The organism is Streptomyces sp. NPDC002467, assembly GCF_042889825.1.
Taxonomy (GTDB): Bacteria; Actinomycetota; Actinomycetes; order Streptomycetales; family Streptomycetaceae; genus Streptomyces.
Genome location: NZ_JBIARJ010000011.1, coordinates 111712 through 168764 on the forward strand (window position 1 = coordinate 111712; position 57053 = coordinate 168764).

Genomic DNA, 57053 nt, shown 5'->3' on the forward strand with positions numbered 1-57053 from the left:
CCTTCGTCGTCCAAGCAGAGGTCAGGGCACTGCCTCAGACCGGTGCGGTGATCGGTATCGACTGGGGTGTGAAGGAGACCGCAACCACGACCAGCGACTCTCATGATCTCCCTTACGCCGGATACGGGAAGAAGGCTGCAGGGAAACTGGCCGGCTACCAGCGGATGATGGCCCGCCGGAGACCGAAGCGAGGGCAGGCCCCCTCCAAGGGCTACCGCAAGGCGAAGTGGCAGGCCGCGAAAGCACACAAGAAGATCGCCCGCCAGCGCCAGGACACCGCCCGCAAGTGGGCCAAGAAGGTCGTGGAGGACTTCGACCAGCTCGCGGTGGAGGACTTCCGACCGAAGTTCCTCGCCAAGTCGACCATGGCCCGCAAGGCGGCGGACGCCGCGATCTCGGCCACCAAGCGCGAGCTGATCAACATGGCCCGCAAGCACGGCCGGGCCCTCCGGCTCGTGCACCCGGCACACACCACCAGGGACTGCGGACAGTGCGGAGCGAGAACCAAGCACGCACTTCCGCTGTCGGAACGCACATACACGTGCACCGCGTGCGGAGCCGTCTCCCCTCGGGACAAGAACTCCGCACTCGTGATGCTCGTCCGGGCTGGTCTCACCCCGGCTACCGCCGATCGTGGAAGACCCGACGGACCGCCGGTCCGTCGGGCAGCGTGAGGTAGGAATCCCCTCGTTCGCGAAGGGGAGGATCTCAACATCCGAACCTGCTTGGCCCGGAGGCGCACGAAAGGCAATAATCCCTTCCGTGCGCAAGCAGCTGAGCTTCCTCTTTACCTATGGCACCGGCCGGTCCGGTCGCCATGGGTCATCGTGATGCTCGCCTGAGCCACTGACTTCCCAGAGCGCCCCGGTCCGACAGGACCGGGGCGCTCTGCGCTTCTCCGGACCTGCGGGCCACACCCGACAGGAGAGAAGACCATGACCACGATCACCACCACGCCCGAGCAGCTGATCGCCGACTCCCGTGTCCGCATCGACGCGATCGACGACCGGATCATCGGTCTGATCCAGGAGCGGATGGCCGTCTCGACGGTGATCCAGGACGCCCGGATCTCCTCCGGCGGCCGGCGCGTGCACCTGTCACGCGAGATGGAGGTGCTCTCCCATTGGAGCGACGCCCTCGGCAAGCCCGGCACCGCCCTCGCCATGACGCTGCTGGAGCTGTGCCGCGGCCGGGTGTGACGGCGGGCGACGGGCGACGGGCGCCGACGCCCGTTCTTCACCCGTCCGGACCGTGACGGCCCCCGGGGGACCTCGTTGGTGAGGTTGTCCGCACCGGCCAGGTGCGGGACCGCGACACCACGCGTGGCTCCGCCGGAGCGATGAGACGGGCGCCCCGTGGAGCGCCCGTCATGGGACCTCGCTCCTTCGTGTGACCGGGCGGCAGGGGACAGCAGCCCGGTCACCCCACAAAAGACGGCCGGTTCGGGGGACGCCCCGGACCGGCCGTTCTTTCGTTTCCGCCGCCGCGCGCTTCACCACGTGATGGACGCCACAGCCCGGCAGGACGGATTCCGGTACAACCATCCGTGCTGACCACCTGTCACTCATGTACCGCGGTGGTTACCGCGCTCGGAGGGGGAGCGCGGTACCCGCCCGGCCATCCGGTTGTCGCCTGTGTCGGCCGTCACAGGACAAAGGGCGCAACTGTGCGGGGAGTTGGCCGGTCTGGCACCCCATGAAGAAGAAGTTGACCTTGCTGGCGGCAGCCGCCCTGATCCCGCTCGGCCTGGCCGCACCGGCCGGCGCGGCGGACCCCGTGTACCCCCTCGGGAGCTACCCCGCGTCCGTGTCCCTGCCCCCGGTGACGGAGTCGGGGGAGGTGATGGGCAGCCTGCTCACCGTGGGCTACTTCAGCAGCCCCTCTTGGCAGGGCAAGCCCGTCACCTTCACGATCGACACGAGCGAGATCGCCGCCTTCGCCTCCGTGGAAAACGAGAAGTGCACCTCCGCGGCGACCACCCTCACCTGTGTCACGCCGGAGTCCAACCTCGATCTGAAGCTCACGGCCCGCAAGGGCTCCAAGGTGGGCGACCTGGGCGAGCTGGCCGTCACCGCGAAGACCGAGGGCGCCACCTTCACCCCGTACAAGGTCCCCGTCCAGGTCGGCGGGCCCAAGCTCGCCCTGGACGCGCAGGCGCGCATGCCGGCCATCAAGGCGATCGGCGACCAGGGCAGGATCCCGCTCTCGTTCAAGAACACCGGCCGGATCGCGACGGACGGCGCCGTCGTCCGGATGCACGTCCGCCGGGGCACCGACCTCCTGGAGAAGTACGACAACTGCACGTACGGACCCGCCGAAACCCAGAACCTCGGCAAGGGCGTCACCCTGATCACCTGCACCTTCGAGGGCCCCATCGAGGGCGGCAAGGCCTACGAGCCGGCCGAGCCCCTCACCGTGAAGGCCAACGGGCGGGCCATGAACGAGCGCCTGGACCTCCAGGTCTTCCGGGTGAACGAAGCGCCGAAGGCCCCCCAGGGACACACCCGGCCGAACACCGGCAAGAAGCTGACGCTCAAGCCGCGCACCGCCCCCGGGGGCGTCTACGAAGACCCGTCCTGGGACTCCCAGTGGTCCGTCCCGAACACCGCCGACTTCGCCGCCATCGGCGCCACCGCCACGGCGAAGGCCGGTGACACGGTCAAGCTGGACGTCGGCTTCCACAACCGCGGCCCGGCAGCGGTCACCATGGACCTCCGCGAGTCGGCCGTCTCGGGCGACGTCAGGATGCCGCCCGGAACGACCGTCACCAAGGTTCCCGAGGGTTGCACCGAGAAGTACCAGAACAACAAGGAGTACTTCTGCAGCGGCGGGATCTCGATGCTGGAGGACGAGAAGGTCCTCCGCACCTTCGAGCTGCGGGTCGACGAGGTCATCCCTGACGCCAAGGGCTCCATCAAGGTGGGCTCGAACCAGGGCGGCACCCAACCCGAGAAGTGGGACCCGGACCACTCGAACAACAAGGCCGCCATCGTCCTGAACCCCAAGAACACCAGCCCGTCCCCGTCGCCCACCGCGACGACGTCGGCCACGCCGACCGGCACGGCCACCCCGAGCGGCACGGCCACGCCGACGGCCTCCGCCTCCGCCTCGGCCACCGCGGCCTCCGGCGGTCTGGCCTCCACCGGCAGCTCCGCGCTGGCGACCGCCGTCGGGGCGGCCGCCGTCCTCGCCGCGGGCACCGTGCTGTTCGTCGTGTTCCGGCGCCGCCGCGGCAACCACGCGTAACGGCGCCGGTCGTCTCAGAGGTCCCGCTTCGGCGGGACCTCCGGGACCGCCAGGAACGGCAGCCGCAGTGCGCCGAAGGCCTCCTTCGGGACCGCCGGGCGCACCGGCTCGACCGCGGCGAGGCGTACGTAGTCCGCGCCCTGTTCGGGGCGCCGGTCCCGCTCCCCGTTGTTCGGCCAGTACGACATCGCCCGTTCCGCCTGCGCGGTGATCGTGAGCGACGGGTTGACCCCGAGGTTCGCGGAGACGGCCGCGCCGTCCACCACGGAGATGCCCGGGTGCCCGTAGAGCCGGTGGTACGGGTCCACCACGCCCTCCTCGGCGGAGGCGCCGATCGGGCAGCCGCCGAGGAAGTGCGCGGTCAGCGGGGTCCCCATCAGCTCGCCGATGTTGCTGCCGGGGAAGCCGTTGATCTCCTCGGCGAGCAGGGTCGCGGCCTGCGTGGCCTCCGCGATCTGCACCGGGTTCGGGGCACCGTGCCCCTGCCGGGCGGTGAGCAGCCCCTTCCCGATGCCACGGGGCTTGCGGTAGGTGGTCAGGGAGTTGTCGAGCGACTGCATGACCAGGCCGATGATGGTCCGCTCCGACCAGCGCCGGTTGGACAGGGAACGCGCCAGTTGCACGGGGTGGCGGGCGGTGCGGGCGAACCAGGCGCGGACCCGGTGCTTGGCGTAGGGGACCTGGAGGACGGTCATGAACCCCATCGCGTTGGAGCCCTTGCCGTAGCGGACGGGCTCGATGTGCGTATCGGCGTTGGGGTGCACGGACGAGGTGATCGCCACGCCGCGGGTGAAGTCGGCGCGCCGCTCGTTCCCGTGCCGCCTGCGGTAGCGGCGGTCGTCGGTCTGCGCGCCGACCAGGCCCTCGGAGTTGGTGCGGGTCAGGTCGCCGAGCCGGTCCGAGAGGTGCGGCAGCTCGCCGCGGTCCTTCATCGTGTGCAGCAGGGTCTGGGTGCCGTAGGTGCCGGCCGCGACGACCACGTACCGGGCGCGCAGCACGCTCGCCCTTCCCTTGCGCCGGCCGTCGGTGGGGACGGTGCGGACGCGGTAGCCGCCTTCCGGGTGGTCGGAGAGCGCGGTGACCGTCGTCATGGGGTGGATGACGGCGCCGGCGCGTTCGGCGAGGTGCAGGTAGTTCTCGTTCAGGGTGTTCTTCGCGCCGTGCCGGCAGCCGGTCATGCACTCGCCGCATTCGGTGCAGGCCTTGCGGGAGGGGCCGGCGCCGCCGAAGTAGGGGTCGGCGACCTCGTCCCCGGGGCGGACCTTCCGCTGTCCTTCGGCGTCGTCGCCGTCGCCGAAGAAGACGCCGACGGGCGCCATGTGGAAGGAGTCCCCGACGCCCATCTTCTCGGCGGCCGCCTTGAGGTGGACGTCGGAGGGGGTCGTCGTCGGGTTCAGCCGCACCCCGAGCATCCGCTTGGCCTGGTCGTAGTACGGGGCGAGTTCCTCGCGCCAGTCGGTGATGGACGCCCACTGGCGGTCCTCGAAGAAGGCCGTGGGCGGCACATAGAGGGTGTTGGCGTAGTTGAGCGAGCCACCGCCCACACCGGCGCCCGCGAGCACCATCACGTTGCCGAGCAGGTGGATGCGCTGGATCCCGTACAGCCCGAGGGCCGGGGCCCACAGGTAGTTGCGCAGGTCCCAGCTGTTCCTGGGCAGGCTCTCGCGGGTGAAGCGGCGTCCTGCCTCCAGGACGCCGACGCGGTAGCCCTTCTCGGTGAGGCGCAGTGCCGAGACCGACCCCCCGAAGCCCGATCCGATGACGATGACGTCGTAGTCGTACGACTCAGATTCAGACACGGTGCTGCTCCTTGGCCGAGTCGGATTCAGCGGAACCGGAGGGACTTCATGACCTTGAGGCTGCGGGTCATGAACGCCGCGTACTTCTCGTCGTCCATGCCCAGCGAGGGCGCCATGGGGAGCAGTCGCTGGTGGGCGACGGTCTGGGCCTCGGTGTACTTGAGGATGCCCTCGGAGCCGTGGCGGCGGCCGAGGCCGGAGTCCTTCATGCCGCCCATGGGCGCCTGCGCGCTGCCGTAGGCGGGGGCGTAGCCCTCGTTGATGTTGACGGTGCCGGTGCGCAGGCGGGCGGCGACGGCGTGGCCCCGGCGGGAGTCCTTGGTCCACACGCTGGAGTTGAGGCCGTAGGCGGTGGCGTTGGCCTCGGCGATGGCCTGGTCCTCGTCGGTGAACCGGTAGATCGAGACGACCGGGCCGAAGGTCTCCTCGCCGCAGACCGCCATGGGCGCCTCGACGCCGTCGAGGATGGTGGGCTCGTAGAAGAGCGGGCCGATGTCGGGGCGGGCGGTGCCGCCGGCGACGAGGGTGGCGCCCTTGGCGACGGCCTCGTCCACGTGCCGCGTCACGGTCTCCAGCTGGCGCTCGCCGACCAGGGAGCCCATGTCGGCGCCGTAGGCGAGGGAGGCGCCGAGTCGCATGGCCTTGGTACGGGCGGCGAACCGCTCGACGAAGGCATCGGCGATGGAGGCGTGGACGTAGAGCCGCTCGATGGAGATGCACAGCTGGCCGGCGGAGGAGAAGCAGGCGCGGACGGCGCCCGCGGCGGCCTTCTCGATGTCGGCGTCGGCGAGGACGAGCATGGCGTTCTTGCCGCCGAGTTCGAGGGAGACCCCGACGAGGCGGTCGGCGGCGCCCCGGGCGACCTCGCGGCCGGTACGGGTGGAGCCGGTGAAGGAGACGTAGTCCGCGTGCCGGACTACCTCGGGGCCGACGACGGGGCCCTCGCCGAGCACGATCTGGAAGACCTCGGCGGGCAGCCCGGCCTCGATCAGCAGGTCGCGGGCCCACAGGGCGGTCAGCGCGGTCTCGGTGTCGGGCTTCATGACGAGCGCGTTGCCCGCGACGAAGGCGGGCAGGGCGTCGCCGACCGACAGTTCGAGCGGGTAGTTCCAGGGGGCGATCTGGCCGACGACCCCGCGCGGCTGGCGCAGCTCGGTGACCTTGGTCAGGGTGGGCATGGCACCCGTGTGGCCCTTGGGGCGCAGGTAGGCGGGGGCCTTGCGGCCGTAGTGGCGGGCGGCGACGGCGACCGCCTGGACCTCTTCGTGGGCGTGCAGGCGGGCCTTGCCGGTCTCCAGCTGGATGAGGTCGAGGACCTCGGCCTGCCGGGCCAGCACCAGGTCGTGGAAGCGCAGCAGTACGGCGGCCCGCTTGCGCGCGGGGACGGCGGCCCAGGCGGGCTGCGCGGCGCGGGCCCGCTCGAAGGCCGTGGCCACGTCCTCGGGGGTGGCCTCGGGCAGCTCCGCGAGCCGGTCCCCGGTGAAGGGGGTGTGGTTGGCGGTGCGGCCGGAGCCGATCACTCCGCGGGTCAGCCGGGCGACCAGGTCGGCGGTGACCACGTCGGCGGCGGTCCGCGCGCCGGCCGGGGCCGGGGCCACCGGGTTGGTGGGCTGCGGTGCGGTGCGGAGGGGGGCGGCGGGGGCCTGCGAATCCGTCATGGCGGTGAGCGTATTGCGCCCGCGAGCCTTTGGGTACCCGTGGGTAACCGGATTTTGCCATTTCCGCCAGTGATTGCTGGCGGAATGAGCCGATCGACGCGGCCCGCCGCCGCTACTGCGCCTTCTCGGGCGGCTTCCAGCCGCTGAGCACCGTGTCGAACTGTTGCTGGGTGGTCTTCCAGTCCCCGGCGGGGCCCGAGATGTAGATCGCGTACTCGGTCTCGTTAGGGGCGATGTACATCTGCTCGCGGGCGCGGCGCGGTCCGGCCTGCGTCCCCTTCTCGGTCCACGTGAAGTCCCAGATCGCGGCCCGGGTGGTGTCGCGGAAGGTGTTCTGGTTGAGCTTCACCCGCTTGTAGTCCGTCCGCTTCGCCACCCACTTCTCCAGGTCGAGCAGGTGCGCGTACGGGGTGTCGTAGTCCGGGGTGGGGTCGATGGCGATCCGGATGAAGTGCTTGCCGTTGTCCGGGGTGTAGTCGATCTGGTTCCCGTCCATCTGGCGCGTCCAGCCGTTCGGGACGTAGAGCCGGAAGCCCTCCGGGTCGACGACCTCGCTCCAGCCGGCGGGCACGGTCGTCGTGTTCCCGCTCGCCGCGTCATCGGCCTTCCCGTCGTCGGCCTTCGCGTCGAGGGAGCTCGTGTTCTTGTCGGAACCGCCGCCGCTGTCCGAGGTCAGCTTGAGCACGCCGAACACGCCGCCGCCGCCGATCAGCGCCGCCACCAGGGCGATCACCGCGGCCCGCTTGAGCCAGCCGCCCGCCGGCCCCTCGGGAGCGGGCACGGGTGCCGCCGCGGGAGCCGGCTGCTCCGGCAGCGCGGCCGTCTGGGCGGGCTCAGCGGGCGCGGGCGGCTCCTCGGCCCGGTCCTGCGCCGGAGCGAGCTCCTCCGGGGTCACCGCGCGGGTCGGGACGTACGCCTGCGCCGCCTTCGGTTCGCGGCCCTCCATCGCCTCCAGCAGCATCCGCTCGGCCTCCTCCGCCGAGGGCCGGTCCGCCGGGTCCTTCCGCAACAGGGCCGTGATGATCGGAGCCAGGGCGCCGGACTGGCGCAGCGCGGGCGGCTCGTCGTTGACGACGGCCTGGAGGCTGGAGATCGGCGACGTGCGGCGGAACGGCGAGCGGGCCTCGACCGCCGTGTAGAGCGTGGCGCCCAGCGACCACAGGTCGGAGGCCGTGCCGGGGGTCCCGCCGGTGACCCGCTCGGGGGCCAGGTAGTCGATGGAGCCGACGATCTCGCCGGTGCGCGTGATGGAGGAGTCGCCCTCGATCGCCGCGATCCCGAAGTCCGTGAGCAGCACCCGGCCGTCCTTGGCCAGCAGCACGTTGCCCGGCTTCACGTCCCGGTGCAGTACGCCGACCGCGTGCGCGGCGCGCAGCGCGCCCAGCACGTGCAGGCCGATCCTGGCCGCCTCGCGGGGCTCGATCCGCCCGGCCGCCTTGGCCGCGTCCGCGAGGGACGGGCCGTCGATGTACTCCATGACGATCCAGGGCCGGTCGTCGTGTTCCAGCACGTCGTGGACGGTGACGACCGCGGGATGCTGGATCCGGGCCGCGGCCCGGGCCTCCTTCTGCGTACGGGCGTGCATGACGTCCCGGTCGGCCTGGGCGACGTACAGACCCGCCGTCAGTTCCTTGACGGCGACGGTCCTGTGCAGCAGCTCGTCATGCGCGCGCCACACCTTGCCCATGCCGCCGCGGCCGATGGGCTCGACGAGCCGGTACCGGCCCGCGAGCACGGTGCCCCCACCTGTCTGCTGTTCCACGAAATCCCGCCGCTCTTCACACTTCAGGCCGCCAGATTACGGAGCCCACGGGTGCTGCCGGTACCGCACGGGGCCGGAAAGGCAGCACTGTGACGCAATCGCCGTACTGATCAGTCGTCAGTACGCTCTCAGCCACCGGACTTGTAACTCGCCGTGGCCTTCTCAAATACCTCGGTGACCTTGCCTTGCTCGTCCTCCGGCCCCGTGACCATGACGACGTGGTAGCTGCCCGCGAGGGCGACGACGAAGTTGCGCGCGAAGACGTTGCGGCCGGTGCCGTCGATCCACGTGTAGCGGCCGGTGGCGCGGAGTTGGCGGCCGACCGTCGTGGTCTTCACGTCGCCGACGGAGGACCAGGTGGAGGTGCGGTACGGGGTCAACTCCTGCTCCTTGTCCTTCTGGTAGGCGGCGGGGTCGGGGTTGCCCTCGACCTTGTCGCGACCGGGGACGACCGTCAGCACGAACTGCCCGCTCACGTACCGGACCTGACCGGCCTCGTTGACGCTGCGGCGCTCCCAGCCCTCCGGCACGGCGATCTCGAAGTGCTCGGGGTCCTGCTGGAGGGCGTAGCCGGGCGGCGCCGTCCCTTCCGGGGCGGGCGCGGTCGCGGTCGACTGGGGCGCCGGCTTGGACTCGGGGGTCCCGGTGGGCACCTGGGAGGGGCTCTGGCCCTGCTTCGAGGGTGTCGGCGCGGCGTCCTGCCTTCCCCCGCCGTCCGCCGCCCGGGGCATGAACAGCATCGCGTACGCCACGCCTGCGGCGAGCAGGACGAGGATCCCGAGGAGCAGGGTCCGGCCGAGGGAGCGGGGCCCCCGGGTGCGCGGGGCGGACGGATTGCGGTGCCGCCCGTGCATTTCGCCCCGGCGGCGTACGACGGGCAGGCGCGCGGGATCCGGCTCCGCCATCGGAAGCATGGCGAAGCCGGCCTCCGACTCCGGCTCGGGAGCCGACCGTACGAGGGAACGCAGCCAGCCCCGCAGCTCCTCGAAGTCGGGCCGCTCGGTGGGGTCCTGGCGCAGCAGCGACTCCACGACCGGGCGCAGCGCGCCGCATTCCTCGGCGTAGGCGGGAGGTTCGGCGCAGACGAGCTCGACGAGCTCGGCCGCGCTGTCCTCCGGGTACGGGGCGTGGCCCTGCACGGCGCGGAACAGCAGCGCGCCGAGCGCCCAGAGGTCGGTGGCGGGCCCGACGGGAGCGGCCAGCTGCCACGGCCCGGACACGCTGCGGGCCTGCTCGGGAGCCCACCGCTCGGTGACGGCGCCGACGACGGCCATCCGCGTCTGGCGCGCCCGCTCGGCATCCAGCCGACTCGGCTGCGGCGCCGCGTATCCGCCCCGGATCCCCGCTCCTTGGCCGGCGTCCTGCTGCGCGGGTCCCTGGTGGGCAGGTCCCTGCCGGGCGGGCAGCCGTCCACCGGCCCCGGAGGGGCCCTGCGCGGGGCCGGGTCCCTGCGGCCCGGGCAGCCGACCGCCGGCGGGCCCTTGGCCGGCCGGCTGCACGGGCACCCGTCCGGCACCGGGCCGGGGGTGACCGTAGCCGGGGGCGCCCGGCCCGCCGTGCGGCGCGATGCCGCCCTCGGGAGCGGAGGTCTCCGCCTGCCGGTACCCCTGCGGCAGAGCGAGCCGCGCGGGCGAACCGGGCCGCGCCGGGTCCCCCTGCGGCTGCCGCCAGGCCTCCTCCCGCGGCAGCGGGACGGGCTGTGCGGGGGCGCCCTGCGGGGAGTGCCCCTGTCCGGATCCCGCCTGTGCGGGCAGCTCCGGCCGGGTCACGTCCGCCCCCGGCGTCGTCCCGGCCGGGGGGAGGGCCTGGCGGCGGGGGGTCGCGCCGTGCCAGGAGGCGGTGGCGCCGGACTGCGGGCCGCCGTACGGGTACGAGTACCCCTCAGGGAGGTTCGACCCCTCGGGCCTCGGTTCCGGCTCCGACTCCGGCGCGGGGGTCCCCGCCACCGCCGCTGCCGCCTCGGCCTCGGCCTTGCGCTGTTCGATGACGCGAGCGGCGGCCGCCCGCGAGCCGGCCCGGTACGCGGCGATGGCCCCGGCCCGTGCCGCGGCCTGGAGGTCGGGCCGCTCCTCGGAACGCCCCGGTGTGACGTGGTCGGTGTACCGCGGCCCGGTGTCGTACCCCGGCGCCACCAACGGCGCGTATCGCGCCTGCGCTTCGGGCGACGGCTCCTCCGCAGCCTCGTACGGCCCGGGGCCGGAAACGCCCGCGCCGTCGCCGTCGCCTGAAGCACCCGGCTCGCGGTCGGGAAGCGCGGGCCCGGGCGCCAAGGCGCCACCGGCCGCGTCGAAGCCCCCGCCACCCGGCGCGGGCCCCCACGCCTCACCGCCGGAGGCGACCGCACCCGCGTCCCGGGGGACCGGGTCGTACCCGCACAGTGCGTCCTCCGCCGCGCCCGCGGCCAGGCCGGTCAGGACGACGCGGCCGTCCTCGCACACCAGCACCGTCCGCACGGTGATGTTCCGGTGCGTCCAGCCGTGCGCGTGCAGCACCCGCAGCGCGGTGAGTACGTCCGACGCCACCTCCGCCGCCCGGTACGGGCTCAGCGGTGCGTCGGCGATCAGCGAGGCCAGCGGCCTGGCCGGGACCAGTTCGCTCACTATCCACAGCGAGCCGTCCTCCGCGAACACGTCGAAGACCTGGTCCAGCCGGGGGTGGTCCGGGATCGCGGCCGCGGCCTGCGCCGCCTCGATCGCGCGCCGCACGGCCGGCAGTTCCCCCGCCGGGACGGTCGGCGGCCGCGGCCCGTCCATCAGCTCGGCGTCCACGACCTCCGGCAACGGCACCTGCCGTACGAGGACTTCCTGCCCGCTGCGCGTGTCGAAGGCGCGGGTCTCGACGAGTTCGTACTCGGCGTGGTCGGCCGGCGGAAGCGGCAGGCGGTACCGGTGGGCCAGGATCCGGCCCGCGTACTCCTCCACATCGCCTCCCCCGAGTGCGCCGGGTCCCCCGTGGCCCCGCTGACACGATACGTCGCCGGGGCCGCCCGCGTCCCGAGGTCAGCCGAGCGGCTGGAAGGTCTCGTACGCCACGTTGCGCATCTGGGTGCACTCCGCGCCGTCCCACTGGTCCGCCGCGCAGCTGATCATGATGGCGTAGCCGTGCTTCTCGTCCATCTTGAACCCGCGGTTGACCACGTGGACCTTGACGCCGTCGTGCACGCGCTCGAACTCCCAGTCCGCGACGGTCGGGTAGTTCCGGTAGTTCACCACTCGGATGTCGATGAGCTTGTAGCCCTTGCTGCTGCCCGCCACGGCCGGGGCCAACTCCAGCCAGGCCTTGCGCGCGTCGTCGCCCGGGCTGCTGTTGTAGTCGACCTGTATCCGCGGGAAGCCGCCGTCACGGCTGTATATCGCGCCGGAGTTCTGGCCGGCCGTGCCCGTCTGGTGGAAGCCCTGCGGCATGGCCATCGAGAAGTGGAACCCAGGGTCCGTCACCGTGGCGAACCCCGCCGGGAGCCCCCCGACGCCACCGCCGAGCGGCGCGCCCTGTCCCTGGCTCGTGCTGGTCGTGCCCGAATCACCGCCGCCGCCCGCGCTCGCGGAGGAGGACGGCGTGCTCTGGGAGGTGTCCGGCGAGGCGTTCTGCGGGGTGTTCTTCCCGGTACCGTCCTGGCCCTGACCCGGGGTCTGGTTGCCGGAGGCGGCCGGGGTGGGCTTGCCGCCGTTCTTGCCCTGCGGCTTGCCGCCGCCCTCGTCGTCGCCGCCGGCCATGTAGGCGATCAGCGAACCGACCGCCGCGAGCACCACCAGTACGGCGGCCACCGCCATCGCGATCGTGCGGCGCGGCAGGACGTCGGTGACCGGGGCCGCGACGGGTGCGGGCCTGCCGGAGGCCGGGGCCTCGGCCGCGGAGGCGGTCGGCACGGCCGCGGCCGCCGCAGCTGCCGCCGCGGCTTCCTTGCGGGCCGACTTCAGCGCGGCGCGGGCGCGTTCGCGCTGGTCGCGCTCCCGCCGCTCGCGTTCCTTCTTCGCGGCCTTCTCGGCCGCCTTCTCCGCCTTCTCGGCGGCGGCCTTGTCCACGGCCTCCTTGGCGTCGGCCAGCGATATCTGCCGGGTCTCCTCCGCGTTCGGGGCGACGACCGGCGGCGCGACGGGCTCGGGCGCGTTCACGACGGCGGTGAGCATGGCGCGCGCACCGTCGTCGTCGAGGCGGCCCGCGGGGTCCTTGACGAGCAGGCCGTAGATGACGTCGGCCAACGGGCCCGCGTTCTTGGGCGGGTCCACCGGCTCGGTCATCACGGCGGTGAGGGTGGCGAGCGCGGAGCCCTTGTCGTACGGGGGCACGCCCTCGACGGAGGCGTACAGCAGGCCGCCGAGCGACCACATGTCGGCGGGCGGGCCGGGCTTCTGGCCGCGGGCGCGCTCCGGGGAGATGTAGGAGGGGGCGCCGACGAGCATGCCGGTGGAGGTGACGGAGGGGTCGCCCTCGACCTGCGCGATGCCGAAGTCGGTCAGGACGACGCGGCCGTTGGCGGCGATGAGCACGTTGGACGGCTTGACGTCCCGGTGCAGGATTCCCTGGCCGTGGGCGGCGCGCAGTACGTCGAGCACCGCGAGGCCGACCTCGGCGGCGCGGCGCGGGGTCAGCGGGCCGTTCTCCCGCACGAACTCGGCGAGCGAGGGACCCTCGATGAGCTCCATGACGATCCACGGCCGGCCGTCCTCGTCGACGACGTCGTAGACGGTGACGGCACCACCACTGCGGATCCGGGCAATGGCCTTGGCCTCGCGCAGGGTACGGGTGATGAGGCGGCGCTTCTCGTCCTCGTCGACGCCGGTGCTGAAGCGGAGCTCCTTGACGGCGACGGTACGGCCCAGGGTCTCGTCCTGGGCGCGCCAGACGGTGCCCATCCCGCCCTTGCCGAGCACGGCTCCGAGCCGGTAGCGCCCGGCCAGCAGCCGCCCTTCGGTGCCACCGTCCGCAGCGGCCTTGGCAGCCGCGGCCTTGACGGCCGCCGCCATGGCGTCGGCCTTCTCGACGACGGGGTTGACCGTTTCCCCGCCGGCCCTGCCGGGAGCCGGCTTGGCCCCTTCGCCCTCTGCCGCGCCCTTGCCCGGGCCCGGCTTGTCGGCACTCTTCGCGGCCTCGGCGGACTTCGCGTCCGCGGGCGCGCCCTTGCCGAGGCTCAACTTGGCGGTGGCCTTCCCGGCGTCGGCAGGCTTCGCGTCCTCGGGTTCGACCGCGGACCCACCGGCGTCCGCCGCAGCCGCCCCCTCGCTCAGGCTCGACTTGGCGGCACTCTTCCCACCGCCGGCAGCCGCAGGCGCAGCGTGGATCGGCTCGGCGTCCTCGGGCTCCGTCGCAGGCGCACCGGTATCCGGCTCCGCGTCGCCGGCGGACCCGTCCGCAGCCGCAGACTCGCCCTCGGGCTCAGCCGCAGGCGCAACGGCGGCGTCCCCCGAAGGCGAACCGGCCTCCGCGGGGCCCGCCGCGGGCGACACGGCGGGGGCGTCGCCCGGAACCGCGCCGCCCTGCCCTGCCGACGGCGACGCCACCTCCTCGGGCAACGCCGCAGGCGAGTTGGTGTGCTCCGGCTTCGACATGCGTCCCCTCTGCGTTCCTGCAGCCTGCCCCGGCTGCCCCGCCAGCCGCCGGGGCCCGCTGTAACCCACCCCGGCGGAAACCTCATTGTTCCTCACTCCGCAACTGACGGGCGCCCCGGGTCCGCGGTTCCCCCTTCCGCATCGCGGAGTTACAACGGAACGATGTCCGGCGCCCCCAGCCTCGCCGCGTCCGCCGTCTGGTCGTCCGGCTGTCGCTGCGATTCCCGTTCCGCCTGGACCCTCTTCTCGTAGTGCTCCACTTCCTTCTCGATCTGCTGCTTGTCCCACCCCAGCACCGGCGCCATCAACTCCGCGCACTCCCGCGCCGACCTGGTCCCCCGGTCGAAGGTCTCGATCGAGATCCGCGTCCGCCGCGTCAGTACGTCGTCCAGGTGCCTCGCCCCCTCGTGCGAGGCCGCGTACACGATCTCCGCCCGCAGGTAGTCCTCGGCGCCGGTGACCGGCTGCGCCAGTCCCGGGTCGGCGGCGATCAGGTCCAGCAGTTCCTCCGTCAGCGACCCGTACCGGTTCAACAGGTGCTCCACCCGGACCACATGGAGCCCGGCCCGGCCCGCGGTCCGCGCCCGCGCGTTCCACAGCGCGTGGTAGCCCTCGGCCCCCACCAGCGGCACGTCCTCCGTCACGGATTCCGCGACCCGCTGGTCCAGTCCGTGCACCGCCTCGTCGACGGCGTCCTTGGCCATGACCCGGTACGTCGTGTACTTTCCGCCCGCGACGACCACCAGCCCCGGCACCGGGTGCGCCACCGTGTGCTCGCGCGAGAGCTTGCTCGTCGCGTCCGACTCCCCGGCCAGCAGCGGTCGCAGGCCCGCGTACACGCCCTGGACGTCGTCCCGAGTGAGCGGCACCGCGAGCACCGAGTTCACGTGCTCCAGCAGGTAGTCGATGTCCGCGCTCGACGCCGCCGGGTGCGCCTTGTCCAGGTCCCAGTCGGTGTCCGTGGTCCCGATGATCCAGTGCCGTCCCCACGGGATGACGAACAGCACCGACTTCTCGGTGCGCAGGATCAGCCCGCTGCTGGAGTGGATGCGGTCCTTCGGAACCACCAGATGGATGCCCTTGGACGCCCGTACGTGGAACTGTCCGCGCTCCCCGATCAGGGCCTGGGTGTCGTCCGTCCACACCCCCGTCGCATTGACCACCTGCTTGGCGCGGATCTCGTACTCGCCGCCGCCCTCGACGTCGCGCACCGTCGCCCCGACCACCCGTTCGCCCTCGCGCAGGAAGCCGACCACCCTCGCCCGGTTGGCGCAGTGCGCCCCGTACGCCGCGGCCGTGCGGACCAGCGTGGCGACGTACCGGGCGTCGTCCATCTGGGCGTCGTAGTACTGCAGGGCGCCCACCAGCGCGTCCTTGCGCAGCGCCGGCGCCACCCGCAGGGCGCGCCTGCGCGAGAGGTGGCGGTGGACGGGCAGGCCGCGCCCGTGGCCGCTGGAGACGGACATGGCGTCGTACAGCGCGACGCCGGAGCCCGCGTAGAAGCGTTCCCAGCCCTTGTGTTGCAGCGGGTACAGGAACGGCACCGGCTTCACCAGGTGAGGGGCGAGGCGCCCCAGGAGCAGGCCGCGCTCCTTCAGCGCCTCCCGCACGAGGGCGAAGTCGAGCATCTCCAGGTATCTCAGCCCGCCGTGGATCAGCTTGCTGGACCGGCTGGAGGTGCCGGAGGCCCAGTCGCGCGCCTCCACCAGGCCGGTCGACAGGCCCCGGGTCACGGCGTCGAGCGCGGTGCCGGCGCCGACCACGCCCGCGCCCACGACCAAGACGTCCAGTTCCCGTTCGGCCATCCGGGCGAGGGCCTCGGCGCGCTGCGCCGGCCCCAGTGTCGCTGTCCTCACGGCTGCCTCCCGTTGGTGCGGGTGTTCCCGCCTCGTGCGGACGTGCCCGCATGGTGCGGGTGATCCCGCTCACATCCCCGTTTTCACGATTCTGACCGGCCGCACGCACATCAGCCACCGCCTGTGGACAACACAACGGCGACCTTCACCCCGGAATGCGACATATCTGTCATATATACGCCTAGTCTGACATTGCGCCGGCTCCCTGCGTGGCCTCTCCGTCCACAGGGCTTGCGCGCGCATCAGCCTCGTGTCAGGGAAGGGACGGCACCCCCATGCCCGCAGACCTCGCCGTCATCGGACTCGGCCACCTCGGCCTCCCCCTCGCCCAGGCGGCCGTGGCCGCCGGAATCGAGACCGTCGGCTACGACAGCGGTCCGGTCACGGACTCCACCCTCACCGCCGCCGAGATCCGCCGCATGTCGGCGGCGGGGTTCCGGGTCACCACCAACCCCGCCGAACTCGGCCGGGTCCGCACCGCCGTCATCTGCGCCCCCACCCACCTCGGCGCCGACCGCGCCCTCGACCTCTCGGCCGTCGCCGAGGCGGGCCGGGCGCTCGCCGCCCGGCTGCGCCCGCACACCACGGTCATCCTCGAATCCGCCGTCCACCCGGGCGTCACCGAGGAGTACCTCCGCCCCATCCTCGAAGAGGGCTCCGGACTCCGGGCCGGCCGGGACTTCCATCTGGCCTACTCCCCCAGCCGGCTCGACCCCGGCAACCGCACCCACGGCATCTCCAACACCCCGAAGGTCATCGGCGGCCTCACCCCCGCCTGCACCGAGTCCGCGCACGCCTTCTACGCCCGCCTCGCCGAGAAGGTGGTCCGCGCCCGCGGCCTGCGCGAGGCCGAGACCGTACAGCTCCTCGAAACGAACTACCGGCACGTCAACATCGCCCTGATGAACGAGATGGCGGTGCTCTGCCACGACCTCGGCGTCGACCTGTGGGACGTCATCCGCTGCGCCGAGACCAAGCCGTACGGGTTCCAGGCGTTCCGCCCCGGCCCCGGCGTCGGCGGCCACGGCGTCCCCCTCGACCCCAACTACCTCCCCCACACCACCCGCACCCCGGGCCACCCCCTGCGCATGGTCGGCCTGGCGCAGGAGATCAACAACCGGATGCCGCAGTACGTCATCCAGCGCTCCGCCACCCTGCTGAACGAGCACGGCAAGTCCGCCCGCGGCGCCCGCGTCCTGCTCCTGGGCGTCACCTACAAGCCCGACCTCGCCGACCAGGAGGGCTCCCCCGCCCGCGAGATCGCCAGCCGCCTCCTCGACCTGGGTGCGCTGATCAGCTACCACGACCCGTACATCGCGGGCTGGCGGGTGCGGGACCAGCCGGTGCCCCGTGCCGAATCGTTGTACGAGGCCGCCGCCAACGCCGATCTGACGATCCTGCTCCAGCACCACCGCACCTACGACCTGCAAGGCCTCGCGGTGAAGGCCCAGTTGCTCCTGGACACCCGCGGCGCCAGCCCCGCGGGCGCCGCGCACCGCCTGTAAGTGCCCGAAAAATCCCCCTCACGGATGTCGTAAGCGACTGCTAGCCTGCGGCGTCACTTCCTTATCTCGCACATACGTCCCCCAGGACACGTGTGCCCACGATTCCCTGGGGGGGATCTCCGCATGACCCAGAACTTCCAGCCTCCGGCGCCCGACTCCTTCACCGAGGCTCCCGCCCCGGCCCCGGCCCGCACGGGCAACATCGGCCTCGGCATCGCCGCCGCCGTCGTCGCGGCCCTGGTCACCGCCGCCGCGTACGGCGCCATCATCGGCGCCAGCGGCTACCAGATCGGCTACGCCGCCGTCGCCGTCGGCGCGGTCATCGGCCTCGCGGCCGGCAAGCTGGGCGGCTCCAACCCGGTCCTCCCCGTCCTCAGCGGCCTGCTGTCGCTGGCCGCCGTCTTCGGTGGCCAGCTCTTCGGCATCGCCTGGCTGGCCGCGGAGCAGCTCGGCGTGAAGACCACGGACATCCTGGGCGAGGGCGTCTCCCCGCTGGTCGACGCGTGGAAGGAAGTGTCGAGCCCGATGACCTTCCTCTTCCTCGCCATCGGCGCCTACGCCGCCTTCCAGTCGGCCCGCAAGGTCGGCGCCAACTGACGTCGGCCACCGGCCGACACCGCACACGCCGGAGGGCCGGCACCCCGCTCGGGGTGCCGGCCCTCCGGCGTACGTACGGAAGAACGATCAGCGGCTGTGCTGCGAGTCCGCGACCGTGACCTCGACCCGCTGGAACTCCTTGAGCTCGCTGTAGCCGGTGGTGGCCATCGAGCGGCGCAGCGCGCCGAAGATGTTCATCGAGCCGTCCGGGGTGTGCGACGGGCCCGTGAGGATCTCCTCGGTGGTGCCGACCGTGCCGAGGTCGACCTTCTTGCCGCGCGGCACGTCCTCGTGGACGGCCTCCATGCCCCAGTGGTTGCCCTTGCCGGGCGCGTCGGTGGCGCGGGCCAGCGGGGAGCCCATCATCACGGCGTCGGCGCCGCAGGCGACGGCCTTCGGGATGTCGCCCGACCAGCCCACGCCGCCGTCGGCGATGACGTGCACGTAACGGCCGCCGGACTCGTCCATGTAGTCGCGGCGGGCCGCGGCCACGTCCGCGACGGCGGTCGCCATCGGGACCTGGATGCCGAGCACGTTGCGCGTGGTGTGCGCGGCGCCGCCGCCGAAGCCGACGAGCACGCCCGCGGCGCCGGTGCGCATCAGGTGCAGGGCCGCCGTGTAGGTGGCGCAGCCGCCCACGATGACCGGGACGTCGAGCTCGTAGATGAACTGCTTCAGGTTCAGCGGCTCGGCGGCGCCGGAGACGTGCTCGGCGGAGACCGTGGTGCCGCGGATCACGAAGATGTCCACGCCCGCGTCGACGACGGCCTTGGAGAACTCGGCGGTGCGCTGCGGCGAGAGCGCCGCGGCGGTGACGACGCCCGAGTCACGGACCTCCTTGATCCGCGCGCGGATCAGGTCGGCCTGGATCGGGGCGGAGTAGATCTCCTGGAGTCGGCGGTTGGCCGTCGCCTCGTCCAGCTCCGCGATCTCGTCGAGCAGCGGCTGCGGGTCCTCGTACCGGGTCCACAGGCCTTCGAGGTTCAGCACACCCAGGCCGCCGAGCTCGCCGATGCGGATCGCGGTCTGCGGGGAGACGACCGAGTCCATGGGGGCGGCCAGGAAGGGGAGCTCGAAGCGGTACGCGTCGATCTGCCAGGCGATCGAGACCTCCTTCGGGTCCCGGGTACGCCGGCTCGGGACGATGGCGATGTCGTCGAACGCGTACGCCCTGCGGCCGCGCTTGCCGCGCCCGATCTCGATCTCAGTCACGTGTGGTGGCCTTTCCTCTGGGTCTGCCCGTCCAGTATCCCCGAACCCCGGGGGCCCGCGTTCCGGTGACCGCTGTACGGACGGCCCCGCTGCTCCGAACGACGTGCGGGCACGCCGAAGGGGCGGGCCCGTGCGGGCACGCCCCTTCGGGGGTGTCGCGATCAGCCCTTGCGGCTGTAGTTGGGAGCCTCGACCGTCATCTGGATGTCGTGCGGGTGGCTCTCCTTGAGGCCCGCCGAGGTGATCCGGACGAAGCGGCCCCGGTCCTGGAGCTCGGGGACCGTGCGACCGCCGACGTAGAACATCGACTGGCGCAGGCCGCCGACGAGCTGGTGCACGACCGCGGCGAGCGGGCCGCGGTACGGGACCTGGCCCTCGATGCCCTCGGGGATCAGCTTGTCGTCGCCGCCCACGTTCTCCTGGAAGTAGCGGTCCTTGGAGAAGGAGCGCTGATCGCCGCGGGACTGCATGGCGCCCAGCGAGCCCATGCCGCGGTACGACTTGAACTGCTTGCCGTTGATGAAGAGGAGCTCGCCCGGGGACTCCTCGCAGCCCGCGAGCAGCGAGCCGAGCATCACCGTGTCGGCGCCCGCGACCAGGGCCTTCGCGATGTCGCCGGAGTACTGCAGGCCGCCGTCGCCGATGACCGGGACGCCCGCGGCCTTGGCGGCGAGCGAGGCCTCGTAGATCGCGGTGACCTGCGGGACGCCGATGCCGGCGACGACGCGGGTGGTGCAGATCGAGCCGGGGCCGACGCCGACCTTGATGCCGTCGACGCCCGAGTCGATCAGCGCCTGCGCGCCGTCGCGGGTGGCGACGTTGCCGCCGATGACGTCGACGGACGAGTTCGACTTGATCTTCGCGACCATGTCGCCGACCAGACGGGAGTGACCGTGGGCGGTGTCGACGACGATGAAGTCGGCGCCCGCCTCGATCAGGGCCTGCGCGCGCTCGTAGGCGTCACCGGCGACACCGACCGCGGCGCCGACGAGCAGCCGGCCGTCCTTGTCCTTCGCGGCGTTCGGGTACTTCTCGGCCTTGACGAAGTCCTTGACCGTGATGAGGCCCTTGAGGATGCCCGCCTCGTCGACCAGCGGAAGCTTCTCGATCTTGTGGCGGCGCAGCAGCTCCATGGCGTCCACGCCGGAGATGCCGACCTTGCCCGTGACCAGCGGCATCGGGGTCATGACCTCGCGCACCTGGCGGCTGCGGTCCGACTCGAAGGCCATGTCGCGGTTGGTGACGATGCCCAGCAGCCTGCCCGCCGGGTCGGTGACCGGGACGCCGGAGATGCGGAACTTCGCGCAGAGCTCGTCGGCCTCGCGCAGGGTCGCGTCCGGGTGCACCGTGATGGGGTCGGTGACCATGCCGGACTCGGAGCGCTTCACCAGGTCGACCTGGTTGGCCTGGTCGGCGATGGAGAGGTTGCGGTGCAGGACTCCGACGCCGCCCTGGCGGGCCATCGCGATGGCCATCCGGGACTCGGTGACCTTGTCCATGGCCGCGGACAGCAGCGGAACGTTCACTCGCACGTTGCGCGAGATGAGGGAAGAGGTGTCGATCGCATCGGGCGACATGTCCGACGCGCCCGGCAGCAGCAGCACGTCGTCGTAGGTCAGTCCGAGCGTGGCGAATTTGTCGGGCACTCCGTCGGCGGTCATGACACCTTCCCAAATGGTCTTGCTCAGCGCGGATGTCCATGCTAACGGGATCCCGCCGCGTCTCATTCCACGATGAAGATCGACGGCCATTTTCGTATGTTGCTACGAGTTTCGCAGCGGGATTTACTGCTCCGCGAGCGCGCGGAGCCGGCTGAGCGCCCGGTGCTGGGCCACCCGCACCGCACCCGGGGACATTCCGAGCATCTGCCCGGTCTCCTCCGCGGTCAGCCCGACGGCCACGCGCAGCACGAGCAGCTCGCGCTGGTTCTCCGGCAGGTTCGCCAGGAGCTTCTTGGCCCAGGCGGCGTCACTGCTCAGCAGCGCCCGCTCCTCCGGCCCCAGCGAGTCGTCGGGGCGCTCCGGCATCTCGTCGGACGGGACGGCCGTGCTGCCCGGGTGCCGCATGGCGGCCCGCTGCAGGTCGGCGACCTTGTGCGCGGCGATGGCGAAGACGAACGCCTCGAAGGGCCGCCCGGTGTCCCGGTAGCGCGGCAGGGCCATCAGGACGGCGACGCAAACCTCCTGCGCCAGGTCCTCGACGAAGTGGCGGGCGTCGCCCGGGAGCCGGGAGAGCCGGGTGCGGCAGTAGCGGATCGCGAGGGGGTGCACGAAGGCGAGCAGGTCGTGCGTGGCCTGTTCGTCGCCCTCGACCGCCCGGCGTACGAGCGCGCTGACGGCCCCGGCGCTTCCGCCCTTGGCGGCGCCGGTGGGGCCAGTGGCCGCGGGTGACCCCGGGGCCTCGTCTTCACGCATCAATCCATGGTGCCTTGGCGCCGGCGGATCCGTGGCACCGCGGCCCGTTTCGTGCGTCGAAGCGTTATGAGCGGGTGCGCCTGAACTCATGCTTGCGCCCTCCCCTCCCCGCTCGGCCGAATGGTCCCCGAGGACGGGGACCCCACATTTCCAAGAATGCGGCACACCCTCAAGGATGCGGCATCGCGCACGAAGCGACACGTCCCCCGGATTGTGCCCCGCCAACCCCCGGGTGCGCACCGGGTACGGCGGGGCTCACCATCGCCGGGCCGGGTCAGCGCACGAGACCCCAGCGGAAACCGAGCGCGACCGCGTGCGCACGGTCCGAGGCGCCGAGCTTCTTGAAGAGGCGGCGGGCGTGCGTCTTGACCGTGTCCTCGGAGAGGAAGAGCTCGCGCCCGATCTCCGCGTTGGACCGGCCGTGGCTCATGCCCTCCAGCACCTGGATCTCGCGCGCGGTGAGCGTGGGCGCGGCGCCCATCTCGGCCGAGCGGAGCCGGCGCGGGGCCAGTCGCCAGGTCGGGTCGGCGAGCGCCTGGGTGACCGTGGCCCGCAGTTCGGCGCGCGAGGCGTCCTTGTGCAGGTAGCCGCGGGCGCCGGCGGCGACCGCGAGGGCCACGCCGTCCAGGTCCTCGGCGACCGTCAGCATGATGATGCGGGCCCCGGGGTCGGCAGAGAGCAGACGGCGGACCGTCTCCACACCGCCGAGCCCGGGCATCCGTACATCCATCAGAATCAGGTCGGAGCGGTCGGCACCCCAGCGGCGGAGGACTTCCTCGCCGTTGGCGGCCGTCGTCACACGCTCGACGCCGGGCACGGTGGCAACCGCGCGACGGAGCGCCTCTCGGGCAAGCGGGGAGTCGTCGCAGACGAGGACGGAAGTCATGACCGCCCTCCGCAGCTGCTGATGCGCGTCACCTTGAGCCTCCAGGCTGGTACGTATCGTCACCTGTGCGGTCGATGCTCTCGGACACCTGTCCGGGAACTTGTTGGTTCAACCGCCTTCGCACTCTCAACGATGGTCACTCGAAAGAGTTACGGGTCGGACGGACACCTTCGGCACTCTACGTGAGGAACCGATCACGACACGGACGCCACACGCCATCTGTCCTCCATCTGGAGCTATGCCCTATTTGGCGGCTTTCCTTCCGTTTGGCACATGTCTGAGGCTAGATTCCCAATGAGTCATATTTACATCTACTCCGACAGTAGGTGTGGAGACCCTTGGAGACATGGACCGTATCCGCCTCAGTACCGGCACCAAGAGGACTACCAATGGCAGATTTCTCCCGCCTCCCCGGACCGAACGCCGACCTCTGGGACTGGCAGCTGCTCGCCGCCTGCCGCGGGGTCGACAGCTCCCTCTTCTTCCACCCGGAAGGTGAGCGGGGCGCGGCGAGGAGCGCGCGCGAGGCCTCGGCTAAAGAGGTCTGCATGAGATGCCCGGTGCGTTCGGAATGCGCCGCGCACGCACTCGCCGTCCGAGAGCCCTACGGGGTGTGGGGCGGCCTCACCGAGGACGAACGCGAGGAACTGATGGGACGCGCCAGGCACCGCCTGATCCCCGCGTCGAGTGCGATCGCACCGATCACGCCGCACTGACGGCACACGAGACGAAACGCCCGAAGGAACGTTTCACCTCCGATCCCGACCCCCGAATCCCGAATCCCTCCGAACCGCCGCCCGCGCCCGGGCGTGCCGGGACTCCGGCCCGCACGTCACGCGTTCGGCCGTGCGCACGAACCCGTGTGCGTACGGCCGGCGCGTGCGAGCGGCAGGCGCGAACGGTCGGCGCGCGCGTGCATGCGTACGGCGCGCGGACAGGGTCGGCGCGCCCCCTGCGGTCAGCGCGCCGCGGCCCGTTCCAGCTCGGCCAACGTCGCGGCCACGGCCGGCACCCGCGCCAGGTCGGGCAGGGTCAGCGCCACGACCTCCCGCTCCACGGCCGGCTCCACGGCCAGGGTGCTCACGCCCTTGGCCCGTACGGACTCCACCGCGAGCTCCGGCAGCACCGCGACGCCCAGCCCGGCGCCGACCAGGCCGACCACCGCCGGGTAGTCGTCGGTGGCGAAGTCGATGCGCGGGGTGAAGCCCGCGTCCTCGCACACCTCCACCAGATGGCGGCGGCAGCGCGGGCAGCCCGCGATCCAGGGCTCGTCGGCCAGCTCCGCCATGCCCACCCGCTCGGCTCCGGCCAGCCGGTGCCCCTCGGGAACGAGCCCGACGAGCCGGTCGGTCAGCAGCGGCCGCACCACCAGGTCCTCCCACTCGGCGGCCGACCCGGCGGCCCCGCCGTACCGGAACGCCAGCGCCAGGTCGCAGTCGCCCTCGCGCAGCATCTCCACCGAGCGCGGGGGCTCGGCCTCGACCAGGGAGATACGGGTGCCCGGGTGCTCGGCGCGCATCGCCGCGAGCGCGGTCGGCACCAGGGTCGAGCTGCCGCTGGGGAAGGAGACCAGGCGGACCCGACCCGCGCGCAGCCCGGCGATCGCCGCGACCTCCTCCTCGGCCGCCGTCAGCCCGGCCAGGATCCCCGCGGCGTGCCGGACCAGGGCCTCACCGGCCTGGGTCAGCCGCATCTCGCGGCCCGTGCGGATGAGCAGCGGGGTGCCGGCCGACTGCTCCAGCGCTTTCATCTGCTGGGACACGGCCGGCTGGGTGCAGCCCAGTTCGCGGGCGGCGGCGGAGAAGGAACCGGTCCCGGCGACAGCGCGCAGAACCCGGAGATGACGTGCTTCGATCACCCTTTGAGCATAAGCCCCGCTTTGACCGTCACGCGAATATCCCAGTGACGCTTTGGGTCTCGGCGACTAGCGTGTGGGCATGGGCCCCTCTCATCTCATCTCCGTGAACCTCGGCCGCGCGACGGCCGTCGACTACACCGACGCCGAAGGCGGGCTGACGGGCCACGGCAAGCGCCCCGTAACCGGGCCGGTCCGCGTCTTCGCCCCCGGCCCCAGGGCCACGGGCCTCGGCAGCGGCCTGGAGGGTGACGCCGTCTGCGACCGCCGCCACCACGGCGGCGACCACCAGGCCGTGTACGCGTACGCCCGCGAGGACCTGGACTGGTGGGAGGGCGAGCTGGGCCGCGAACTGCCCGGCGGGATCTTCGGCGAGAACCTCACCACCTCCGGCATCGACGTGAGCGGGGCCCTGATCGGCGACCGCTGGCGGGTCGGCCCGGACCTCGTGCTCGAAGTGGCCTCGGCCCGCATCCCGTGCCGGACCTTCCAGGGGGCCCTCGGCGAGCACGCCTGGGTCAAGCGGTTCACCCAGGCGACGCGGCCGGGCGCGTACCTGCGCGTGATCGAGGAGGGTCGCGTCTCCCCCGGCGACCCGGTCGAGATCGTCCACCGCCCCGACCACGACGTGACGGTCTCGCTCTGGTTCCGCGCCTTCACCACCGAGCGGGACCTGATGGCCCGCACCCTGGCGGCCGGCGCCGCGATGGAGCCCGAGGCCCACGAGAGGGTGCGCCTGCACATCGAGAAGTACGGACCGTCCAACGGGGCGCGGTAGCGCCGTCACGCGGGGCCGCTAGGTTGCGCCTATGACGACTGCGTTGATTACGGGATCCACGGCGGGCATCGGCGCCGCCTTCGCCAGGCGGCTCGCCGCCCAGGGTCACAACCTGGTGCTGGTGGCGCGCGACACCAAGCGGCTCGGCGAGCAGGCCACCGAACTCCACGACCGGCACGGCATCGAGGCCGAGGTGCTCGCCGCCGACCTCTCCACGGAGGAGGGCGTCAAGGCCGTCGAGGAGCGGCTCGCCGACCGCAGGCACCCGGTCGACCTGCTGGTCAACAATGCGGGCTTCGGCAACAAGGGCCGCTACCTCGAAGTCTCCATGGCCGACGAACTGACGATGCTGAAGGTGCACGTCGAGGCGGTGCTGCGGCTGACCTCGGCGGCCTGCGAATCGATGCGCTCGCGCGGCCGCGGCGGCGTGATCAACGTGGCCTCGGTCGCCGCCTTCGTGCCGCGCGGCACGTACGGGGCGAGCAAGGCGTGGGTCGTGCAGTTCACCCAGGGCGCGGCGAAGGACCTGGCGGGATCCGGGGTGCGGCTGATGGCGCTGTGCCCGGGATTCGTCCGTACCGAGTTCCACCAGCGGGCCGGCATGGGCACCGACAACATCCCCAACTGGATGTGGCTCGACGCCGACAAGCTGGTGGCCGCGGCCCTGGCCGACCTGGCGCGGGGCAAGACGGTCTCGATCCCGGACCCCCGCTACAAGGCGCTGATGGGCGTGGTGAAACTGACCCCGCGCGGGCTGCTGGGCGGGGTGTCCTCGCGTACGGGACGCAAGTACGGACCCCAGTGACAAACCGGGCCAAATGGGTGAATTCTTCCTAAACTGGATGTGCCCCATCCAGCCCGGGAGAGATCATGACCAGATTCGTACAGATAGTCGATTACGAGACGAAGCAGCCCGAGGCGCTGAACGCCCTCCTCGACAGGTACGTCGCACAGGGCCAGGGGAAGCGCACGCTGACGCACACCATGCTGGGCAAGGACCGCGAGTCCGAGAACCACTATGTCGACGTGGTCCAGTTCCCTTCGTACGAAGACGCCATGAAGAACTCGAACCTCCCGGAGACCGACCGGATGTTCCAGGAGATGGCGGCCCTCTGCGACGGCATGCCGACCTTCACCAACCTCGACGTCATCCGCGACGAGCACCTCAACACCATGCTGGTGAACCGGATGTTCGACGACATCGCGATGAAGGGCGACATGGGCGTCATCGAAGAGATCTTCGCCGAGGACTACACGGACCACGACGTCATGAAGGGCATGGAGCCGGAGATCGGCCGCGAGGCGATCCGCAGGGACGTGACGGGATGGCGCGACGCCTTCGACTTCACGTTCACGAAGAAGGCGCAGCTCGCGCAGGACGACTGCGTCACCACCGTGTGGACGTGGACGGGCACCCAGAAGGCCGACTTCATGGGCGTCGCCAACACCGGCAAGACCTGTTCGATGGACGGCACCACCACGTTCCGCTGCGAGGACGGCATGATCAAGGAGGGCTACTGGCACTACGACGCCATGTCCCTCATGCGGCAGTTGGGAGTGATGGAGTAACACGGAGCGGCCGGGAAACGGGAATCGGGAATCGGAAAGGCCCCCGCCGCACTCGCGTGCGGCGGGGGCCTTCCGGTTCAACCGATCGGGCCATCGGCCGTTCGGTCGATCAGGCGTCGAGCCTCAGTGGCTGTGGCCGTGACCGTGGCCGTGACCGGCCTCGGCCTCTTCCTCCGCCGGCTTCTCGACGACCAGGGTCTCGGTCGTGAGCAGCAGGGAGGCGATGGAAGCGGCGTTCTCCAGCGCGGAGCGGGTGACCTTCACCGGGTCGATGACGCCGGCCTTGACCAGGTCGCCGTACTCGCCGGAAGCGGCGTTGAAGCCCTGGCCCTTGTCGAGCTCGGCGACCTTCGAGGTGATGACGTAACCCTCGAGACCGGCGTTCTCGGCGATCCAGCGCAGCGGCTCGACGGCGGCGCGGCGGACGACCGCGACACCCGTGCCCTCGTCGCCGGACAGGCCCAGGTTGTCCTCCAGCACCTTCACGGCGTGGACGAGCGCGGAGCCACCGCCGGAGACGATGCCCTCCTCGACCGCGGCGCGGGTCGCCGAGATGGCGTCCTCGAGGCGGTGCTTCTTCTCCTTGAGCTCCACCTCGGTGGCGGCGCCGACCTTGATGACGCAGACGCCGCCGGCGAGCTTCGCCAGGCGCTCCTGCAGCTTCTCGCGGTCCCAGTCCGAGTCGGTGGACTCGATCTCGGCCTTGATCTGGTTGACGCGGCCGAGGACCTCGTCGGAGGAGCCGGCACCGTCGACGATGGTGGTGTCGTCCTTGGAGATGGTCACGCGACGGGCGGAGCCCAGCACGTCCAGACCGGCCTGGTCGAGCTTGAGGCCGACCTCCTCGGCGATGACGGTGGCACCGGTGAGGGTGGCCATGTCCTGGAGCATCGCCTTGCGACGGTCACCGAAGCCGGGGGCCTTGACGGCCACGGCGTTGAAGGTGCCACGGATCTTGTTGACGACGAGGGTGGAGAGCGCCTCGCCCTCGACGTCCTCGGCGATGATCAGCAGCGGCTTGGAGCCACCCGCCTGGATGACCTTCTCCAGCAGCGGCAGCAGGTCCTGGATGGACGAGATCTTGCCCTGGTTGATCAGGATGTACGGGTCGTCGAGGACGGCCTCCATACGCTCCTGGTCGGAGACCATGTACGGCGAGAGGTAGCCCTTGTCGAAGGCCATGCCCTCGGTGAACTCCAGCTCCAGGCCGAAGGTGTTGGACTCCTCGACGGTGATGACACCGTCCTTGCCGACCTTGTCCATCGCCTCGGCGATGAGCTCGCCGACCTGCTGGTCCTGCGCGGAGAGCGCGGCCACGGCGGCGATGTCGGACTTGTCCTCGATCGGGCGGGCGGTCGCGAGGAGCTCCTCGGACACGGCCTTGACCGCGGCGTCGATGCCCTTCTTCAGGGCGGCCGGGGAAGCGCCGGCGGCGACGTTGCGCAGACCCTCGCGGACCAGCGCCTGGGCCAGCACGGTGGCGGTGGTGGTGCCGTCACCCGCGATGTCGTTGGTCTTGGTCGCCACCTCCTTCACGAGCTGGGCGCCCAGGTTCTCGTACGGGTCGTCCAGCTCGACCTCGCGAGCGATGGTGACACCGTCGTTGGTGATGGTGGGCGCGCCGAACTTCTTGTCGATGACGACGTTGCGGCCCTTGGGGCCGATCGTCACCTTGACCGTGTCGGCAAGCTTGTTGACGCCGCGCTCGAGGGCGCGACGGGCGTCCTCGTCGAACTTCAGGATCTTCGCCATGGGAGCGGTTCAGCCCTCTCGAAAACTCGGGTTTAACGAACTGCGCCCCTCGCCGCCCGGCAATCAGCGGGGTGACCAGGGGCGCAGCTCAAAGCAGTACTGGAGAAGCGAATTACTTCTCGACGATCGCGAGCACGTCGCGAGCCGAGAGGACGAGGTACTCCTCGCCGCTGTACTTCACTTCGGTGCCGCCGTACTTGCTGTACAGCACGATGTCGCCGACGTTGACGTCCAGCGGGAGACGCTGGCCGTCCTCGAAGCGACCCGGGCCCACGGCGAGGACGACGCCCTCCTGGGGCTTCTCCTTCGCGGTGTCCGGGATGACCAGGCCGGAGGCCGTGGTCTGCTCGGCGTCGAGCGGCTGGACCACGATGCGGTCCTCAAGCGGCTTGATGGCAACCTTGGAGCTGGCGGTCGTCACGATCCGACCTCCCCCTTCGGAGATCCGGGGTTAACTGTCTGAGGTGGCGACCAGGTCGATCCGTCGTCGCGGGTGCCGGACCTGCCTGTCGCTGTGTTGGCACTCACCCGGGGCGAGTGCCAGGTGCGACACTATTCCGGCGATTAGCACTCGGTCAAGCGGAGTGCCAATTCTCGCCGTACGGCGTTGCGCGATCCCGCCTCCCGCGCCACCGAAACGCGGGCGTACGCACGTTCGGGATCACCTCCTGTCGAGCGCCGCGCCCCGGCCGCGTCCGGCCCCGCCGGCGACCGAGCCGGACCCGACCGCCACCGAGCCGGCAGTGCCGCAGTGGCGGGGACAACAGCGAGCGCCCAGGCGGCCGAGGAACCACCGGCAGGACATAAACGTCATAGACGACATGAAGATAAAGCGCCTCATTGCCGATCAGATCGGACCGAAGGCTTCCGCGGCCCCGAAGGACGTCGGCGGCACCACGTGCGCGAGCTGATCGCGTGCTCGGGCTGAAACCCCTGACCTCGGCCGGCGCCCGCCGCCGCACCGAGGCGCTGCTCCTGCTCTTCGTCCTGGCCATCGCGGTCTTCGGCCATGCCGCCGCCGGCCTCGCCATGAACGACGAGCTGCCACCCAACCTGGCGGGCTTCACGGTCAGCCTGACCCTGCTGTCGCTGGTAGGGCACCTGGGCGTACGCCGGTTCGCGGCCTACGCGGATCCGTTGGTCCTCCCCCTCGCCATGCTGTTGACGGCGCTGGGGTTGGTGCTCCTGCACCGCCTCGACCAGAGCTACATCGAGCGCTGGAACGCGGACGCGAACGCGCCCGGGCAGCTGATGTGGACGGTGGTCGGCGTCGCCGCCTGCCTCCTGGTCCTGGCGCTGCTGCGCGACCACCGGCTCCTACAGCGCTTCATCTACATCACGATGGCCGTCTCGCTGGTGCTGCTGATCGCACCGGCGTTCTTCGGCGCGGACACCTACGGCGCCAAGCGCTGGATCAAACTCTTCGGCTTCTCCCTGCAGCCCGGCGAATTCGTGAAGATCATGATCGCGGTGTTCTTCGCCGGCTACCTGGTCGTCCACCGCGACTCGCTGGCCCTGACGGGCCGCAAGTTCCTCGGCGTCCGCCTGCCGCCCATGCGCCAACTCGGCCCGATCATCACGGTGTGGATCGTCTCGATGCTGGTCCTGGTCTTCGAGCGCGACCTCGGCACCTCGCTGATCTTCTTCGGCGTCTTCGTGGTGATGCTCTACGTGGCCACCGAGCGCACGAGCTGGATCGTGTGCGGTCTGCTCATGGCGGCCGTGGGCGCCTTCGTCGTCGGGTCGACCGAACCGCACGTGAAGGCCCGAGTGGCGGCCTGGCTCAACCCGCTGTCCTACTACTGGGAGGTGCCCCCGCCCGGTGTCACCTCGGACCAGTCGGCGCAGGCCCTCTTCAGCTTCGGCACGGGCGGCATCACCGGCACGGGCCTCGGCATGGGCCACCCGGATCTCATAGCGTTCGCCGGCCGCAGCGACTTCATCCTCACCACGGTCGGCGAGGAGCTCGGCCTGGCCGGGGTCATGGCCGTGCTGCTCCTCTACGCGCTCCTCGTACAGCGCGGCCTGCGCATGGCCCTCGGCGCCCGCGACCCGTTCGGCAAACTCCTCGCGGTGGGCCTGGCCTCGGCACTGGCGCTCCAGGTCTTCGTGGTGGCGGGCGGCGTCACCGGCCTGATCCCCCTCACGGGCAAGGCCCTGCCCTTCCTCGCGAAGGGCGGCTCGTCCCTGCTGGCCAACTGGATCATGATCGCCCTCCTCCTCCGCATCAGCGACAGCGCGGAACGCCAACGCGAAGCCGACGCCAGAGGCCCGGTGGAAACCACGATCACGCCGGTGGCGGTGGCGGGCTAGGGGGTACGGGGCCACGCGCGGTCGGGGCCGTCCCCCCTGCGGCCCGCGCCTGCCGGTCGGCGGCTGCCCACCCGGAGGGGCGGGGCCGAGGGGGGAGTCCGGCTCGCGCGTGAGCCCGTACCGCCCCCACCGCCCCCACCGCCCCCACCGCCCCTACAGGTAGTCCTCCAGGCGCCCTATGCGGTAGCCCTGTTCCTGGATGCGCTGGAGCATGCGGGTCGTCATCTGGATCTCCGTCGAGCCCTTGAGCTCGGAGGGGCCGCGGAAGTGGGCCAGGATGATGTCGCCCGGTTTGAGGGCGGAGCCCTCGGCGTACTGGAAGTTGTTGATCTGCATCGAGACCTTCCACAGCACCATGGACGAGACTCCGCACTCCGAGGCGGCCCGGAGGGTGTCGTCGTTGTAGTTGCCGAAGGGCGGTCGGAAGAGCGGTGGGCGCTTGCCGAAGCGCTTCTCCAGGCGCTCCTGCTGGCCGCATATCTCGCGCTTCTGCGCCTCGTAGGAGAGGGTCCGCAGATTGGGGTGGCTCAGGGTGTGGTTGTTTATCGTGCTGCCGGAGCCGTTGTCGCGGAGCTTTTCGAAGTGGCCGTAGTCCGACGCGGCCACGTTGTCCGTCAGGAACATGCTGATCGGCAGCTTGAGATCGGCGGCCATCTTGAGGAACTCGGGGTCCTTCTCGGCGCCGTCGTCGAAGGTCAGGAAGACGATCTTGTCGTTGGCCGGGACGGGTATTCGGTCTACGACCGGGACCTTGCCGGGGGCCGCCTTCGGTATCTGGGGCTTCTGCGCGGGCTTCTGCGCGTACTGGAGGGGTGCGGTCAGGCCCCACTTCTTGTACGCGTCGTCCGAGGCGCCGGTGCCGCCGGAGGCGCTCGGGGACGAAGGGGCGGCCGAGCCGGCGGTCCCCGTCTCCTTCGCCCCCGGCTTCTCCTCCGCCGTCTTGCGGCCGAGCCGCTCGATGGGGTCCACGCTGTCCCCGCACCCCGCAAGGGACAGCGCGAGCGCGCCGGCCGCCAGCGTCCCGGCTACGAACCGGCGCGCGTGCTTCACAGATAATCCTCCAGCCGTGCCACGGCATATCCCTTGTCCGTGACGGTCTTCATGACATGACGGATCATGTCAGGCATCGTGCCCTTCCAGTCCTCCTTACCGCGGAAGTGCGTGAGGATGATGTCGCCGGGGTGCAGATCGCGGTCCCACTCCCGGTAGTCCATCCGGTTCGTGAACGCCTCGGCGTTCCACAGCGGGACGGCCTTGACGCCGCAGGACTTCGCGGCCTTCAGCGTGTCCTGGTTGTAGTTTCCGTACGGCGGCCGGAAGAGGGTCGGGCGCTTGCCGAACTCCTTCTGGATGGTGTCCTGCTGACCGCAGATCTCCTCGCGCTGCTTCTCGTACGAGAGCGCGGGCATGTAGCGGTGGTTGAGCGTGTGGTTGTTCAGCGTGACGCCCGCGGCCTGCATCTGCTTGAAATACGGGTAGTTGTCGCGCACGAGGTAGTCGCTGAGGAAGGCCGTGTACGGGATCTTCAGCTCCTGCATCATCTTCAGGAACTCGGGGTCCTTCTCCGCGCCGTCGTCGATGGTCAGGAAGACGACCTTGTCCTCCGTCGGGACGGTGGTGAAGACCGGCGGCAGGTTCTCCTGGTCCTCCACCTCGAAGCCGTCGCGGGTGGTGATCTCGGGCTTCGTCTTCGGCGCCGCCGGGGCGGCGAGCGGCGTTTTGGCCAGGTGCCACTTCTTCGCCGCGGCGACGCGTGCCTGCTGGGCCGCCTTGAGCTGTTCCGCCTGCGAGACGATCGCGCCGGCCGCGCCTTCGGCGCCCTTGGCGGTCTTCTTGGTCTTCTCGGCCTTTTCCGCCCCGCCGGAGCCGGTGGAGCCGCACGCCGTCCCGAGGGCGGCGACGAGCAGGGCGGCCAGTGCCACCCCGAACCGGCCGTGCGGGATCGCCGCACGCCGGTGACCGTGTTGCGCCTTATCTTCCTTTTGTCCGACTAGCTGCATAGCTGCGCATCCTGGCACCTGCGGAGCAGCCTCCCCGGAAGACACCGCGACGGGCCGGCCACCTTCCATCGAGTGGCCCATACCGGTGGCCCGTACCGGCCGTCGCCGACAATGGAGGCGTGACCCCCGAAGACTTCGCCGCCCTCCTCACCCCCGAGGGCCGTGCCCTCCTCGACTCGCTCCGCGACTACGACCCTGCCCAGGAGCTGGCCGTGGCCACCCGGCTGCGCCGCGAGCACCCCGCCGGGCTGGTATCGGCAGCCCTCGGGCAGGCCCGGCTGCGGCAGCGCGCGGTGGCGAAGTTCGGCGCGGAGGACGCCTTCCGGATGTACTTCACCTCCGGCGGCGGCGAGATGGCCACCCGCGCCTCCGTGGCCGCGTACCGCGCGCGGCGGCTGGCGGACCTCGGCGTGCGCAGCGTCGCCGACCTGTGCTGCGGCATCGGCGGGGACGCGCTCGCGCTGGCGCGGCTCGGGATCCGCGTGCTCGCCGTCGACCGCGACCCGCTGACCTGCGCCGTCGCCCTGGCCAACGCCGAGGCGCTGGGGTTGGCGGACCTGATCGAGGTCCGGGAGGCCGATGTGACGGAGGTGGACACGGCCGGCTTCGACGCCGTGTTCATCGATCCCGCCCGACGCGGCGGACGCGGGCGGGTCTTCGACCCGGAGTCCTACTCGCCGCCGCTGTCCTGGGCCGTCGCCGCCGCCCGTACGGCCGAGTACGCGGCCATCAAGATCGCCCCCGGGATCCCGCACGAGGCCGTGCCCGAGGAGGCCGAGGCCGAGTGGATCTCCGACCAGGGGGACGTGAAGGAGGCCGTGCTCTGGTTCGGCACCGCACCCGGCACGGTCCGCGCCACCCTGCTGCCGGGGCCGCGCGAGCTGCACACCGCCGATCCGCTGCCGGATCCGGAGGCGGGGCCGGTGGGCCGCTGGCTGTACGAGCCCGACGGCGCCGTGATCCGCGCCCACCTCGTCGCGGAGGTCGCCGAGCAGCTGGGCGGCCGGCTCATCGACCCGACCATCGCGTACGTGACCGCCGACGAGCTGCGCGCGACGCCGTACGCGACGGCGTACGAGATCACCGACGTGCTGCCGTTCGGCCTGAAGAAGCTGAAGGCGCTGCTGCGCGAGCGCGGGGTCGGCGTCCTGACCGTGAAGAAGCGCGGCTCGGCGATCGAGCCCGAGGAACTGCGCAAGAAGGTCAAGCCGCAGGGGCCGAATTCGGCGACGGTGTTCCTGACGCGGGTGGCGGGCGCTCCGTCGATGCTGATCGGTGCACCGGCCGTACCGCCCGCCGTACCGCCTGCGGCGAAGCCCGCGCGCTGACCCGGGTCGGCCGACTGCCGCGCGCCCGGCGCCACGTGCCCGGGGGCCGTGCGGCCCCTCGCGGTGCGGCCCGCGTGGTGCGCGGCCTCAGGCCGTGCCCGTCCCGCCGCCCGCCCCGTGAGCCGCCGGGGCGGTGTCGGACCCTTGTCCTAGCCTCGGCTGTGAGGGACCCCCACCTCGTTCCGTCGCACCGCCCCGGGAAGGCAGCCACCATGGCCTCGGCTCCGCAGAAGATCACCACGTTCCTGATGTTCGAGGGCAGGGCCGAGGAGGCGATGACCTTCTACGCCTCGCTGTTCGACGACGCCGAGGTCGTCGACATCGTCCGCTACGACGCCGACGGGCCGGGCGAGGCGGGCACGGTGAAGGTCGCCACGTTCGCGCTCGCCGGGCAGCGGTTCAAGTGCATCGACAGCCACGTCAAACACGGCTTCGGTTTCACGCCGGCGATGTCGCTCTTCGTGGAGTGCGAGAGCGCGGCCGAGCTCGACCGGCTCTACGCGGCCCTCGCCGAGCAGGGCTCGGAGCTGATGCCGGTGGGCTCGTACGGTTTCAGCGCCCGGTTCGGGTGGGTCAACGACCGCTTCGGCGTCTCGTGGCAGCTCAACCTCGCGTCCTGAGGACCTGGCGCCGGGGCCGGAAGGTGCGCACCGCCCAGCGGTAGTGGACGATCGCCTTGGCGAGGCCCAACAGGCCCGTGATCCACATGATCTGGCCCGTGCCCATGAGGTAGGCGATCTCGCCGGTGGTCGTGCGGCTCGGGCCGGCCGTCGAGATCGCGGCGCCGAAGGCCGCCCACAGCCCGAACCCGCCCACCGCCAACGAGGCCAGCAGCCAGACCAGGCTCTGCCCGGGCGCCCGGAGCCTGGCGTCCGCGGCCGGATCGTGGTCCGACTCCACCCAGGCGTACAGCAGTTGCCGCACCTTCCGATCCTGCCGGACGCCCCGGACGAGCCAGAACACGGCGGGGATCAGCACGCCCACGCCGAGCACGCCGTAGATGAGGCCGTGGGCGTACTCGAACAGGTCGTGGCGTTCCAGGGCCATCCAGGCCATGCAGACGAAGGTCCAGCCGAGCACGAAGACGGCCGCGACGGCCCACAACAGCAGCAACCGCCCTATGCTCAGATTGCGCCGGCTCAGGTCGTTCAGGAACCGTGCGCGGTCGGCCCGCAGGACGGCGTCGTCCAGCCAGGGGCGCAGGTGTGCGGGCGGCGGCAGGGGTGGCAGGGCGCTGCGGGGCATGAACATGACCATATCCGCAGTGCCCGCGAACCCCTACGGCGTGGTCTCGACGGACTCGAAGCGCCAGCGGTGGACCGCACGCGTGATCAAGTCGGCGGCGGGTTCCGGGAGTTCCGGCAGTTGGGCCGCCACTCCCTCGGGCGTCTCCCACCAGGTGATGACGAGCACCCGGTCCTGCGGGGCCCGGAACACCTCGCGGCGCACCGGCTCCCGGGCGAGGACCTGGGCGCGCGCCCACTCCAGCAGTTCGTTGCCCCGGCCGTCGGCGGCCCGGGCCTCCCACATCAGGGCGACGGTGCTCACGAGTACAGGTTGTCCTTGCTCAGCTCGTGCACGTGGTCGTGGTCGTGCCCGTGCGAGTGGGAGTGGGAGTCGGAGTCGCCGTGCGCGTGCCCGACCCCCGGCACGTGCGGGTCCGTCACCGGGAGGGAGGAGTCCGCCGACAGGTCCCAGTCCGAGGCGGCCCGGTTCCGCTTGACCATCTCCGCGCCCAGCGCGGCGACCATCGCGCCGTTGTCCGTGCACAGCTTCGGCCGCGGCACCCGCAGGATGATCCCCGCGGCGTCGCACCGCTCCTGCGCGAGCGAGCGCAGTCGGGAGTTGGCCGCCACGCCGCCGCCGATCATCAGGTGGTCGACGCCCTCGTCCTTGCACGCCCGGATCGCCTTGCGCGTCAGCACGTCGACCACGGCCTCCTGGAAGGACGCCGCGACGTCGCGCACCGGGACCTCCTCGCCCGCGTTCCGCTTCGCCTCGATCCAGCGGGCGACGGCCGTCTTCAGTCCGGAGAAGGAGAAGTCGTACGCCGCGTCGCGCGGCCCGGTCAGACCGCGCGGGAAGTTGATCGCCTTCGGGTCGCCCTCCTTCGCGAGCCGGTCGATGACCGGGCCGCCGGGGAAGCCCAGCTGCAGCACGCGCGCGATCTTGTCGAAGGCCTCGCCGGCGGCGTCGTCGATGGTCGCGCCGAGCGGCCGGACGTCGGAGGTGATGTCGGGGGCCAGCAGCAGCGAGGAGTGCCCGCCGGATACCAGCAGGGCCATGGTCGGCTCCGGCAGCGGCCCGTGTTCCAGCTGGTCCACGCAGATGTGCGAGGCGAGGTGGTTCACCCCGTAGAGCGGCTTGCCGAGTGCGTACGCGTACGCCTTGGCCGCCGAGACGCCGACCAGCAGCGCGCCGGCGAGGCCCGGGCCGGCCGTGACGGCGATGCCGTCGAGGTCGCGGGCGCTGACGCCGGCTTCCTTCAGGGCGCGCTCGATGGTGGGGACCATCGCCTCCAGGTGGGCGCGGGAGGCCACCTCGGGCACGACGCCGCCGAAGCGGGCGTGCTCGTCGACGCTCGACGCGATGGCGTCCGCGAGCAGGGTGGTGCCGCGGACGACGCCGACGCCGGTCTCGTCGCAGGAAGTCTCGATGCCGAGGACGAGCGGTTCGTCAGCCATTGCTCTCACTGCTCTCAGTTCGTGCTTGTGCGGGGTCGGTCAGTCGCATGACGACCGCGTCGATGTTGCCGGGCTGGTAGTAGCCGCGCCGGAAGCCGATCGGCTCGAAGCCGAAGCGCTCGTAGAGCTTCTGGGCGCGGGTGTTGTCGACCCGTACCTCCAGCAGCACCTCGGCGCACTCGAAGGCGGTGGCGGCGCGCAGCAGCTCGGTGAGGAGCCGCGCGCCGAGCCCGGTCCCCCACTGGTCGCGGGCGACGGCGATGGTCTGTACGTCGGCCAGGTCACCGGCCGCGGCCAGTCCCGCGTATCCGACGAGCCGGCCGGATGAGGGCTCTTCCGCGACGACGTAGCGGCGCGTGGACCGCGGGCCGCGGGCGTGGGCGAGCTCGGACCAGAACATCCCGGCGGACCAGGCGTCGTCGGGGAACAGCTCGTGCTCCAGGTCGAGCACGGGCGCGATGTCCCACCAGCGCATCTCGCGCAGCGTGTGGGAGGCCGCCGGGGTCACTGGGGTCACTGCGGGGTGACCACCTTGTAGTTCTTCGGCACCTGGGCGTCGGGCCGGCGCAGGTAGAGCGGAGTCGGGGGCAGGAACTCCTGCCCGGCCGCCAGCCGTTCCACGGCCAGCGAGGCCAGCGCGGCGGCCGACTGGTGCTCGGGTTCCCGCGCGCCGGTGAAGACGTCCGGGTACAGGAGCGCGCCCTGGCCCACCGCGGGCAGCCCGGCGACCTGGTCGGCGATGTCGGCCGGGCGGTCGACCGCGGGCTCGGCGACGCGCGTGCGCGGGTCCTCGTAGCGCGCCCAGTACACCTCCTTGCGCCGCGCGTCGGTGGCGACGACGAAGGGGCCTTCGATCCCCGCGGCCCCGGCGGCGTACGCGAGCCCGTCGAGGGTGCACAGGCCGTGCACGGGCACGCCCAGCACGGTCGCGAAGGTGGAGGCGGTGACGAGGCCGACGCGCAGGCCCGTGTAAGGACCCGGGCCGACGCCGACGACGATGCCGGTGACGGCTTCGAGCTTGACCCCTGCCTCGGCGAGGACCTTGTCCACGGAGGGCAGCAGCAGCTCCCCGTGTCGGCGGGCGTCGACCTGGTTCGACTCGGCGAGGACGGACTCGCCGTCGTGCAGGGCGACGGTGACGGCGGGCGTGGCGGTATCTACAGCGAGCAAGAGCACGCGAACAGCCTACGACTCCCGCGGCCCCGGCCCTTGCGGCCGGTCGAACGGCGGCCCTGCTGCTACCTTTCGACGCAGGTGTCGGTCCGGTGTTCGGTGCAGTCGACCGGTCCGGATGACGGGTCGGATCGGAGAGGTGGAGCAAGGTGGCACGCAGCAGCTCGGGAATCGTGGCCGGGCTCACCGCCGCGGCGATCGCCGCAGTCGGGTTCCTCGGCTACCAGGCCTCGGCGACGGCCCCCGCGCATCCTCCGAAGGCGGCCGCGCAGCAGCCTTCGCCCGCCCCGAGCCCGGCGGCCGCGAAGCAGGACCCGGCGAAGCCGGTCGCCGTTCCCGAGGGTTCCGGGACCGGTACGCGCGTCGTGTACTCGGTGAGCCAGAAGCGGGTGTGGCTGGTCGGACCGGTCGGGCAGGAGACGAAGTCGTTCGCGGTGATGCCGAGCACGGTGCACCCGAAGGCGGGCAGTTACACGGTCGGTTCGCGCTCGGGCACGGTGACCGGTTCGGACGGGGTGCCGATCGAGCACGTCGTGCGGTTCGCGACCACGGAGGGCGTGGCGGTCGGCTTCAGCGCCCGCGTGGACGGCGCGACGCCGGAGCCCGATCCGGGCAAGAAGACCGGAGGCATCCGCATGGCGCGCGCCGACGGCGACGCGATGTGGGGCTTCGCGACGATCGGCTCGAAGGTCGTCGTCATGCCGTGACGGGCCCACCCGCAGGTTCACCCGTACGTGTGACTCAGGCCGCTTCGGACTCCGGAGCGGCCTGTTCTCGTACGTCGTCCTCCGGCTCGTCCCCGCCCGGTGCGCCGGCCCGCGCGGGCGGCGTCGAGACGGCGGTGGCGGCCACTCCCGCGGCGAGCAGTGCCCGCATGGACACGGCGGACCCCGAGGCGGACGCGGACGCGGAGGGGCGGGGGTCACGGGGCTCGCGCGGTGCTCCTGCTGGTGCCGACATGGCTGCTGCCTCCTGGGCCCGGGGACGCCGAACTTAGGCATACCTAAGAAACGCTCGGTACCATGTCATCACGAGCGCTGCCACGAGCGCAATATCTTGCCGACGGGTTGTCGGTACGTTTGCTCCGAGTCGGTTGCGCCTACTCCGAGAGGGCCCCGGCGAGCGCCTCGACCCCGGCGCCGGCGGCCCAGCGCGCCCCGATCCCGCGCACGGACACCTCCCGGACGTCGTCCAGGACCTCCTCGTGGCCGACCGCGCGCGCGATCACCACGTGCAGCCGGTCGTCGGACAGCTCCTCCACCTTGCCGTCGCCCCACTCCACGACGATCACGGACTCGGGCAGCGAGACGTCGAGGTCCAGGTCCTCCATCTCGTCCAGCCCGCCGCCCAGGCGGTACGCGTCCACGTGCACCAGCGCCGGTCCGCCGGACAGCGAGGGGTGTACGCGGGCGATGACGAAGGTCGGCGAGGTCACGGCCCCGCGCACGCCCAGGCCCTCGCCGAGCCCGCGCGTCAGGGTCGTCTTGCCGGCGCCCAGCTCACCGGTCAACAGGACGAGGTCGCCGGGGCGCAGCAGCCCCGCGATCCTGCGGCCCAGGTCCTGCATGGCGTCCGGGGAGTCGACGGTGATCCGGGCCTCCGTGCCGGCACGCTCCGTGCCCTCGGAGTGCCCGGCCTCAGGTGCCGGTGCTGCCTGGCTGCGCTGTGCTTCCAGCGGTACTTCTTCCATGCGGGCCAACGTTAGTCGCTACGGGGACCGTCACCGCGCCGGTGCGGGCCAGCAGCTCCATGAGCAGCAGGGTCACGGTCTCGGGGCGTTCGAGCATCATCAGGTGCCCGGTGGACTCCAGGAGCACCAGTTCGGCGCCGGGCAGGGCCTCCTTGATGGCCGTGCTGTGCGCGGGCGGGGTGATCATGTCGTTGTCGCCGGCCATGACGACGACGGGCAGGCCCTCGAAGCGCTGGAGCGCCTCGGTCTTGTCGTGGGTCTGGAAGGCCGGGTAGAACTCGGCGACCACGTCGATCGGGGTGGCCTCGATCAGCCTCTCCGCGAAGCGCGCGACGCCCGGGTCCACGTCCTTGGAACCGAACGAGTACATCTTGATCATGCCCGCGAACAGGTCCGCGGTGGCCCGGCGGCCCTTCTCCACCAGCTCGACCTGCGAGCCGAGCGCCTTGAGCACCCCGGGCAGCAGCCGGCGTACGGCGCCCACGCCGACGGAGGGCAGCCCGTACGTCACCTCGCCGAGCCGGCCGCTGGAGGTCCCGACCAGGGCCACGCCGACCACCCGGTCCCGCACGAGCTCGGGGTACTGGTCGGCGAGCGCCATGATGGTCATTCCGCCCATCGAGTGACCCACCAGGATCAGCGGGCCCTCGGGCGCGGTCGCGTCGATCACGGCCTTCAGGTCGCGGCCGAGCTGGTCTATGGTCAGCGGCTCGCCGTCCGCCTGGGCGAGGCCCCGGGCGCTGCGGCCGTGGCTGCGCTGGTCCCAGTAGACGGAACGGACCACTCCGCGCAGGGCGGCGCGCTGGAAGTGCCAGGAGTCCTGGGAGAGGCAGTAGCCGTGGCAGAACACGACGGTGGGCTGGGGGGCGGGTTTGCGGCGCAGCCGTGACCGGGGCCGCGCGGCCTCCTCGGGGAGCTCGTCGATCTCGTAGTGGAGCTCGGTGGCGTCCTCGGCCCGGCAGATCCCCTCCGTCCCGCGCAGGGACCCGTAGTCCCCGGCGGCATCGAGCGCGAGGCGCGCCTTCATGCGCATGCCCCGCCCGACGGTGATCCGTTCGACCGCGACACCGGCCGCGGCGCCCGCGGCCATCACGCCGATCGCGGCACCGGCCCAGCCGGCCTTGCGCCAGTTCTCGCTCACGCCGCCGCCCTCACTCCGCTCAGCTGCCGAGGTACACCCGGGGCACTCGGCCACCGATACGGGTGACGATCTCATACGCGATCGTGTGTGCCGCCTGAGCCCAGTCCTCGGCGGTGGGTTCACCGCGCTCCGCGTCCCCGAAGATGACGGCCTCGTCGCCGACGCGGACCCGGTCCCCGTCTCCGTCCAGGTCGACCACGAACTGGTCCATGGCGACGCGCCCGGCGACCGTACGGACCTTGCCGCCGACGAGGACCGGTCCGGCCCCCGAGGCGTGCCGCGGGACCCCGTCGGCGTAGCCGGCCGGGATGAGGGCGAGCGCGGTCTCGTGCTCGGTGACGTAATGGTGCCCGTAGCTGACGCCGTGCCCGGCGGGGACGGTCTTGACGAGCGCCACGCGGGCCTTGAGGGCCATCGCGGGCCGCAGCCCGAGCTCGGCGGGGGTGCCGAGTTCGGGGGCCGGCGACACCCCGTAGATCGCGAGTCCGGGACGCACCAGGTCGAAGTGCGACTCGGGGAGGGTGAGCGTGGCGGGCGAGTTGGCCATGTGCCGCACCTCGGGCTCGACGCCCTCCTTCTCGGCGTACGCGAGCATGTCGCGGAACGCGGCGAGCTGGAGCCGGATCGACGGGTGGCCGGGCTCGTCGGCGCAGGCGAAGTGCGACCAGATGCCGGTGACGTTGACGGTGCCCTCCGTCTGGGCGGCGACGGCCGCGGTGACCAGTTCCTCCCAGTCGGCGGGCTGGCAGCCGTTGCGGCCGAGGCCGGTGTCGGCCTTGAGCTGGATGCGGGCGGTGCGGCCGGCGGCGCGGGCGGCCTCGCGGACCTCTTCCAGCGCCCACATGCCGCTGACGGAGACGTCGATGTCGGCCTCCACGGCCTCCCGCCAGGGCCCGCCGGGGGTCCAGAGCCAGCACATGATCCGGCCCTCGACGCCGGCCGCGCGCAGGGCGAGCGCCTCGTCGGGGGTGGCGGTGCCGAGCCAGGTCGCACCGGCCTCCTGGGCGGCCCGTGCGCAGGCCAGGGCTCCGTGCCCGTAGGCGTCCGCCTTGACCACGGCCATCACCTCGGCCCGGGGCGCCCGTTCGCGCAGGGCGCGCACGTTCGCCCGCACGGCGTCAAGATCGATCTCGGCGTACACGCGCATCGGTGTCTCGTTCATCGCCCCCAGTCTCTCAGAACCCCTCCCAGGGCCGGCCCCTGGCGCCGCCACGACCCGCGGGGCGCCGCCGCGGGCCTGGCGGCGGCCGCTGCGCGGGGCCGTCCCCTCCCCGCCCTTCCACCGTTCCCCGGGTCTCCGCCCCGGACCCCCGCGCCTCGATCGTCGCCGCGGCTCAAAGACCCGGGGCTCCGCCCCGGACCCCGCGCCTCAAACGCCGGCGGGGCTGGATTTCGCTCCCGGCGGGGCCGGATCCGTCCGTGCAGGCTGGACCTGCCCTGCGGGCAATTCAGCCCGCACCTGGCGGACGGCAGCAGCCGAATCCAGCCCCGCCGGCGTTTGAGGCGCGGGGTGCGGGGCAGAGCCCCAGCGGCCCGGCCGGGTCAAGGGCGGCGGACGTTGCGCCACGCGTCCGGGAGGGTGGCGGCGACGTCCTGGGCCAGGAGCGGGCCCCCGTTCAGGCGGGCCGCCAGGCCGTGGAGGTAGGCCGCCACCGAGCCCGCGTCCGCCGCCGACAGGCCGCCCGCCAGGAGGGCCCCGGCCAGTCCGGACAGCACGTCCCCGCTCCCCGCGGTGGCCAGCCACGGCGTCCCCGTCGGGTTCACCCGCACGGGCGAACCGCCGGAGGCGACCAGCGTCGTGGAGCCCTTCAGCAGCACCGCCGCCCCGTAACGCCCCGCCAGATCCCCTACGGACCCCAGCCGTCCCGCCTCCACCGACTCCCGCGGCACCCCCAGCAGCGCCGCGGCCTCCCCCGCGTGCGGGGTCAGCAGCGTCGGGGACGTGCGCGCCCGCAGCGCCCCCGCGTCCAGGCCGCGCAGCCCGTCCGCGTCGACCAGTACGGGCACGTCCTCCGCCAGCACCCGCGCGACCTCCCCGGCGCGCCCCTCCCCCAGCCCCGGCCCGACCACCCACGCCTGTACCCGGCCCCGCCCGATCAACGTCTCCGGGAAACGGGCCAGCACCGCGTCCGCGGCCGGCCCCACGTACCGCACCGCGCCCGCGCCGCCGCGCAGCGCTCCCGCCACGGCCAGCACCGCCGCGCCCGGGTACTGCGCGGACCCGGCGACGATCCCGACCACGCCCCGGCGGTACTTGTCGCTCGACGCCGTGGGGACCGGGAGCAGCTCCGCCACGTCCGCGTGCTGCAAGGCCTCGACATCGGGCGACGGCAGCTCCAGGCCGATGTCGACCAGCCGCACCGCGCCCGTCCGCGAGGCCCCGGGGTCGATCAGCAGGCCGGGCTTGTACGCCCCGAAGGTCACGGTGACGTCGGCCGTGACGGCCGCCCCCGCCACCTCCCCGGAGTCGGCGTCGACCCCGCTCGGCAGGTCCACGGCCACCACCACGGCACCCGCCGGGATCCGTTCGACCAACGCGGCCGCCGCCGGCCGCAGCCCACCGCGCCCGCCGATGCCGACCAGACCGTCGAGCACCAGGTCGGCCCGGGCCGGGACCGACTCCTCCACCCGCCCCCCGGCGGCCCGCAGCGCGGCCAGGCCGCCCGCGTGCATCCGCGCCGGATCCATCGGCACCGCGGTCACCCCGGCGCCCCGCCGGGCCAGCCGCGCGCCCGCGTACAGCGCGTCGCCGCCGTTGTCCCCGGGCCCGACGAGCAGCACCACCCGGGCCCCGTACACCCGCCCGAGCAGTCCCGCGCAGGCGGCGGCCAGTCCGGCCGCCGCCCGCTGCATGAGGGTGCCTTCGGGCAGCCGGGCCATCAACTCCCGCTCGGCGCCCCGTACGGTCTCCACGCTGTAAGCAGTACGCATGGATCAACCCTCGGCGATCACCACCGCGGAGGCCACCCCGGCGTCGTGGCTCAGCGAGATGTGCCAGGACTTCACGCCCAGCGCCGCCGCCCTCGCCTCCACCGTGCCGGTGACCCGCAGCCGGGGCCGCCCGCTGTCCTCCACGTACACCTCGGCGTCGGTCCACAGCAGACCGGCCGGCGCGCCCAGGGCCTTGGCCAGGGCCTCCTTCGCGGCGAACCGCGCGGCGAGCGAGGCGATTCCGCGCCGCTCGCCGCTCGGCAGCGTCAACTCGGAGTCGAGGAACAGCCGCTGCGCCATCCTCGGCGTCCGCTCCATGACCTCGCCGAACCGCTCGATCTCCGCCACGTCGATCCCGACGCCGATAATCACAACGACAGCCCCACTTACCGCTTCTCGCTCACTCCACCGTCACCGACTTCGCGAGGTTACGCGGCTGGTCCACCTCGTTGCCGCGCGCCGTCGCCAACTCGCACGCGAAGACCTGCAACGGCACCGTGGCCACCAGCGGCTGGAGCAGCGTCGGCGTCGCCGGGATCCGGATCAGGTGGTCGGCGTACGGGACGACCGCCTCGTCGCCCTCCTCCGCGATCACGATGGTCCGCGCCCCCCGCGCCCGGATCTCCTGGATGTTCGACACGATCTTGTCGTGGAGGACGGAACGCCCGCGCGACGACGGGACGACCACCACGACCGGCAGGTCCTTCTCGATCAGCGCGATCGGTCCGTGCTTGAGCTCGCCCGCCGCGAAGCCCTCGGCGTGCATGTACGCCAGCTCCTTGAGCTTGAGCGCGCCCTCCAGCGCCACCGGGTAGCCGACGTGCCGGCCCAGGAACAGCACGGTGTTCTTGTCGGCGAGGGAGCGCGCGAGCTTGCGTACGGGCTCCATGGTCTCCAGGACGGTGTCCACGGCCGCGGCGATGTCCGACAGCTCCCGGACCACGGCGCGGATCTCGTCGCCCCACTTGGTGCCGCGGACCTGCCCGAGGTACAGCGCGACCAGGTAGCAGGCCACCAGCTGCGTCAGGAACGCCTTGGTCGAGGCGACGGCCACCTCCGGACCGGCGTGCGTGTACAGCACCGCGTCCGATTCGCGCGGGATCGTCGACCCGTTCGTGTTGCAGATGGCCAGCACCTTGGCCCCCTGCTCGCGCGCGTGCCGCAGCGCCATGAGGGTGTCCATGGTCTCGCCGGACTGCGAGATCGCGACGACCAGCGTCCGCTGGTCGAGGATCGGGTCGCGGTAGCGGAACTCGCTCGCCAGCTCCGTCTCGCAGGGGATGCGGGTCCAGTGCTCGATGGCCAGCTTCGCGATCATGCCGGCGTGGTAGGCCGTACCGCACGCCACGATCACGACCTTGTCGACCTCGCGGAGGACCGAGACGGGGATGCGCACCTCGTCCAGGCTCAGCGAGCCGCTCGCGTCGATCCGGCCCAGGAGGGTGTCGGCGACGGCCTTCGGCTGCTCTGCGATCTCCTTGAGCATGAAGTAGTCGTAACCCCCCTTCTCGGCCGCCGAGGCGTCCCAGTCGACGTGGTACGCCCGCACGGACGCCTCCGAACCGTCGAAGTTGGTGACCGTGACCCCGTCGCGGCGGAGCTCAACGACCTGGTCCTGGCCCAACTCGATCGCGGAGCGGGTGTGGGCGATGAACGCGGCGACGTCCGAGGCGAGGAAGTTCTCGTCCTCGCCGACGCCCACCACCAGGGGGGAGTTGCGGCGCGCGCCGACCACCACGTCCGGTACGTCCGCGTGCACGGCGACGAGGGTGAAGGCGCCCTCCAGCCGGCGGCACACCTGCCGCATGGCCTCGGCGAGGTCCCCGGTGGCCGAGAACCGCTCCGCCAGCAGGTGCGCGACGACCTCGGTGTCCGTCTCGGACTCCAGCCGGTGCCCGCGCTCGGCGAGTTCGGCGCGGAGCAGGGCGAAGTTCTCGATGATGCCGTTGTGGACGACGGCCACGCGCCCCGAGTTGTCGAGGTGCGGGTGGGCGTTGACGTCGGTGGGCCCGCCGTGGGTCGCCCACCGGGTGTGCCCGAGCCCCGTGGAACCGGCCGGCAGCGGGTGCCCCACCAGCTCCTTCTCCAGATTGACGAGTTTCCCGGCCTTCTTGACGGACGCCAGCTCCCCGTCGGAGAGGACGGCGACCCCGGCCGAGTCGTAGCCGCGGTACTCCAGCCGCTTGAGTCCGGCGATGACCACATCGAGCGCAGACTGCGCTCCCACGTAACCCACAATTCCGCACATAGGCCGCAGGGTACGCCGTCTCCGGCCGTCTGCCCCGTACCCGAACCAGACGAAATCCCCGCCCCGGCGCATTCGCCGGGGCGGGGATGACGGTCAGTCGGCCGGTGTTCAGCCGAGCTTCTTGACCTGCGCGTCGACGACGGCCTTCGGCTGCTCGGCGGCGCCGGCCAGGCTCACGGCCGAGAAGGTCGCCAGGGTGCCGCCCTTGCGGACGACCACGAGCTCCATGCTCATCGGGCTGCCGTCCGCGTCACCCGTCACGGTGTACGCGAGGGCCTCGTCGCCCGCGGTGACGGCGGCACCCGGGGCCACCTTCGTGATCTTCAGCGAGTCGCCGCCCTGGCCGCCCGTGTAACCGCCGGCGCAGGCCGTGCCCGCCGTCTTGAGGGTGGCGAAGGCCTCCGCGGCGCCCTTGCCCTCGTAGGAGTGGAGGGAGACCGAGGTGGCGGTGGCACCCAGGGCGTCCAGACCGGCCTTCAGCTTCTCCTCGGGGCTGGCGTCGGCGGCCGGCTCCTTGCCCTTGGCTACGGCCTTGGTCCCGGCGGTGCCCACGACGGTGCCGATCGGGGCCATCGACTGCGCGGAGACCAGCGGCTGGCACTCCGGCTTGTCGCTCTTGGTGCCCGCCGCGGCGGCGAGCTCGGCCGCGGTGGCCGGCTTGACCACGTGGTTGGGCAGGTCCGCCTGGACCACGAGCACGCCGGTCAGCTCGGCGGAGGTCTTCGCCTTGGCGGCCGGGGCCGCCGAGGTCGCGGCGGCGGAAGGCTTGGCGTCCGCCTTCTTGTCGTCCGCCTTGTCGGAGCCGCACGCGGTGGCGAGCAGGGCCAGGGACACGGCGGAAGCGGTCAGGACGGTACGACGGACGAGTGCGGTGCGCACGATGGATCTCCCCCAGGATTGCGATCAGAGAACAGCAGGAGCGGCGCCCGTCGGCGGGGCCGGGGCGCGCTTCGGAACTGCGGTGTCAGGCAATGTACCGGTGAAACGATCACGCATTCGGATCATTTCGCTTCCGCCGGCGATCGTGACCACGACGAGACCGCACGGCGACAGAGCCGGTACCCACCCCCGTACAACCCCTCCGGTCACGTGACCGACCACACCACCCACAACCGCCTCCGAGCCCCGACAATGGCGGTGTGATCACTTCGCCGCCACGAAGCACGCCTGACAGCGCGATGGAGCGCACCGGCCGGGACGGGCACCCCACCCGCCCCGCTCCCCGCCGGGGCCCCGACGCCTCCCCGTACGTCGACCTCACCCGCGCCGAGTGGAGCGCACTGCGCGAGCGCACGCCGCTGCCGCTGACCGCTGAGGAGGTGGAGCGGCTGCGCGGCCTCGGTGACGTCATCGACCTCGACGAGGTCCGCGACGTGTACCTGCCGCTCTCGCGCCTGCTCAACCTCTACGTCGGCGCCACCAGCAACCTCCGCGGCACCCTGAACACCTTCCTCGGCGACGCGGGCAACGGCCACGGCGCGCAGACGGGCACCCCCTTCGTCATAGGCGTCGCCGGTTCGGTCGCCGTCGGCAAGTCGACCGTGGCCCGTCTGCTCCAGGCCCTGCTGGCCCGCTGGCCCGAACACCCGCGCGTGGAGCTGGTCACCACCGACGGGTTCCTCTACCCGATGAAGGAGCTCCAGCGGCGCGGGCTCACCTCCCGCAAGGGCTTCCCCGAGTCCTACGACCGCCGCGCGCTCACCCGGTTCGTCGCCGACATCAAGGCCGGCAAGGACGAGGTGCGGGCCCCCGTCTACTCGCACCTGATCTACGACATCGTGCCGGGCGAGGAGCTCGTCGTACGCCGCCCGGACATCCTCATCGTCGAGGGCCTGAACGTGCTCCAGCCGGCCCTCCCCGGGACGGACGGCCGCACCCGCGTCGCGCTCGCCGACTACTTCGACTTCAGCGTGTACGTGGACGCGCGCCCCGAGGACATCGAGCGCTGGTACCTGGGCCGCTTCCGGAAGCTGCGCGAGACCGCCTTCCAGAATCCCTTCTCCTACTTCCGCAAGTACACCCAGGTCTCCGAGGAGGAGGCCATGGAGTACGCGCAGACGATGTGGCGCACCGTCAACAAGCCCAACCTGCTGGAGAACGTGGCCCCCACCCGAGGCCGCGCGACCCTGGTCGTGCGCAAGGGACCGGACCACAAGGTCCAGAAGCTGAGCCTGCGCAAGCTCTAGCGCCCCCGAGCACTAGGGTGCGGGCATGCTGCATCTTCGGATGATCACTCCGCACCACCTGACCGAACAGGTGGTGGACCTGATCGACCAGACGGTCGGGACCACCCATCTGGTCGTGCTGCCCGGCGCCGCCCGCGACCCCGAGGGCGATCTCGTACTGGTCGACGTCGCCCGCGAGGCCGCCGACGAGCTGTTGCAGGAGATGCGTTCGCTCGGCATCGACAAGACCGGTTCGATCGCCGTCGAGAACATCGACCTGTCGATCTCCACACGCGCGGACGACGCGGAGGAGGAGGCACCGGGCGAGGCCGCCGACGCGGTGGTCTGGGAGCAGCTCTCCGAGTCGACGCACGAGGAGTCCACCCTCACGATCACCTACAGCGCCTTCATGATCCTGGCGACGATGATCGCGGCCTGCGGTGTGGTCCTGGACAACGCGATCCTGATCGTGGGCGCCATGGCCGTCGGCCCGGAGTTCGGCCCGCTCGCCGGCATCTGCACGGGCCTGGTGCAGCGCCGCCCGAGGCTCGCCGCGCGCTCGCTCTTCGCGCTGGCGGTCGGCTTCACCGTCGCCATGGCGGCGACGACGGTCTTCAGCCTGGTGATGAGCGCGCTCGGCCTGTTCCACGAGGGGATGCTCGACGACCCCCGGCCGAACACCAGCTTCATCTGGCAGCCCGACCCGTTCTCCTTCGTCGTGGCGCTGCTCGCCGGGATCGCCGGCATGCTGTCGCTGACCTCGGCGAAGGCCGGCGCGCTGGTCGGCGTGGCGATCTCCGTGACCACCGTCCCGGCGGGCGCCAACGCGGCCGTGGCGCTCAGCTACGGGGACCTGGCCCAGATGTGGGGCTCGGGCATCCAGCTCGCGGTCAACCTGGGCGGCATCGTCCTCTCGGGCACGCTCACCCTCATCGCCTGGAAACTGCTGTGGCGCACCCAGCACGGCCGGATGATCCGGCGGCCGGGTGCGCCACGCAGGACGGGCGGGGCGGGCTAGCCCAGCGCCGACTTCACCACGTCGGCGAGCCGGCCGGCCACCGCGCGGGCCTGCTCGATGTCCGCGGCCTCGACCATCACCCGGACGAGGGGCTCGGTGCCCGACGGACGGAGCAGCACCCGCCCGGTGCTGCCCAGCTCGCGCTCGGCGTCGGCCACCGCCGCGGCCAGCTCGGCCGAGGTCGTGACCCGGGACTTGTCCACGTCGGGGACGTTGATCAGCACCTGCGGCAGCCGCTCCATGACCCCGGCCAGCTCCGCCAGGGACTTGCCGGTGGCCGAGACCCGCGCCGCGAGCAGCAGGCCGGTCAGCGTGCCGTCGCCGGTGGTCGCGTGGTCGAGGATGATCACGTGGCCGGACTGCTCGCCGCCGAGCGCGTAGCCGTGCTCCTTCATGGCCTCCAGCACGTACCGGTCGCCGACCCCGGTCTGCACGACCTGGATGCCCGCGCCCTCCATGGCCAGCTTGAAGCCCAGGTTGGACATGACGGTGCCGACCACGGTGTTCTCGCGCAGCTGGCCGGCCTCGCGCATGGCCAGGGCCAGCACCGCGAGGATCTGGTCGCCGTCGACCTCGGCGCCGGTGCCGTCCACCGCGAGGCAGCGGTCGGCGTCACCGTCGTGCGCGATGCCGAAGTCGGCGCCGTGCTCGACGACGGCCGCCTTGAGCAGGCCGAGGTGGGTGGAGCCGCAGCCCTCGTTGATGTTCAGGCCGTCCGGCTCGGCGCCGATCGTGACGATCTCCGCGCCGGCCCGGGCGAAGGCCTCGGGCGAGACGTAGGAGGCCGCGCCGTGCGCCTCGTCCAGGACGATCTTCAGGCCGTCGAGGCGGTTGGGCAGGGCGCCGATCAGGTGGGCGACGTACTTCTCGAAGCCCTCGTTGTAGTCGGAGACCCGGCCGACGCCGGCGCCGGTGGGCCGGTCCCAGGGAGCGCCGGTGCGGTGCTCCTCGTAGACGGACTCGATGCGGTCCTCCAGCTCGTCGGCCAGCTTGTGGCCGCCGCGCGCGAAGAACTTGATGCCGTTGTCGGGCATGGCGTTGTGGCTGGCGGAGAGCATCACGCCGAGGTCGGCACCCAGCGCACCGGTGAGATACGCCACCGCCGGGGTGGGCAGCACACCGACGCGCAGGACGTCCACGCCCGCGCTGGCGAGGCCCGCGACGACCGCGGCCTCGAGGAATTCGCCGGAGGCCCGGGGGTCCCGGCCGACGACCGCGGTCGCCCGGTGGCCCGCGAACGTGCCCGCCTCGGCCAGCACGTGGGCAGCCGCTACGGAGAGACCGAGCGCGAGCTCAGCCGTCAGATCCGCGTTGGCGACGCCGCGTACACCATCCGTCCCGAAGAGTCGTCCCACTGTTGTCCTCCCGAGTTTCCGCTTCGCATGTGACCGGTTGTGACAGGTATTTGCCGCTTGTGGCGGTAAACGAACCGCCCCGGCAGCACAGAGAGTGCTGCCGGGGCGGTTTCGTTGCTGAACAGCAGGCGCAGATTAACGCTTGCTGTACTGCGGAGCCTTACGGGCCTTCTTGAGACCGGCCTTCTTGCGCTCGACCGCACGGTCGTCGCGGGAGAGGAAGCCGGCCTTCTTCAGCGCCGGGCGGTTGTTGTCCACGTCCGCCTCGTTCAGCGCACGGGCCACGCCGAGGCGCAGGGCGCCGGCCTGGCCGGAGACGCCGCCACCCGAAATGCGGGCGATGACGTCGTAACGGCCGTCGAGCTCGAGGAGCTTGAAGGGCTCGTTGACTTCCTGCTGGTGCACCTTGTTGGGGAAGTAGTCCTCAAGGGTGCGACCGTTGATCTTCCACTTGCCGGTGCCCGGAACGATCCGGACGCGGGCGATGGCGTTCTTGCGACGGCCCAGGCCGGCGGCCGGCTGGGGGTCGCCGAAGCGACCGGCAAGGGACTCGGAGGTGTAGTCGCCCTCGACGACGACCTCGGACTCGCTGGTGTACTCCTCGACGTTGCCCTCGAACTCTTCGACGGTCGTCTCGGCGGTGGTCTCGGCCACGATGCTCCTCAGAATTTTCTACGTCTTAGGGGGTGGCCGGAACTACTGCGCGACCTGGGTGATCTCGAACGGCACCGGCTGCTGCGCAGCGTGCGGGTGCTGGTCGCCCGAGTAGACCTTCAGCTTCGAGAGCATCTGACGGCCCAGGGTGTTCTTGGGGAGCATGCCCTTGACGGCCTTCTCGACGGCCTTCTCCGGGTTGTCGCGGAGCAGGTCGTCGTAACGCACGGAGCGGAGACCGCCCGGGAAGCCGGAGTGGCGGTACGCCATCTTCTGCGACGCCTTGTTGCCGGACAGGTGCACCTTGTCGGCGTTGATGACGATGACGAAGTCGCCCATGTCCATGTGGGGGGCGTAGGTCGGCTTGTGCTTGCCCTTGAGGAGGGCAGCGGCCTGGGTCGCCAGACGGCCGAGGACAACGTCCTGGGCGTCGATGACGAGCCACTGGCGCGAGATGTCGCCGGGCTTGGGGCTGAACGTACGCACGCGTATGCCTTCGCTTCTTCAGTGGTGGGTCATCCCATAGGGCACGAGCCCCTCGGGAAGGGTCCTGACAGGGTCACCACGGACGATCACGACAGCCCTCGTTCACATCGGGGACGCACCCGAGTGAAAACCGCTGGTCATCGGTCCGGTGGACCGGCGTAAGGCCCTTTCACGTGAGAATGAGAAAGCCAATACGCATAACAAACCAGCAGGATACCCAAGCAGACCCGTACGGGTCAAAACGCGGTCCGCGATGCCGATTCAGCAGGCGTCGCGGCGCACTCCGGTTCGGTCCTGGGTGGGGACCCCGCAGTTGTTACGGGCTCCAGAGTAACCCGGCTCGGGCGCAGCGCACGACGCGCCAGCAGAAACGCGAGTCCGCAGAGGGTGGCGCAGTCCTTGAAGGCGCGCCGCTTGTGGGCCAGCTCGGAGGGCCACGGGAGCAGGGCCACCTGGGGCGTCAAGGCCAGCCAGAACCAGGGCGAGCGGGGCATCGAGCCCTCCCGCACGGCCGACGCCAGCAGCAGCGGCAGCACCACCAGCAGGTAGTGGTCGAAGGACGGACGGGAGACCAGGAATGCGGCGAGCATCACCATGCAGGCCGTCTCCACGAGCCGCAGCTCGCCCCCGTCGGCGCCGTCCGGCCGCCGCCACCGCACCCAGGCCGCCCACAGCCCCGCCCCGGCCCCGGCGAACGCGACGACCACGGCCACCGACTCCGGCACCCCCAGCCGCGGCAGCACCGCGATCGGCGAGGCGTCCCAGGGCAGCGCGTAGGCGTCCTGCCCGCCCAGCAGGAACGGCAGGGTCTTGGTGAAGAACAGCGACGGGCTCGGCATCAGCAGCGCCCCCGCCAGCGAGAAGCCCAGCGGCACCAGCACGGCCGCCGCGAGCCCCCGCCACTGCCGGGCGAAGAGGAACAGCACCCCGAGCGGCACCAGCATGGGCTTGCAGGCGATCGCCAGCCCGATCACCAGACCGGCCGCCCCCCACGCCCGGCGGCGCGCCACCAGCAGCAGAGCCACCGGCAGGGCGGCCGCCGAGATGGCCGTCCAGTTGCCGATCAGCACGAGGTTCACGTACGGCTTGTAGGCCAGGGCGAAGACGGCGAAGCCGACGACCGCGAACCGGGAGCGCAGCGGCACCGAGAACAGCCTCAGCGCGGCCAGCCAGCCGATCCCCAGCAGCCCGGACATCCCGACGGGCAGCACCCACCGCAGCGCCGTCTGCGGCAGCAGCGCCTCGGGCACCGCCATCAGCACGGCGCTGGGGAGGTACAGGAACCGCTTGTCCTCGTACGGGGACCCGCCGTCCAGGAGCGTCTCGGCGGCCTTCACCACGAAGGCGTTGTCCGAGCCCCAGTTCTCCCGCAGGCTCGTGGAGACGCAGATCCCGAGCACCACGGCGAGCGAGGCGAGCCGCCAGGGCAGTGAGGCGGGCCGCAGCAGCCAGTCGACCAGCCGGCTCCCGGAATCCCGGACGCGGGCGTCCCACCGCCTCAGCCAGATGCCAGGCCTCAACCCCACAGCGGTATCCCCTAGCGCTTGCGCTCGACTCGACGTTCGTCCCAGACGGGTTCCGTAGTCTCTCGTACCACCCCGTCCGAACCGAAGACCAGGTACCGGTCAAAAGTTCGGGAGAACCAGCGGTCGTGCGTCACGCACAGCACCGTGCCCTCGTAAGCCTCCAGGCCGTCCTGAAGGGCCTCCGCGGACTCCAGGTCCAGGTTGTCCGTCGGCTCGTCCAGCAGCAGCGCCGTGGTGCCCGCGAGCTCCAGCAGCAGGATCTGGAAGCGTGCCTGCTGACCGCCCGAGAGCTTCTCGAAGGGCTGCTCGGCCTGGCGCTCCAGCTCGTAGCGGCGCAGGGCCCCCATCGCCTGGCCCAGCGGCTTGGCCGCCTCCGTCCACAGGATGTCGACGAGGGTGCGGCCGAAGAGCTCCGGGTGCGCGTGCGTCTGCGCGAAATGGCCGGGGACCACCCGCGCGCCCAGCTTCCAGTCACCGGTGTGCTTGACGTCCTCGCCGGCCAGCAGCCGCAGGAAGTGCGACTTGCCGGAACCGTTCGAGCCGAGGACCGCGACCCGCTCCCCGTAGAAGACCTCCAGGGAGAAGGGCTTCATCAGCCCCGTCAGCTCCAGGTTCTCCACGGTCAGCGCCCGCACGCCGGTACGGCCGCCCTTGAGCCGCATCTTGATGTCCTGCTCCCGCGGCGGCTCCGGCGGCGGGCCGGCCTCCTCGAACTTCTTCAGCCGGGTCTGGGCCGCGGCGTACCGCGAGGACAGCTCGTGGCTGATCGACGCCGCCTGGCGCAGGCTGAGCACCAGCTTCTTCAGCTGCGCGTGCTTCTCCTCCCAGCGGCGCTTGAGCTCCTCGAAGCGCGCGAAGCGCTCCCGGCGCGCCGCGTGGAACGTGTCGAAGCCCGCTCCGTGCATCCACACGTCGGAGCCGTCCAGACCCGGCTCGACACTGACGATCTTCTGCGCGGACCGGGCGAGCAACTCCCGGTCGTGGCTGATGAAGAGCACGGTCTTGCGGGTCGTCCGCAACTGCTCCTCCAGCCACCGCTTGCCGGGGACGTCGAGGTAGTTGTCCGGCTCGTCGAGGAGCAGCACCTCGTCGGGGCCGCGCAGCAGCGCCTCCAGCACCAGCCGCTTCTGCTCACCGCCCGACAGCGTGCGTACCTCGCGGAACTGCGCGCTGTCGTACGGCATGCCCAGCGCGGCCATGGTACAGACGTCCCAGAGGGTCTCCGCCTCGTAGCCCTGGACGTCCGCCCAGTCGCTGAGCGCCTGCGCGTACGCCATCTGCGCGGCCTCGTCGTCGACGGTGAGAATCAGTTCCTCGGCCCGGTCCACGGCCTTCGCGGCCTCCCTGATCCGCGGCTGCGACACCGACACCAGCAGGTCCCGCACGGTCGTCTCGTCGCGTACGGAGCCCACGAACTGGGACATCACGCCGAGGCCGCCGCTGACGGTGGTCCCGCCGCCATGCGGCTGGAGCTCGCCGGAGATCAACTTGAGCAGAGTGGTCTTGCCGGCGCCGTTGGCCCCGACCAGGGCGACCACGGACCCCTCCCCCACCCGGAAGGAGGCGTCGGAGAGGAGCACCCGCCCGTCGGGAAGGTAGTACTCCAGGTGGCTGGCTTCGAGATGTCCCATGCGGGGCATTGTCCAGGTCCGGCGGGGCCGGACCCAAACCGATTAGCAGCAGCCCTTGCCCGGCAGGGTCCGCATGTTGCGCGCTTCCTTGCTGCGGGCGGCCAGCAGCTCGTCCGCCGGGTAGCCGACCTCCTCCAGGGTCAGCCCGTGCGGCTTGACCACGTGCACGGAGGAATCCCGTACGGCGGCCTCCAGCACCTGCCCGGGCCACTCCACGGGCCGGTGCCCGTCGCCGACGTGCAGCAGGGCCCCCACGAGCGAGCGGACCATGTTGTGGCAGAAGGCGTCGGCGCGGACGGTCGCGGTGACGATCCCGTCCTCGGCCCGCTCCCAGCCGAGCTGCTGGAGCGTACGGATCGTCGTGGCGCCCTCGCGCTTCTTGCAGTACGCGGCGAAGTCGTGCTCGCCGAGCAGCGGGGCGGCCGCCCGGTTCATGGCGTCCACGTCCAGCGGCCACTGGTGCCACAGCACGTGCCCGCGGCGCAGCGGGTCGACGCCGCCCTGGTGGTCGCCCACGCGGTAGGCGTAGCGGCGCCAGATGGCGGAGAAGCGCGCGTTGAAGCCCTCGGGGGCCTCGGCGACCTTCCACACCCGGATGTCGTGCGGCAGACGCCCGGCGAGGCGGCGCAGCAGCTTGTCGTGGTGCTCGGCCCACACCTCGTCGGCGATGTCGAACTGCGCGACCTGTCCGCGGGCGTGCACGCCCGCGTCCGTACGGCCGGCCACGGTCAGCTCGACCGGGTCCTTCAGCCGCATCACGGTCTGCAGCGCGCTCTCCAGCTCGCCCTGGACGGTGCGCAGCGTGCGCTGCTTCGCCCAGCCCGAGAAGTCCTTGCCGTCGTACGACAGGTCCAGCCGCACCCGGACGTGCCCGGGCTCCACCTCGTCACTCACACCCGAATCCTCTCAGACACCCCTGAACCCAAAACACGCAGAACGGGCCCGCCCCGGAGAGGGGCGGGCCCGTTCAGAGCCTTTTCAGCGTGATCCCGGCAGGGATCAGGCCTCCTTGGTCTCCTCGGCGGCGGGAGCCTCGGCGGCCTCCGCCTCCTTCACGGCGCGCTTGGTGGCGGCCTCGGCCTCACCAGTGGCCTGCTGGGCGACCGTCAGGGCCTCGACCAGCTCGATGACGGCCATCGGGGCGTTGTCGCCACGACGGTTGCCGATCTTGGTGATGCGCGTGTAACCACCGGGGCGGTTCTCGTAGCGCGGGGCGATCTCGGTGAACAGCGTGTGCACGATGCTCTTGTCCGTGATCGTCTGCAGCACCAGGCGACGGTTGTGGATGTCGCCCTTCTTGGCCTTGGTGACCAGACGCTCGGCGTAGGGACGCAGGCGGCGGGCCTTGGCCTCGGTGGTGGTGATGCGGCCGTGCTCGAAGAGCGCCTTCGCGAGGTTCGCGAGCAGGTGCTTCTCGTGCGCGGCGGAGCCGCCCAGGCGGGCACCCTTAGCGGGACGCGGCATTGTTACTCCTTCAAATCTGCACCGGCCGTGTCAGGTACCGGTGTCAGTTCCCCCAAGCGGTCGCGAGAGGGTGGGTGCGGGGGGCGCGAGCCCCCCGCAAGCTTTCTCAGTACTGCTCGGTCTCGACGAAACCGGCGTCCGCGTCGTCGTCGGCGCCGAAGGCGTCGGCGGCGGCGGTCGGGTCGAATCCGGGCGGGCTGTCCTTGAGGGCCAGGCCCATGCCGGCCAGCTTCGCCTTGACCTCGTCGATCGACTTCGCACCGAAGTTGCGGATGTCGAGCAGGTCGGCCTCGGAGCGGGCGACGAGCTCACCCACGGAGTGGATGCCCTCGCGCTTGAGGCAGTTGTACGACCGAACGGTGAGCTCGAGCTCCTCGATCGGCAGCGCCAGGTCGGCGGCCAGGGCCGCGTCCGTCGGCGAGGGGCCCATGTCGATGCCCTCGGCGTCGATGTTGAGCTCGCGGGCCAGACCGAACAGCTCGACCAGGGTCTTGCCGGCGGACGCCATGGCGTCACGCGGGCGCATGGCCTGCTTGGTCTCGACGTCGACGATGAGCTTGTCGAAGTCGGTGCGCTGCTCGACTCGGGTCGCCTCGACCTTGTAGGTGACCTTGAGGACCGGGCTGTAGATGGAGTCGATCGGGATGCGACCGATCTCCTGGCCCAGCTGCTTGTTCTGGACGGCGGAGACGTAGCCGCGACCGCGCTCGACGGTCAGCTCCATCTCCAGCTTGCCCTTGCCGTTGAGCGTGGCGAGGACCAGGTCCGGGTTGTGCACCTCGACACCGGCCGGGGGCGCGATGTCGGCGGC

General features: G+C 71.7%; 50 protein-coding genes and 1 pseudogene (2 of these 51 only partly in view). 15 read left to right on the plus strand and 36 right to left on the minus strand.

Annotated features, from left to right (window positions below; genetic code table 11):
* The 3 genes and pseudogenes from ACFYYJ_RS23060 to ACFYYJ_RS23070 all read left to right on the plus strand — a co-directional run.
* Window positions 1–674 (plus strand): annotated as a pseudogene (locus ACFYYJ_RS23060) (RNA-guided endonuclease InsQ/TnpB family protein); it begins 519 nt to the left of the window's first position.
* Between the two features lie 261 nt (window positions 675–935).
* A complete protein-coding gene (locus tag ACFYYJ_RS23065; protein ID WP_384751311.1) occupies window positions 936–1199 on the plus strand; it encodes a chorismate mutase in 264 nt (87 codons plus the stop codon).
* 496 nt (window positions 1200–1695) lie between these two features.
* Complete coding sequence (locus ACFYYJ_RS23070) at window positions 1696–3246, plus strand: hypothetical protein (RefSeq protein ID WP_389134978.1); 1551 nt, start codon at window positions 1696–1698, stop codon at window positions 3244–3246.
* Between the two features lie 14 nt (window positions 3247–3260).
* On the opposite strand, the gene ACFYYJ_RS23075 is transcribed toward ACFYYJ_RS23070, so the two are convergent.
* The 6 genes from ACFYYJ_RS23075 to ACFYYJ_RS23100 all read right to left on the minus strand — a co-directional run bounded on the left by ACFYYJ_RS23075 (window position 3261) and on the right by ACFYYJ_RS23100 (window position 15867).
* Entirely contained in the window at window positions 3261–5045 is a 1785-nt protein-coding gene (locus tag ACFYYJ_RS23075; RefSeq protein ID WP_385365283.1) for a GMC oxidoreductase, read from the minus strand.
* A gap of 26 nt (window positions 5046–5071) precedes the next feature.
* Window positions 5072–6703 carry a succinic semialdehyde dehydrogenase gene (locus ACFYYJ_RS23080; protein WP_385128653.1) on the minus strand — a complete coding sequence of 544 codons (1632 nt, stop codon included), beginning with the start codon at window positions 6701–6703 and terminating at the stop codon, window positions 5072–5074.
* A 112-nt stretch (window positions 6704–6815) separates the two neighbouring features.
* On the minus strand, window positions 6816–8465 hold the full coding sequence (locus ACFYYJ_RS23085; RefSeq protein ID WP_385128654.1) for a serine/threonine-protein kinase: 1650 nt from the start codon (window positions 8463–8465) through the stop codon (window positions 6816–6818).
* Between the two features lie 128 nt (window positions 8466–8593).
* The gene (locus tag ACFYYJ_RS23090; RefSeq protein ID WP_389134982.1) at window positions 8594–11386 is read right to left on the minus strand and encodes a protein kinase; all 2793 of its coding nucleotides are present in this window, start codon (window positions 11384–11386) and stop codon (window positions 8594–8596) included.
* Window positions 11387–11464: 78 nt separating this feature from the next.
* The gene (locus ACFYYJ_RS23095) at window positions 11465–14011 is read right to left on the minus strand and encodes a serine/threonine-protein kinase (RefSeq protein WP_389134985.1); all 2547 of its coding nucleotides are present in this window, start codon (window positions 14009–14011) and stop codon (window positions 11465–11467) included.
* A gap of 149 nt (window positions 14012–14160) precedes the next feature.
* Complete coding sequence (locus tag ACFYYJ_RS23100) at window positions 14161–15867, minus strand: glycerol-3-phosphate dehydrogenase/oxidase (protein WP_385128657.1); 1707 nt, start codon at window positions 15865–15867, stop codon at window positions 14161–14163.
* Window positions 15868–16142: 275 nt separating this feature from the next.
* Between ACFYYJ_RS23100 and ACFYYJ_RS23105 the strand changes: the two genes are divergently transcribed.
* Together ACFYYJ_RS23105 and ACFYYJ_RS23110 are read left to right on the plus strand one after the other, a co-directional pair.
* Window positions 16143–17372, plus strand: a complete 1230-nt coding sequence (locus tag ACFYYJ_RS23105) for a nucleotide sugar dehydrogenase (RefSeq protein ID WP_385365292.1) — start codon at window positions 16143–16145, stop codon at window positions 17370–17372.
* A 123-nt stretch (window positions 17373–17495) separates the two neighbouring features.
* On the plus strand, window positions 17496–17969 hold the full coding sequence (locus ACFYYJ_RS23110; protein ID WP_385365294.1) for a hypothetical protein: 474 nt from the start codon (window positions 17496–17498) through the stop codon (window positions 17967–17969).
* An 87-nt stretch (window positions 17970–18056) separates the two neighbouring features.
* Here ACFYYJ_RS23110 and ACFYYJ_RS23115 read toward each other — a convergent pair whose 3' ends face one another.
* From ACFYYJ_RS23115 to ACFYYJ_RS23130, 4 genes are all read right to left on the minus strand, one after another.
* A complete protein-coding gene (locus ACFYYJ_RS23115) occupies window positions 18057–19181 on the minus strand; it encodes a GuaB3 family IMP dehydrogenase-related protein (protein ID WP_384584629.1) in 1125 nt (374 codons plus the stop codon).
* Between the two features lie 161 nt (window positions 19182–19342).
* Window positions 19343–20842 carry an IMP dehydrogenase gene (guaB, locus tag ACFYYJ_RS23120; RefSeq protein WP_385126225.1) on the minus strand — a complete coding sequence of 500 codons (1500 nt, stop codon included), beginning with the start codon at window positions 20840–20842 and terminating at the stop codon, window positions 19343–19345.
* 123 nt (window positions 20843–20965) lie between these two features.
* Window positions 20966–21595: a sigma-70 family RNA polymerase sigma factor gene (locus tag ACFYYJ_RS23125; RefSeq protein WP_376661600.1), complete on the minus strand. Its 630-nt coding sequence runs from the start codon at window positions 21593–21595 to the stop codon at window positions 20966–20968.
* A gap of 274 nt (window positions 21596–21869) precedes the next feature.
* Window positions 21870–22481 (minus strand): response regulator transcription factor, encoded by a 612-nt coding sequence (locus ACFYYJ_RS23130; RefSeq protein ID WP_003948568.1) that lies wholly within the window; start codon window positions 22479–22481, stop codon window positions 21870–21872.
* 389 nt (window positions 22482–22870) lie between these two features.
* Here ACFYYJ_RS23130 and ACFYYJ_RS23135 point away from each other — a divergent pair, with 389 nt between their 5' ends.
* The gene (locus ACFYYJ_RS23135) at window positions 22871–23197 is read left to right on the plus strand and encodes a WhiB family transcriptional regulator (RefSeq protein ID WP_376661599.1); all 327 of its coding nucleotides are present in this window, start codon (window positions 22871–22873) and stop codon (window positions 23195–23197) included.
* Between the two features lie 242 nt (window positions 23198–23439).
* On the opposite strand, the gene ACFYYJ_RS23140 is transcribed toward ACFYYJ_RS23135, so the two are convergent.
* Window positions 23440–24339, minus strand: a complete 900-nt coding sequence (locus tag ACFYYJ_RS23140; protein WP_385126226.1) for a LysR family transcriptional regulator — start codon at window positions 24337–24339, stop codon at window positions 23440–23442.
* A 79-nt stretch (window positions 24340–24418) separates the two neighbouring features.
* Here ACFYYJ_RS23140 and ACFYYJ_RS23145 point away from each other — a divergent pair, with 79 nt between their 5' ends.
* The 3 genes from ACFYYJ_RS23145 to ACFYYJ_RS23155 all read left to right on the plus strand — a co-directional run bounded on the left by ACFYYJ_RS23145 (window position 24419) and on the right by ACFYYJ_RS23155 (window position 26683).
* The gene (locus tag ACFYYJ_RS23145) at window positions 24419–25114 is read left to right on the plus strand and encodes an MOSC domain-containing protein (RefSeq protein WP_385366206.1); all 696 of its coding nucleotides are present in this window, start codon (window positions 24419–24421) and stop codon (window positions 25112–25114) included.
* A 31-nt stretch (window positions 25115–25145) separates the two neighbouring features.
* Complete coding sequence (locus tag ACFYYJ_RS23150) at window positions 25146–25919, plus strand: SDR family NAD(P)-dependent oxidoreductase (protein WP_385126229.1); 774 nt, start codon at window positions 25146–25148, stop codon at window positions 25917–25919.
* Between the two features lie 65 nt (window positions 25920–25984).
* Window positions 25985–26683, plus strand: coding sequence for an ester cyclase (locus ACFYYJ_RS23155; RefSeq protein WP_389134994.1), 699 nt, complete (start codon window positions 25985–25987; stop codon window positions 26681–26683).
* 123 nt (window positions 26684–26806) lie between these two features.
* On the opposite strand, the gene groL is transcribed toward ACFYYJ_RS23155, so the two are convergent.
* Together groL and groES are read right to left on the minus strand one after the other, a co-directional pair.
* On the minus strand, window positions 26807–28435 hold the full coding sequence (groL, locus tag ACFYYJ_RS23160) for a chaperonin GroEL (protein WP_376661595.1): 1629 nt from the start codon (window positions 28433–28435) through the stop codon (window positions 26807–26809).
* 112 nt (window positions 28436–28547) lie between these two features.
* Window positions 28548–28856 (minus strand): co-chaperone GroES, encoded by a 309-nt coding sequence (groES, locus tag ACFYYJ_RS23165; protein ID WP_007265952.1) that lies wholly within the window; start codon window positions 28854–28856, stop codon window positions 28548–28550.
* A gap of 494 nt (window positions 28857–29350) precedes the next feature.
* On the opposite strand from groES, the gene ACFYYJ_RS23170 reads away from it, so the two are divergent.
* A complete protein-coding gene (locus ACFYYJ_RS23170; protein WP_385126233.1) occupies window positions 29351–30748 on the plus strand; it encodes an FtsW/RodA/SpoVE family cell cycle protein in 1398 nt (465 codons plus the stop codon).
* A gap of 153 nt (window positions 30749–30901) precedes the next feature.
* Here ACFYYJ_RS23170 and ACFYYJ_RS23175 read toward each other — a convergent pair whose 3' ends face one another.
* Both ACFYYJ_RS23175 and ACFYYJ_RS23180 read right to left on the minus strand, forming a co-directional pair.
* Window positions 30902–31798: a polysaccharide deacetylase family protein gene (locus ACFYYJ_RS23175; protein WP_389134999.1), complete on the minus strand. Its 897-nt coding sequence runs from the start codon at window positions 31796–31798 to the stop codon at window positions 30902–30904.
* A complete protein-coding gene (locus ACFYYJ_RS23180; protein ID WP_385126235.1) occupies window positions 31795–32748 on the minus strand; it encodes a polysaccharide deacetylase family protein in 954 nt (317 codons plus the stop codon). The genes ACFYYJ_RS23175 and ACFYYJ_RS23180 overlap by 4 nt, the downstream gene beginning before the upstream one ends.
* A gap of 119 nt (window positions 32749–32867) precedes the next feature.
* On the opposite strand from ACFYYJ_RS23180, the gene ACFYYJ_RS23185 reads away from it, so the two are divergent.
* Both ACFYYJ_RS23185 and ACFYYJ_RS23190 read left to right on the plus strand, forming a co-directional pair.
* Window positions 32868–34076 carry a methyltransferase domain-containing protein gene (locus ACFYYJ_RS23185; RefSeq protein WP_385365266.1) on the plus strand — a complete coding sequence of 403 codons (1209 nt, stop codon included), beginning with the start codon at window positions 32868–32870 and terminating at the stop codon, window positions 34074–34076.
* A gap of 212 nt (window positions 34077–34288) precedes the next feature.
* Window positions 34289–34696, plus strand: coding sequence for a VOC family protein (locus ACFYYJ_RS23190; protein ID WP_385126239.1), 408 nt, complete (start codon window positions 34289–34291; stop codon window positions 34694–34696).
* Here ACFYYJ_RS23190 and ACFYYJ_RS23195 read toward each other — a convergent pair.
* From ACFYYJ_RS23195 to tsaB, 5 genes are read right to left on the minus strand one after another with little or no spacing between them, the layout of a single operon-like run.
* Window positions 34680–35321, minus strand: a complete 642-nt coding sequence (locus ACFYYJ_RS23195) for a hypothetical protein (RefSeq protein ID WP_385126240.1) — start codon at window positions 35319–35321, stop codon at window positions 34680–34682. The two genes, ACFYYJ_RS23190 and ACFYYJ_RS23195, sit on opposite strands and share 17 nt — an antisense overlap.
* Window positions 35322–35354: 33 nt before the next feature.
* A complete protein-coding gene (locus ACFYYJ_RS23200; RefSeq protein ID WP_384595217.1) occupies window positions 35355–35624 on the minus strand; it encodes a hypothetical protein in 270 nt (89 codons plus the stop codon).
* Complete coding sequence (gene tsaD, locus ACFYYJ_RS23205; RefSeq protein ID WP_389135005.1) at window positions 35621–36760, minus strand: tRNA (adenosine(37)-N6)-threonylcarbamoyltransferase complex transferase subunit TsaD; 1140 nt, start codon at window positions 36758–36760, stop codon at window positions 35621–35623. The genes ACFYYJ_RS23200 and tsaD overlap by 4 nt, the downstream gene beginning before the upstream one ends.
* The gene (rimI, locus tag ACFYYJ_RS23210) at window positions 36753–37235 is read right to left on the minus strand and encodes a ribosomal protein S18-alanine N-acetyltransferase (protein ID WP_385126297.1); all 483 of its coding nucleotides are present in this window, start codon (window positions 37233–37235) and stop codon (window positions 36753–36755) included. The genes tsaD and rimI overlap by 8 nt, the downstream gene beginning before the upstream one ends.
* A 38-nt stretch (window positions 37236–37273) precedes the next feature.
* Window positions 37274–37936, minus strand: coding sequence for a tRNA (adenosine(37)-N6)-threonylcarbamoyltransferase complex dimerization subunit type 1 TsaB (tsaB, locus tag ACFYYJ_RS23215; RefSeq protein ID WP_385126242.1), 663 nt, complete (start codon window positions 37934–37936; stop codon window positions 37274–37276).
* Between the two features lie 146 nt (window positions 37937–38082).
* On the opposite strand from tsaB, the gene ACFYYJ_RS23220 reads away from it, so the two are divergent.
* Window positions 38083–38640 carry a hypothetical protein gene (locus ACFYYJ_RS23220; protein ID WP_389135010.1) on the plus strand — a complete coding sequence of 186 codons (558 nt, stop codon included), beginning with the start codon at window positions 38083–38085 and terminating at the stop codon, window positions 38638–38640.
* A gap of 34 nt (window positions 38641–38674) precedes the next feature.
* Here ACFYYJ_RS23220 and ACFYYJ_RS23225 read toward each other — a convergent pair whose 3' ends face one another.
* The 8 genes from ACFYYJ_RS23225 to ACFYYJ_RS23260 all read right to left on the minus strand — a co-directional run bounded on the left by ACFYYJ_RS23225 (window position 38675) and on the right by ACFYYJ_RS23260 (window position 46822).
* Window positions 38675–38893: a hypothetical protein gene (locus ACFYYJ_RS23225; protein WP_385126244.1), complete on the minus strand. Its 219-nt coding sequence runs from the start codon at window positions 38891–38893 to the stop codon at window positions 38675–38677.
* 139 nt (window positions 38894–39032) lie between these two features.
* A complete protein-coding gene (gene tsaE, locus ACFYYJ_RS23230) occupies window positions 39033–39623 on the minus strand; it encodes a tRNA (adenosine(37)-N6)-threonylcarbamoyltransferase complex ATPase subunit type 1 TsaE (protein WP_385126246.1) in 591 nt (196 codons plus the stop codon).
* Window positions 39571–40839 carry an alpha/beta fold hydrolase gene (locus tag ACFYYJ_RS23235; protein ID WP_385365278.1) on the minus strand — a complete coding sequence of 423 codons (1269 nt, stop codon included), beginning with the start codon at window positions 40837–40839 and terminating at the stop codon, window positions 39571–39573. Before ACFYYJ_RS23235 ends, tsaE begins: the two co-directional genes overlap by 53 nt.
* Window positions 40784–41926: an alanine racemase gene (alr, locus tag ACFYYJ_RS23240; protein WP_385365280.1), complete on the minus strand. Its 1143-nt coding sequence runs from the start codon at window positions 41924–41926 to the stop codon at window positions 40784–40786. The genes ACFYYJ_RS23235 and alr overlap by 56 nt, the downstream gene beginning before the upstream one ends.
* A 380-nt stretch (window positions 41927–42306) precedes the next feature.
* The gene (locus tag ACFYYJ_RS23245) at window positions 42307–43695 is read right to left on the minus strand and encodes an NAD(P)H-hydrate dehydratase (RefSeq protein ID WP_389135017.1); all 1389 of its coding nucleotides are present in this window, start codon (window positions 43693–43695) and stop codon (window positions 42307–42309) included.
* A 3-nt stretch (window positions 43696–43698) separates the two neighbouring features.
* Entirely contained in the window at window positions 43699–44067 is a 369-nt protein-coding gene (locus tag ACFYYJ_RS23250; protein WP_384745051.1) for a holo-ACP synthase, read from the minus strand.
* Between the two features lie 28 nt (window positions 44068–44095).
* The gene (gene glmS, locus ACFYYJ_RS23255; protein ID WP_385126250.1) at window positions 44096–45943 is read right to left on the minus strand and encodes a glutamine--fructose-6-phosphate transaminase (isomerizing); all 1848 of its coding nucleotides are present in this window, start codon (window positions 45941–45943) and stop codon (window positions 44096–44098) included.
* Between the two features lie 108 nt (window positions 45944–46051).
* Window positions 46052–46822, minus strand: a complete 771-nt coding sequence (locus tag ACFYYJ_RS23260) for a hypothetical protein (RefSeq protein WP_385126251.1) — start codon at window positions 46820–46822, stop codon at window positions 46052–46054.
* A 299-nt stretch (window positions 46823–47121) separates the two neighbouring features.
* Between ACFYYJ_RS23260 and coaA the strand changes: the two genes are divergently transcribed.
* On the plus strand, window positions 47122–48129 hold the full coding sequence (gene coaA / locus ACFYYJ_RS23265) for a type I pantothenate kinase (RefSeq protein WP_384585766.1): 1008 nt from the start codon (window positions 47122–47124) through the stop codon (window positions 48127–48129).
* A 25-nt stretch (window positions 48130–48154) separates the two neighbouring features.
* Window positions 48155–49126: a DUF389 domain-containing protein gene (locus ACFYYJ_RS23270; RefSeq protein ID WP_389135021.1), complete on the plus strand. Its 972-nt coding sequence runs from the start codon at window positions 48155–48157 to the stop codon at window positions 49124–49126.
* Here the strand turns inward: ACFYYJ_RS23270 and glmM are convergent.
* The 8 genes from glmM to ACFYYJ_RS23310 form a co-directional block, all read right to left on the minus strand.
* Entirely contained in the window at window positions 49123–50481 is a 1359-nt protein-coding gene (gene glmM, locus ACFYYJ_RS23275; RefSeq protein WP_385126254.1) for a phosphoglucosamine mutase, read from the minus strand. The genes ACFYYJ_RS23270 and glmM overlap by 4 nt on opposite strands.
* 135 nt (window positions 50482–50616) lie before the next feature.
* The gene (rpsI, locus tag ACFYYJ_RS23280; protein WP_030388851.1) at window positions 50617–51135 is read right to left on the minus strand and encodes a 30S ribosomal protein S9; all 519 of its coding nucleotides are present in this window, start codon (window positions 51133–51135) and stop codon (window positions 50617–50619) included.
* Window positions 51136–51177: 42 nt separating this feature from the next.
* On the minus strand, window positions 51178–51621 hold the full coding sequence (rplM, locus tag ACFYYJ_RS23285) for a 50S ribosomal protein L13 (protein ID WP_384585710.1): 444 nt from the start codon (window positions 51619–51621) through the stop codon (window positions 51178–51180).
* 236 nt (window positions 51622–51857) lie between these two features.
* Window positions 51858–53147, minus strand: a complete 1290-nt coding sequence (locus ACFYYJ_RS23290) for a glycosyltransferase family 87 protein (protein WP_389135027.1) — start codon at window positions 53145–53147, stop codon at window positions 51858–51860.
* 11 nt (window positions 53148–53158) lie between these two features.
* The gene (locus ACFYYJ_RS23295; protein WP_385359089.1) at window positions 53159–54787 is read right to left on the minus strand and encodes an ABC-F family ATP-binding cassette domain-containing protein; all 1629 of its coding nucleotides are present in this window, start codon (window positions 54785–54787) and stop codon (window positions 53159–53161) included.
* 33 nt (window positions 54788–54820) lie between these two features.
* A complete protein-coding gene (truA, locus tag ACFYYJ_RS23300; protein ID WP_389135030.1) occupies window positions 54821–55672 on the minus strand; it encodes a tRNA pseudouridine(38-40) synthase TruA in 852 nt (283 codons plus the stop codon).
* Between the two features lie 105 nt (window positions 55673–55777).
* Entirely contained in the window at window positions 55778–56242 is a 465-nt protein-coding gene (gene rplQ, locus ACFYYJ_RS23305) for a 50S ribosomal protein L17 (protein ID WP_215023458.1), read from the minus strand.
* Between the two features lie 106 nt (window positions 56243–56348).
* Window positions 56349–57053, minus strand: partial view of a DNA-directed RNA polymerase subunit alpha gene (locus ACFYYJ_RS23310; protein WP_008739666.1) — the 3' portion only. The gene runs 318 nt beyond the window's last position; only the last 705 of its 1023 coding nucleotides appear in the window; its start codon lies off the right edge, out of view; the stop codon is at window positions 56349–56351.

Coding starts and splice junctions, on each gene's coding strand:
- ACFYYJ_RS23065 (WP_384751311.1), top strand. CDS start 936: ATGACCACGATCACCACCACGCCCGAGCAGCTGATCGCCGACTCCCGT.
- ACFYYJ_RS23070 (WP_389134978.1), top strand. CDS start 1,696: ATGAAGAAGAAGTTGACCTTGCTGGCGGCAGCCGCCCTGATCCCGCTC.
- ACFYYJ_RS23080 (WP_385128653.1), bottom strand. CDS start 6,703: ATGACGGATTCGCAGGCCCCCGCCGCCCCCCTCCGCACCGCACCGCAG.
- ACFYYJ_RS23095 (WP_389134985.1), bottom strand. CDS start 14,011: ATGTCGAAGCCGGAGCACACCAACTCGCCTGCGGCGTTGCCCGAGGAG.
- ACFYYJ_RS23105 (WP_385365292.1), top strand. CDS start 16,143: ATGCCCGCAGACCTCGCCGTCATCGGACTCGGCCACCTCGGCCTCCCC.
- ACFYYJ_RS23110 (WP_385365294.1), top strand. CDS start 17,496: ATGACCCAGAACTTCCAGCCTCCGGCGCCCGACTCCTTCACCGAGGCT.
- guaB (WP_385126225.1), bottom strand. CDS start 20,842: ATGACCGCCGACGGAGTGCCCGACAAATTCGCCACGCTCGGACTGACC.
- ACFYYJ_RS23125 (WP_376661600.1), bottom strand. CDS start 21,595: ATGCGTGAAGACGAGGCCCCGGGGTCACCCGCGGCCACTGGCCCCACC.
- ACFYYJ_RS23130 (WP_003948568.1), bottom strand. CDS start 22,481: ATGACTTCCGTCCTCGTCTGCGACGACTCCCCGCTTGCCCGAGAGGCG.
- ACFYYJ_RS23135 (WP_376661599.1), top strand. CDS start 22,871: ATGGCAGATTTCTCCCGCCTCCCCGGACCGAACGCCGACCTCTGGGAC.
- ACFYYJ_RS23145 (WP_385366206.1), top strand. CDS start 24,419: ATGGGCCCCTCTCATCTCATCTCCGTGAACCTCGGCCGCGCGACGGCC.
- ACFYYJ_RS23150 (WP_385126229.1), top strand. CDS start 25,146: ATGACGACTGCGTTGATTACGGGATCCACGGCGGGCATCGGCGCCGCC.
- ACFYYJ_RS23155 (WP_389134994.1), top strand. CDS start 25,985: ATGACCAGATTCGTACAGATAGTCGATTACGAGACGAAGCAGCCCGAG.
- groL (WP_376661595.1), bottom strand. CDS start 28,435: ATGGCGAAGATCCTGAAGTTCGACGAGGACGCCCGTCGCGCCCTCGAG.
- ACFYYJ_RS23180 (WP_385126235.1), bottom strand. CDS start 32,748: ATGCAGCTAGTCGGACAAAAGGAAGATAAGGCGCAACACGGTCACCGG.
- ACFYYJ_RS23190 (WP_385126239.1), top strand. CDS start 34,289: ATGGCCTCGGCTCCGCAGAAGATCACCACGTTCCTGATGTTCGAGGGC.
- ACFYYJ_RS23195 (WP_385126240.1), bottom strand. CDS start 35,321: ATGCCCCGCAGCGCCCTGCCACCCCTGCCGCCGCCCGCACACCTGCGC.
- tsaD (WP_389135005.1), bottom strand. CDS start 36,760: ATGGCTGACGAACCGCTCGTCCTCGGCATCGAGACTTCCTGCGACGAG.
- rimI (WP_385126297.1), bottom strand. CDS start 37,235: ATGCGCTGGTGGGACATCGCGCCCGTGCTCGACCTGGAGCACGAGCTG.
- ACFYYJ_RS23225 (WP_385126244.1), bottom strand. CDS start 38,893: ATGTCGGCACCAGCAGGAGCACCGCGCGAGCCCCGTGACCCCCGCCCC.
- tsaE (WP_385126246.1), bottom strand. CDS start 39,623: ATGGAAGAAGTACCGCTGGAAGCACAGCGCAGCCAGGCAGCACCGGCA.
- ACFYYJ_RS23235 (WP_385365278.1), bottom strand. CDS start 40,839: ATGAGATCGTCACCCGTATCGGTGGCCGAGTGCCCCGGGTGTACCTCG.
- alr (WP_385365280.1), bottom strand. CDS start 41,926: ATGAACGAGACACCGATGCGCGTGTACGCCGAGATCGATCTTGACGCC.
- ACFYYJ_RS23245 (WP_389135017.1), bottom strand. CDS start 43,695: ATGCGTACTGCTTACAGCGTGGAGACCGTACGGGGCGCCGAGCGGGAG.
- glmS (WP_385126250.1), bottom strand. CDS start 45,943: ATGTGCGGAATTGTGGGTTACGTGGGAGCGCAGTCTGCGCTCGATGTG.
- coaA (WP_384585766.1), top strand. CDS start 47,122: ATGGAGCGCACCGGCCGGGACGGGCACCCCACCCGCCCCGCTCCCCGC.
- ACFYYJ_RS23270 (WP_389135021.1), top strand. CDS start 48,155: ATGCTGCATCTTCGGATGATCACTCCGCACCACCTGACCGAACAGGTG.
- ACFYYJ_RS23295 (WP_385359089.1), bottom strand. CDS start 54,787: ATGCCCCGCATGGGACATCTCGAAGCCAGCCACCTGGAGTACTACCTT.
- rplQ (WP_215023458.1), bottom strand. CDS start 56,242: ATGCCGCGTCCCGCTAAGGGTGCCCGCCTGGGCGGCTCCGCCGCGCAC.